Raw genomic sequence first — 54,200 nt, 5'->3', positions numbered from 1 at the left:
TCCACCGGGAAGCTGCCGGAGCCGGAGCTGTCCAGGGTGGTGGTTCCCTTGCCGGTGAACAGGTCACCGTTCCAGACGGTGCTGGCCTTGCTGACGACGGGGTTGGGCATGATCGCTCCTCTTTCGTTGATCGGCGGCCGGTTGACCCGGTTTGCCTGCCACGCTACCCCGTCGATGCGCTCACTGTGGCGGTCCGGCTGATGCCACTAGTCAGGCTGATCTGCCCCCAGCAGGATCAGGCAGTGGCGCATCATCCGACGCCGGATCGGGACCGCCAGGGTGAGCACGAGGCCGTCGTCTTGCCATTGCCATGCCTCGAGGAGTACGGAGCGTCCCTCAAGGATGGCATGCATGACTGCGGCACTACTGCCGGAACGTTGGGAGCGCACCAGCAGCGTGGCGCCGTCGGCGAACTGGAGCCTGGCCGTCCGCTGCACCGGGCCCGGGGACACGTTGCGAACCGGGATCCGACGCTGGATCAACCGGTCCAGACGGATCATGAGCAGGGCGAAGATCCGCTCCTGCACCTCATAGATTTCCCGGTCCATACTCCAGTGTGAACCGGTTGTCCGGGGAAGTCACGGACTTGTCGTGGCAAAGGCCGCTGTTGACATCGCCTCAGACCCCCGTCGTATCGTCGGCGAAAGTCGGTGCGGCACCGCGCCACTGACATAGGGAGCCACGATGAGCCACTACATCATCTACTTCAACCAGCAATGGGTGGGCGACCACAGCGAGGAGTGGTTCGCCAGCCGCGGACCCCTCGCCAACGCGGTCGTGGACGAGATGAAGGACGCCGGCGTCTACGTGTTCGCCGGCGGGCTCGAGGAGAACATCAACGAGGGGTGGAGCGCAGACGCGACGAGCGGCACGGTCGAGATCAACGACGGGCCATACGGGTCGTCCAGCGAGTTTCTCGGCGGACTGACGATCATTGATGTCGCGGACGACGAGGCTGCGAAAATGTGGGCCGGCAAGGTCGCTGTTGCCTGTGGCTGGCCCCAGGAGGTCCGGCAGATCAAGTGAGTCAGTCGTTGCCCTATGGCCCGCAGTGAACGGTCGAACCGGTAGCGGTCAGGCCCGTTCGGCCATGATCTGTTCGACGAGGATCTCAGCGTGCCCGGCGTGCTGGGCCAACTCGCGGATGCAGTGGTTCAGCACCCAGCGGAGCGAGAGCTCCCCCATGACGGGGTGCGTGCAGCGGTCGTCGAGTCCCCATTGAGCGATGACCTCGTCAGCTGCGGCAACAGCCAGCTCGTGATTGCGCGCAAGTCGCGCAAGCGTGTCATCCGGCTCCAGGGTGAAGCTCTCGTCCACCGTCTCCGGAATTCCCGCTTCTGCGCGAGTCAGGCCACCGAAGCGACAAGGGAACCAGGCCGTTTCGACGAAAGCTGCATGCTTGAGCAGGCCCATCGGCGTCGTCAGCGACGGCACCAACCTTCGCCTCGCCTCCTCGTCGGTCAGCACGAGGACCGTCTCGCGGACGAGTCGGCGATGCTCACCGAGGAAGGCGAGAAGGACCTCGCGCTCGGTACCGGCACTCGCATCCAGGGCAGTGATGCCAGCCATATCACCCTCCTTCACCTCAGAGCGTCACACACCCGCTGCCGCACGGCACTGCTACGCCACAATCACGGTAGACGCTCACCCGGATCTCCACCGAGTTCCGGCGCGCGCACGTGTCCGATCAGTTGATGATCTCCGCGTCCGACTCCCGCATCTCCCTCAACCGCTCGCGCCACACGTCGAGCTCATCGGGCCCCAGACGGGTCCAGCTGGCGATCTCCTCGATGACGCGCAACGGAGCCGCGCTGCGGTAGGACAGCGTCGGGTTGCCGGGGAACTTCTTGTCGGTGACGTTCGGATCGTCCTCGAAAGGACCGGTCGGCTCCACGAGATACACGTGCGGTTCGGCGCCCACGGGACCGAGCATCGCGGCGATTTCGGCCGCCAGGCCACCGCCGTCGAGCCGCGCGGTGAAGTAGACGTGGTTCATGGTCACTTCGGCCCGGTAGTTCGAGGGGCGCCCCGGGGTGACCAAGTCACCGGGAGACAGCACCGCTCGGGTGCCGTGGTAGTACCGGGTGGGTTGCGACTCCTCCGACGTATCCACAACCTGAGTGTGCCACGACGCCACCGTGCCAAGAGCCGGCTCTTGGGCGCTCGTCACCTCCGCGAAGAATCCCCCGAGCCATTCCGCGGTGGAAGCTGGTCGACGGCGCGGCGCACGTCATCGAGTCGCGAATGCCAGCGGGCCAAGGCCACTTCGTCAGCACTCCCGGTCGCCCGCTCCCTGGTCATATCTGGGAGTCATGGCGAATCAGACGTTGAAGCGGAACTCCACCACATCCCGCCACGAAAAGGCCTCAGAGGTCCAGCTCTGCGTTCGCCCCGTCGGACGCAGCGCCCGCACTGTAGATTTCCGCCATGAAGCGTGTGAACGAGTTCCGCGATGCCGCGGCGCAGTGCAACGCGTCCGAGGATCGGCTGAACCAGGCGTGGAAGGGCGTCCCGCGCGCCCTCGAGGAAGTCCTTGCCCACGACAAGTTCGTCGAGGCCTTCCACGAGGCTTGGGATGCGGCCGTCCCAGAGTCCTCCCTCCATGGTGGCGATCCCAAGGCCGTGGAGGAGGCGATCCGCTTCCTTGAGGCCGACGCTCGATTTTTCCGGTCCGGCTACATCAAGGCCGACCTCTGCAACCAACTCAAGCGTCTCTCCTTGAGCGAGGAGGATCGGCAGCGCCTGCGCCGCGTGATCCTCGCCGTCGTCCAGGACCGCCGGCCCGGCATACGTCGCGAGACCCGCCACTTCGGCAGGCTCGCCGCCGTGGTCGCGGACGCTGCCCTGATCGCTGCACTGGTCGCGTACATCCGCTCCGGTGTTGCACCTCAGGATCGCCGTGCGTGGCTCATCCTCGATTCTTACCACTCGGCAGTCGGCGCCCCCGCTCGCGACCGAGAGCCTCTCGGCAAGCCACGTCGACGCTCGTAGACAGACCGAAATCGTCACAGGCACCAAGCACGTGCTGGTAGGCATCCGCGATGACCAAGACGCCGCGCTGAGCTGAGCTACGCCACGGCGCCTAGGAAAAGAACTGCGGCCAAGAGTCAGACGTTAAACCGGAACTCCACGACGTCACGTGACATATAGGCATGATCGGTCTACTGTGGACCCATGACGACGAACACCGCCCCGCGAGCCGCTATCTACCTCCGCGTGTCGCTCGACGCGACCGGTGAGGGGCTAGCCGTTGACCGGCAGCGCGAGGACTGCCACAAGCTGGCCAAGGCCCGGGGCTGGCGCGTCGTCGGTGAGTTCGTGGACAACTCCATCAGCGCGAGCGACGCCAAGAAGAACCGCCCCGGCTACAACGCCCTGGTGAACGCCTACGACGCCGAACAGTTCGACACCCTGGTGTGCTGGGACCTGGACCGGCTGACCCGCCAACCCCGCCAGCTAGAGGACTGGATCGACCGCGCCGAGTCGCGCGGGCTCGTGCTGGTGACCGCGAACGGTGAGGCCGACTTGGGCACCGACGGCGGGCGCATGTACGCACGCATCAAGGCCGCTGTTGCCCGCGCCGAGATTGAGCGCAAGGGGGCACGTCAGAGTCGCGCGCAACGGCAGCGCGCCGAGCTAGGCCGTCCCCCCGCTGGTGTCCGTCTGACCGGCTACACCCGCCACGGGGAGATTGTGCCCGAGGAAGCCGAGCTAGTCCGGCGCATCTTCGACCGCTTCACCGCTGGCGACACGCTGCAAGGCATCGCGCGCGGGCTTGCCGCTGAGGGGCACACCGCGCGCCGGGGCGGGCGCTGGTCCCCGTCGTCGGTGTCCAGCATCCTGAAGAACGCACGCTACGCCGGGCGCTCGATCATCTCCGGTGAAGTCGTGGGCGAAGCCAACTGGCCCGCCATCGTGCCCGCCGAACAGTTCGACGCCGTACAGGTGAAGCTCAGCGACCCCCGCCGCAAGTCGAACCACGGCGACACGGCGCGAAAGTTCATCGGCAGCGGCGTCTACTGGTGCACGTGCGGGCTTCGTATCCGCACATCGGGCGGCATGAAGTCGTCGCACCGGTACACGTGCCGCCACGCCTGCTACTACCGCACGGGCGTTGACGTTGACGCGTACGTCTTGGCAGTGGTGCGCGAGCGGCTGAGCCGCCCCGACCTCATGGAACTACTGAGCCGCCCCGGCGACGCCGAGAAGCTGGCCGCGCTCGCCGCCCGGCGCACCGCGCTACAGGCCCGCCTTGTCACCATTGAAGCTGACTACGACGCCGGGCTCATCGACGGGCGACGCTTCGCCACGGCAAGCGACAAGGTGCGGGCCGAACTGGCCGACGTGGCCCGCGACCAAGCCGCCCTGGTGGCGACCGAAGCCGGTACGGGCGTCTTGGTGTCGGCTGACCCGGTGGCCGCGTTCGACGCCGCCCCGCTGGGCATCCAACAACGCCTAATCGACATGCTCATGAAGGTGACCCTGCTACCCGGGCAACGGGGACGTAAGGGCTTTGACCCCGAGAGCGTGCGGATTGAGTGGAGGAACGGACGATGACCGCACACAAGCGCCGTTTGCGGCTGTCGTGTGAGTGCGGGCGCAACCTGGCCGTTGTGTCGTGGGACGACGTGGCGCGCCGGTTCACGCTCGACGCCGTGAGTGGGGCCACCGTCGAAACGTATTGGCCCGGGCGTGGCGCGCGCCTTGTGGTGGGGCCGTCGCGTTCGTCCCTGGTGGCACGGCGCAACGCCCCGTCGGATGCTTCGCTACCCGTGGCCGACGACGCCCCCGGCCCCGACGCGGTGACCTACACGCTTCGTTGCCGTTGTGGCCGCGTCGTCGGTGTCAAAGGCGAGCGCGTGGCCGCGTGGTGGCACAAAGCGAACGACGATTGGGAGACCAACCATGACGCGGCGGCGTGGCGGCGGCTAGTTCAAAGCTAAGCACGCGCTACGCTGTAGCTAACTGAATCGCCACGGTTGGCGGCGGGACGCACCGAGGACACCCGCAATAAGCCTTGGGCACGACTGGGCCACTCTCACCGGAGAGGCTGGCAGGAGCGTGCCCAAATGGCAGCATCACCGGAGACAAGGCGACTGATTGGCCTTGTTGGTAGCGCGAGGCGCTACGGCCATCCTCACCAAGGCGAAGCTGAGCGCGACCTACGCGCGAGCCAGCTACGCGACCACATCAAGGCAGTTGTTGACGCCGCCCCACCCCTGACGACGACGCAACGCGCCGAGCTTGCGGCCATGCTGACGGCGGGGGGTGCGAAGTGAGTACCCAGAACAGCCCGGACAATGTGAATGGCGGTCCGGGTCATCACTCCGGACCGCCCCCTCACCAAGACGTCATCCCCGGCAGCGTTCGTCTACCTGAACCTCACGGCCCGTTCCCGGACCATTGGTTTTTGTCGAATGACACCACTAACGGTACGCGAGCTGACGGGGCTATGGGCGTAGCGGAAGCCGCAGCGTTGGCCGTCGCGCTCGACCTGGTGGCCGCTGGCGTGCCGGTGTTCGCGGCCCCACCCAACACCCACGGTCCGGGCGGCGCGCCCGACTGGGGCCGGATGGAGGGCTACGCACTCCCCCACGGCTGGCAGAACACGGAACCCGACCCGGCACACGTGGCCGCGTGGCGTCCCGGCTGGGCGTTGTGCGCTGTCATGGGCCGCACCGTGGACGGGCTCGACGTGGACACCCACAAGGGCGGCGCGGCGTCGCTGGCCGCGCTGGCCGAGGCGGGCGCGCTCCCGACGGCGTACGGCGTGGCGTGCACCCCGTCGGGCGGGCGTCACTTGCTCATCGCCCCGACGGGGTGCAACTCGCGCGACGGCTTCGCCCACGGGCTCGACCTGAAGGCCGGTGCCCCCGACGGCAACGGGCGCGGATTCTTGTTCATCGCGCCGACCGTGAAGCCGTCGAAGGTGAGCGGCGAACTGGTGCCGTACTCGTGGGAGCAACGCCCCGCGCTGGCCAGTATCGCTCCCGACGCCGCAACCGCCGCCCTGGCAGCGACGGTAGCCGCCGCACGCGCCACGCGGCCCGCTGACGGCCCCGCGCCCGTCGGGGGGACCAACGACCCCCAGCGCGCTCAGGCATACGCCCTGGCGACGCTGGAGGGGCTACGGCGCGAGCTTGACGCCGCCGCCGAGTGGCCCGAGGGCGAGACCGACGACCACGGCAGGGGCTGGGAAAAGCTGGTGGCCGACGCCGCGCACACCGTCGGACGGCTGGCACGCACCGACGGCACCGGCATTACCCCGGAAACTGGGCTGGCCGTGCTGCTCGACCTGGTGCCCGACGGAATGGCCGTGGACGTGGACCCCGCCACGAAGTGGGCGAGCCAGTGGCGGCGCGGCGAGCCGTTCACCCTGCCCCCGTCGGGGCCGGACCTGTTCGGGCTGACTGGCCCGGCCCCCGTGCAGACGGCGACAACGGGGACCGTCGTGGACCCCCGCCGCGTCATGGGGGCCATGCACGCCCAAGCTCAGTTTGCCGACGGCCTGGCCACGTCGTCGTCGGGGCGGCACTGTTTCGTGCCCGGCATCGGCTGGCACTACTTCGACGGCAAGCGCTGGCGCGAGGACACCGACAACGCCCGGGCATTGCGCGCGCTTCGTGACCTGCTGGAGCGCACCGCCGCCGCCAACATCGACAACGGCGACGTGCTGAAGCACGTTCGGGCCACGTCGTCGGCTACGCAGATGGAAGGCGTTCTACGCATCGCGCGGGCGTCGTCGGAACTGGTGCGCGACGTTGACCAGCTCGACGCCGACCCGTACGCGCTCAACGTCGCCAACGGCACGCTGGATCTCCGAACCCTGGAGCTACGCCCCCACGACGCGGGCGACGGCATCACGAAGGTGTGCCGGGCCGCATGGACGCCGGGCACCGACTGGCAGGCGTCACGCTGGGGCACGTTCCTGGCCGAGGTACTGCCCGACGCCGAGGTGCGCGCCTACCTTCAGCGCTACGTCGGCTTGGCGCTGCTGGGCGAAGTGATCGAACACAAGTTGGTAGTGCTCACCGGCACGGGTCGCAACGGTAAGGGCGTGTTCTACGGGGCCGTGTCGTGGGCGCTGGGCGACTACGCGGTGAGCGCTGAGCCGGACCTGTTCATGCACCGGGAAGGCGCACACCCCACGGGGCAGATGGACCTACGCGGGGCGCGTTGGGTCATCGTCTCCGAGACCGAGAGCGGGCGACGCCTGGCCGACGCCACGGTGAAGCGGCTCACGGGCGGCGACGCCATCCGCGCCCGTCGGATGGGCAAGGACTTCGTACAGTTCGAACCCAGCCACACCGCCGCCATGGTGACCAATCACCTGCCCCGCGTGAGCGCCGAGGACGCGGCAATCTGGGCGCGGTTGCGCGTCGTGCCGTTCAACGTCGTCGTGCCCGACGGCGACCAAGACGCGACGCTACCTTCCAAGCTGAAGGGCGAAGCCAACGCCGTTCTGGCGTGGGCCGTCGAAGGGTTGCGCGACTACTACACCCGGGGCATGGCCGAACCCGAAGCCGTCACCCTGGCGACCGGGGCATACCGCGACGACAACGACGACCTAGCCGAGTTCCTAGAAGAACGCACCGAAGCGACCACCGGGGCGGGCGTCCTGGTGTCCGAACTGCACGACGCCTACACGTCATGGTGCCAGTCTCGACGGCTCGACCCGGAGGGCCGGAAGCGCTTCGCTGAACTCCTTCGCGGACGAGGGTTCAACACCGTCAAGACGAACAAAGGCATGACTTTCCGGGGGGTGAAGCTGTTGGGATTCCAGATGCAACACCCCTTGTCAGAACCGGAAAGTGCAGTTAGTGCAGTTTGCCCGGTTCCTCCAACAATTCCTAGCTACGCGGAAGGAACAAGTGAAAGTGCACAAACTGCACTGCACCCCACATTTGCCCCCCTGGCGACTCCCACCCCGCCCGGCCTGACGACCGCTCAGGCCGACATCTTGAACCGGCTCAGCGCCGCCGCCCGAGAGGACAACTGACCATGTACGAACACGGCCCAACCTGCCCTTGTATCGACTGCGCCGAGGACCGCGAGCGGACGACCCGACGCCCGGCACTGTGGGAGCAACTGCGCGACGCCGCCGAGGGACGAACCCACGACGTGGCCGACGTTGTGGAGTGGGCGCTGGAGACCCACGGCGCGCCCGAGGTCATCGACGCCGCCCGCGACGCCTACCGCTGGCTGACCGACGACGGCCAACCGGACGCCGCCGCCGCACTAGCGGAGGAGGTGAACGCGCAATGCTGAACCACGCCCCCCGCCCCGCCGGACCCACCCGGGCCGACCGGGACGCACAACGCCCCCGTGAAGCCCTGGCCCGGGCGCTGAGGGGGGCCGTTGACCGGGGGCAGGGGGTGCCCTGCCTGGACCCCACCCGGGGGGCTATGTGGACTTCCGACGACCCCGAGGCCCTGGCCGACGCCGCAGAGGCTTGCGGCACGTGCCCCGTGCTCGACGTGTGCCGCGACGCCGGGCGGGGCGAGCGCTGGGGCGCGTGGGGCGGCGTGGTCCGGGGCACCCCCCGGGCGCGCCGCCTGCCGGTGCAGCAAGCCGCGCTGCTGGCGCTGGCGACGGCACCGCGCCCGCTCACGCTGGACGAAGCAACCGCCGAGGTTGCCGCGCTGCTTGGCGACGACGTGGCGCGACGGGACCGGATAGCCGACGCGCTGGCCCGGTGCATGTCCCGGGGCCAAGCCGCACGGCACCCGACCACGCCGCGCACCTTCACCGCCACGCCCCACGGTGAAGCCGCCGCCGCCGAGTGGCTCAACGCCGACGGGGTAGGGGGCGTTCGCGCCTCAAGCCGTGACACGCCGATGACTCCTCGCCGGAGAGTCACGGACACATCGCGCACGAATACCCCGTGACTAGGGCTAACGCTGACGCGACGTTGTAGCCCTAGTCACACAACCACAACCACAGTCACACAAGGAGAAGAACCCATGAACGAAGACATGAAACGACACGACGCCATGACGCTGGCCGCTGGCCTGGTCATCGACTGCACCGAGACCGACACCATGACCGCCACCGCCAAAGTCCTGGCATCGTCGGACCTGGACGAAGCCCGGCTACTGGTCATCTCGCTGGTCCGGCTGGCATCGGCCATGTTCGAAGCCGAAGCCGACGCTTGGGCCGACGGCGACTACGGCGACCCGGGCGACGAGGAACTACCGCCAGCGGCCACGGTGCTGGGGCTGTTCCGACGGGCGAACCGGTAATGACCGGGCGGGAGCGCACCGCCGCACGCGGCTACGGCGGGCGACACCAGAAGACCCGGGCCAAGTTCGCGCGGCTGTTGAAGCGGGAAGGGCGGGTGCCGTGCGCGCGGTGCCGCCTTCCGGTGTTCCACGTCTGGCCGCTTGACCCGCCGTCGGCGCACGTCCCGGCGTGCCGGTCCACGGCGTGCGAAGGGCAGTGTTGGACCGCCTGGGACGCGGGCCACACCGACGACCGGGAGGGCTACAACGGCATTGAACATGCCGCCTGTAACCGTCGGGCTGGTGGCAAGGCCAACGCGGCCAAGCCCCCGGCATCGACCACGCCGCGACGGCATGGCGTCGATTACGGCTGGTGACCGACGGCGGGCGCGGCTCCCACCAACACCGCGCCCGCCACGGTACGATGAAGGCACAACTTCAGAGGTGCGCGCGAGGCGGACACCGCCACTAAGTCAACGAGGAACCCCCGGGTCAAGTTGCACGAGAGTGGACCACGGATAGGCAGACGCGCACGACAACAGCACGACGGCGAAGGCAAGTAGCCCGCGAGGCAGTAGCCCGGAGAACGCTCCCGGTGAACCCGCCAGCACGAGGACCCGAACCGCTGAGCCCCTGAAGCTGCACACCTGGCACCGGTTGAGCCAGCGGCCCCTAGGCCGTCCGTTCCCGGCCCGCGAGGAACCCCCATTGACACCGCGCCCGTTGTGGCGCATTCCTCCAAGGAGACAACATCATGAACGCCAAAGAACTGGCCCGCGAAGCGCTGGCCATCATCGACGGGGCGAAGGCCCGTGACGGGAAGCTGACCGACGCTGAGCGCGCCCGGCTGAAGACCATTGACAACCTGTTGGCGGGCGTACCGTCGCCGGACGACCCCGGCGTGAAGGCCGACGAAGAACTCTGGGCGCGGATGCAGGCCGCAACCCGCCTCAACGCGGTGAAGTCGGGCAAGGGCAAGCACCTGAGCCTTGCCCTGGACGCCGAGGGCACCAAGGCGGCGCTGACCACGCCGAGCGGCGGCGTCGGGCTGAAGGCCCTGCTGGCCGAAGGCGTGTCCGTCGCGCCGGTGTCCATCGACGCCGACCCGGTGGCCGAGGGCAGGCCCGCCGCCAGCCTGCTGGACCTGCTGCCGGTCATCCGGCAGGAGAGCCCCGTCTACGCCTACCTCCGCCAGACCCAGCGGACCGAGACCGCCAAGCCGGTGGCCCGTGGCGAACTGAAGCCAACGAGCGTCTACGGGCTCACTCGCGTTGACGGGCGGCTTCGTGTCGTCGCGCACCTGTCCGAACCCGTGTCGAAGTTCGACCTGTCCGACTACCCGAGCTTGGAGACGTTCCTGAAGTCCGAGCTGCTGGGCGGGCTCAACGCCGCCCTGGTGACTCAGGCGCTCAACGGCGACGGGGTGGGCGAGAACTTCACCGGCCTGAACACCACGTCGGGGATTCTGACTCAGGCGTTCAGTGGCGACACGTTCACCACCGTCAGGAAGTCGCTCACCGCCCTGGAAGTGGCCGGGCACGTGCCCAACGGCATCGCCATGCACCCCACCGACTGGGAAGCGTTCGAACTGGCCCGCGAGAACGGCGCAACCGGCGCGTTCATCATGAGCGCGGCCCCGGTGGACGTGGCCCGCCGCCTGCTGTTCGGTGTCCCGGTGGCCGCAACCGCCGCCGTGCCCGTCGGCACCGCGTGGGTGCTGTCCGAGGGGTCCGCCCACATCCGCATCGACGCCGACGCACCCGGCGCGGTGCTCGAATGGGGAATGGTCGGAGACGACTTCGCCCGCAACCAGATTCGCGCCCGCGCCGAGCTTCGCGCTGACCTGTCGGTTGAGCGCCCGGGCGGCATCGTCAAGGTGTCCCTGACGGCGTAGCCCTAAAGACCGCCGCGCCCCACGGTCGGGGCGGGCGCGGCACCCCGAAGCCCCGTCGCTCACTCCCGAGCGGCGGGGTTTCGTCGCGTCAAATTGTCGGTACGCGTTGCTAGGGTGCGGCCAACCGACGAACGAGGGGAAGACCGATGAACGATCCCAGAATGACCATGGCCCAGCGGGCCACCTACAAGGCCCCGGCGTGCCCGAAGTGTGGCAACGCCATGTCCACGACCTGGACCGAGGACACGCGAGGGAGCGACGCCGAACCCATGTGGGACCACGCGGACGCCTGCCGCCATTGCGGCCCATGCCAGACGTGTGGATCGTCCGTGCGCTTGGTCTCTCAACGCAGCGAAGCGACCTTCGCGGGTACCCGGGACGTGCACACCGTCCGGCGCTGCACGAACCCACAGTGCCGGACAAACGGGCGTGATCGCACGTTCGGAGACATCGTTTAGGTTCCGAGACTGAAGCCCCGTCGCCAATCGCTGGCGGCGGGGCTTCATCTCGCCCACTAATGCCTAACTGTGGCGGAACTCTACGACGTCGCCGTCGGCCATGATGTAGTCCTTGCCCTCGAGGCGGACCTTGCCGGCGGCCTTGGCCGCGTTCATCGAGCCGGCGGCCATCAGGTCGTCGAAGCTGACCACCTCGGCCTTGATGAAGCCCTTCTGGAAGTCGGTGTGGATCACACCGGCAGCCTCGGGCGCGGTGGCGCCCTTCTTGATCGTCCAGCCGCGGGCCTCCTTGGGGCCGGCGGTCAGGTAGCTCTGCAGGCCGAGGGTGTCGTAGCCCACGCGGGCCAGCACGTCGAGGCCCGGCTCTTCCACGCCCATCTCGGCGAGGAACTCGCGAGCTTCGTCCTCTTCCATCTCGACCAGCTCGGACTCGAACTTGGCGTCGAGGAAGATCGCCTCGGACGGGGCGACGATGGCGCGCATCCTGGCCTTGAGTTCCTCGTCGCCCAGTTCGTCCTGGTCGCAGTTGAAGACGTAGAGGTACGGCTTCGCGGTGAGGAGGTGGAGTTCGTAGAGGTCCTCGGTGTCGAGGCCCGCGGCGCGGACGCCCTGGCCCGACTCGAGGGCATCCTTCGCGGCCCTGAAGGCCTCGAGCTTCGGCTGCGCATCCTTCTTGATCCGCGCCTCCTTCTCGATGCGCGGCAGGGCCTTCTCGACCGTGGCGAGGTCGGCGAGGATCAGCTCGGTGGAGATGGTGTCGATGTCGGAGGCGGGGTCCACCTTGCCGTCGACATGGGTGACGTCCACGTCGTCGAACACGCGGGTGACCTGGCAGATCGCGTCGGCCTCGCGGATGTTGGCGAGGAACGCGTTGCCCATGCCTTCACCTTGCGAGGCACCCTTCACGATGCCGGCGATGTCGACGAAGCTGACGACAGCCGGCACGAGCCGCTCGGAGCCGAACACCTTCGCCAACTCCGCGAGCCGCGGATCCGGGACGCCGACCATGCCGACGTTGGGCTCGATCGTCGCGAACGGGTAGTTCGCCGCGAGCACCTCCGCGCGGGTCAGTGCGTTGAACAGGGTCGACTTGCCGGCGTTGGGGAGACCGACGATTCCAATGGTGAGTGCCACGAGAGCGCAGCTTACCGCTCCGCGCTGAGGCGACCGAATGCCGCGCACCGCTGGAGCCCCGTCTCGGGCAGCCCGGGCGCGAGACGGACCCCCAGCAGAGTTGAGTTGTGCAGCAAGTCCGCTGCACAACTTCACAATGCCGCCGCACCACGTGTCCGCATTTTGGCCACGTTTGCGTAGCGTTAATAGCTTGGTTAGGGTTGCCTAAGTCGCGACACCGACAGCTACTACTGAAAGACACAGATGAAGCAGACTCTGCGCCTCCTCGCCGCCACCGCAGCCGCCGGCGCCCTCGCCCTCACGGCGTGCGGCACCCCCGATACAGCCCCCGCCGCAGACGAGACCTCCGGTCAGGCGATCTCCGTGGCCCACACCCAGGGCACCGCTGAACTCGACGGCACGCCCAGCAAGATCGTCGTCCTCGACTTCGGCGCCCTCGACACCCTGGACGCGCTCGGCGTCAGCGGCTCGGTCGTGGGCGTTCCCAAGGGCGGGGCCTTCCCCGACGCTGTGAGCTCCTTCAACACCGACTCCACCACGGACGTCGGCACGCTCCAGGAGCCCAACTTCGAGGTCATCGCCTCCCTGCAGCCGGACCTCATCGTCGCGGGCTTCCGCTCCGCGAAGCAGGTACCTGAGCTGAGCAAGATCGCGCCGACGATCGACATCACCTACGACTACTCCAAGAGCTTCTACGACGGCGTCGCCTACGCCACCGACATCCTCGCCGAGGCCACCGGCACCCAGGAGCAGGCCGAGGCCGAGCTCAAGGAGCTCGAGGAGGCCATCGCCGCCGCCAAGGACAAGGTGCCCGCGGGCAAGAACGCCATGGTTCTCATGACCTCCGGCGGCAAGGTGTCGGCGCACGGCACCCAGTCGCGCTACAACGCCCTGTTCAACGACCTGGGCATCGAGCCCACCATCTCCGACGTCGAGGCCGAGGCCCACGGCGACGCCATCTCCTTCGAGGCCATCCAGCAGGCCAACCCCGATCTGCTGTTCGTCGTGGACCGCGACGCCGCCATCGGTGAAGAGGGTGCCGCCGCCGAACAGGTGCTCGACAACGAACTGGTGGCCACCACCTCTGCCTGGAGCAACGACGACGTCGTGTACCTCGAGGGCCAGCGCTGGTACATCCTGATCCACGGCGCCAACAACGCCGTCGAAATGATCAACCAGGTGGCTGCCGAGCTGTGAGCGTCGCCGCCCTGCGCACCACGCGTCAGCCCGCCACCCGTCCCCTGAACCGGGGATGGGTCGGCGGGCTCGCCGCGCTTCTCGTGCTGGCGGCGGTCTCGCTGTTCGTCGGCGTCGCTGACCTCTCCCCCTGGGATTTCGTCTCGGGGCAGGCCACAGACCAACAGGTGCTGAACCTGTTCGCGTCTCGCATTCCCCGCACCGTCGCCGTGCTGCTGGCCGGCGCCTCCCTCGCACTCTCCGGCCTGCTGATGCAGTTGCTGGTGCGCAACCGGTTCGTCGAACCCACAACGGTGGGCACCTCCGAGTCGGCGGGCGTGGGCATCCTCATCGCGGTGATGCTGTTCCCCTCCGCGCCGCTGTGGGTGAAGATGCTCATCGCCGTGGTCACCGCGCTGGCCGGCACCGCCGTGTTCGTCCGCCTCGTCCGGGCCCTGCCGCCCCGCGCGCCCATCGTCGCGGTGCCGCTCGTCGGCATCATGCTCGCCGGCGTCATCTCCGCCGGCACCACATTCGTCGCCTACCACTTCGACCTCCTCCAGAGCCTCGGCATCTGGATGCAGGGGGACTTCTCCGGCGTGCTACGCGGCCGCTACGAACTGCTGTGGCTGCTGGCCATCGTCGGCGTCGTGTTGTGGGTCTTCTCGGACCGCTTCACCGTCGCGTCGCTCGGGGAGGAGCAGGCGACCTCGCTGGGCCTGTCCTACAAGACCACCCTCAACCTCGGCCTGGGCATCGTCGCCGTGGCGTCCGCGGTGACCCTGGTGGTGGTCGGGGCCATCGGCTTCGTGGGCCTGATCATCCCCAACCTCATCGCCATGTGGCGCGGCGACAACCTGCGCCTCAACATCGCCTGGACGGCCCTCGCAGGCTCCGGTTTCGTGCTGGTCTGCGACCTCCTCGCGCGCACCATCAACTACCCCTACGAGATCCCCGTAGGCACCATCTCCGGCGTGCTGGGCGGCACCGTCTTCCTGGCGCTGCTGCTCACCGGCAAGATGAGGACCGCCAGATGACCACCGTCGCCTTCGTCCCGGACACCAAGGTCCGACGCCAGGTCGGCCCCGGCGCCCGCCTCTGGCTCGCCGTCGCCTTCTGCCTGGTGGCGGCCGTCGCTTTCGTCACGATCAACGCGGCCGGCAACCTCGAGTTCATCCTGCCGTTCCGCGGCCGAAAGCTGGCCGCGATGGTGCTCGTGGGCTGGGCCACAGGGGTGGCGACGGTGGCCTTCCAGACGGTGACCAACAACCGGCTGCTCACCCCGTCGATCCTGGGCCTCGACGCCCTGTACGCCTTCATCCAGACGCTGCTGATCTTCCTGCTGGGGGTCACCTTCGTCTCTGCCGTCGGGCCGTACACGATGTTCGCCATCACGCTGGTGCTCATGCTGGCGTCAGCCATGGCGCTCACGGGCCTGCTGTTCGGCCGCAAGGGCCGCTCCGTCTACCTCGTGGTGCTCGCCGGTCTGGTACTGGGCGCGATCCTGCGCTCGTTCTCCTCGCTGATCAGCCGGATGCTGGACCCCACGAGCTACCTGGTGCTGCAGGGCAACCTGTTCGCCTCCTTCAACGCCGTCAACCCGGAACTGATCTGGGTGGGCTTCGCCGTCGTCGCTGCCTGCACCTGGTGGCTGTGGCGCGCACGCAACACGCTCGACGTCCTCACGCTCGGCCGCGAAGCCGCCGTGTCGCTGGGTGTCCCGTACCACCGCACCGTCCGCACGGTTCTCCTCGTCGCCACCCTGCTGGTGTCGGTGTCGACGGCGCTGGTCGGGCCCATCACGTTCCTCGGCCTTATCGTGGCGGCCGTGGCCTATCAGGTCGCCGGCACCGGCAAGCACGCCTACACCATGCCGATGGCGGGGCTGCTCGGAGTGGGCGTCATCGTGGCCGGCCAGGCCATTTTGGAGCAGGTGTTCGGGCTGGGCACCGTGCTCTCCGTCATCATCGAATTCGCCGGTGGCATCGCGTTCATCTGGCTCGTCATCAGGAAGGCTGCACAGTCATGATCGAGGTCAAGGACGTCACCAAGCGCTACGGCAAGTCGGTCGTCGTCGACGACGTGTCGGTGTCGCTGCCCAGCGGCGGTCTGACCGCCATCGTGGGCGCCAACGGTGCGGGCAAGTCCACCCTGCTGTCGATGGTCGCCCGCCTGCTCGGCGCAGACACGGGCGAGATCACCGTGGGGAACCTCGACGTGGCGAAGGCCGACTCAAGGGAATTGGCTAAGCGGCTGGCCATCCTGCGGCAGAACAACGACGTGCAGTCGCGGCTCACCGTCACGGACCTCGTCGGATTCGGGCGCTACCCCCACAGCGGCGGTCGGCACACGAAGGCCGACCACGAGGCCATCGACCTGGCCATCCGCTGGATGGGCCTCGAGGACCTCCGGAACCGTTTCCTCGACGAGATGAGCGGAGGCCAGCGGCAGCGCGCGTTCGTCGCGATGGTGCTGGCGCAGGACACCGAGTACGTGCTGCTCGACGAGCCCCTCAACAACCTGGACGTGTCCCACGCGCACGGCATGCTGCAGACGCTGCGCCGCGCCGCTGACGAGTTGGGCAAGACCGTCGTCATCGTCCTGCACGACATCAACTACGCCAGCTGCTGGGCGGACCAGATCGTCGCCATGAAGCATGGCCGGATCCATGCCGTGGGCACGCCGGCCGAGATCGTGCGCCCCGGGCTCCTGCGTGAGGTGTTCGACCTGGACATCGAGGTGGGCGAGTTCCAGGGCCGGCCCATCGCGCACTTCTACCTGCCCATCCCGACGTGCAACAACTGCCACCGGTCCCAACGGGAGGGCTGCTGCCTGGACCGCCAGGTGGGCGCCCCGGTGCCGCTGGTGCTCAACGCGGGCTGAGCTGCTCGGCTCCGGAGGGACAGGCCGAGCGGACCGCCGGGCTGACGTCGCCCGGCGCCACCCGAGACCTCAGGCCGCAGCACCGCCCGCGTAGTACGACTCCATCGCGCGGGCCAGGAACCAGGCGTCCTCGACGCCGCACAGCTCGCGCGCCGAATGCATGCTCAGCAGGCCGATACCCACGTCGACGGTGGTGATGCCCAGCCGGGTGGCCGTGATGGGCCCGATGGTGGAGCCGCAGGGCATCGAGTTGTTGGACACGAACGGCTGCGTCGGCACGTCGGCCCGGGCGCAGGCGTCCAGCCAGAGTGCCGCGCCCACCGCATCCGTGGCGTAGCGCTGGTTCGCGTTGATCTTCAGCAGCGGGCCGCCGTTGGCCTGCGGGTGGTTGATCGGGTCGTGGTGGCCCACATAGTTGGGGTGGACCAGATGCCCCGAATCCGCCGAGACACAGCTGGACCGAGCGAACATGGCGCGGGTGGCGTCCAGGCCCAGCCCGTAGCCGGCCGCGATCCGCTCCAGGACGTCCTGCAGGAGGGGCCCGCCGGCGCCGGTGGTGGTGGCGGAGCCCACCTCCTCGTGGTCGAAGGCGACGAGGACGGACACGTCGGAGCCCACCTCCAGCGACTCGAAGGCCGTGAGGCCCGCGTGGGTGGAGGACAGGTTGTCCAGGCGTCCCGAGGCGAAGAACTCCTCCTCAGCCCCGATCACGGCGGGCCGCTGGGTATCGAACAGGTACAGGTCGTGGTAGGCGACCTCCTCGGCCTCGACGCCCGCCAGCACCGCGAGATGCTCCTTCACGGGCTGCTTCAGGTCGACGGCGACCACGGGCTGCATGTGCTGCTGCTTGTCCAGCTTGAGCGCGTCGTTGACGCCGCGGTCCAGGTGGATGGCCAACTGTGGGATCCGGGCGATGGGTCCGCTCTTCACGAGGTGGCTCTGCCCATCACGGGTGACGAGGCGGCCGGCGATGCCGAGGTCGCGGTCCAGCCACGAATTGAGCAGCGGCCCGCCGTACACCTCCACGCCCACCTGGACCCAGCCCGCCGAACGGACCAGGTCACCCGGCTTGATCTTGAACGACGGCGAATCCGTGTGGGTGCCGACGATGCGGAACCCGGCGCCCTCGGCCACCTCATCGGGGGCGACCCAGGCGACAACGGCGCCGTCGCGCTGGATGAACCGCTTGCCGGCGACGCCGTCGAAAGGCCGACGCGGGTCCAACTGCTCGAAGCCCGCCTCCCGCAGCCGCACTGCCATCGTGCTGGCCGCGTGATAGCTGGTGGGCGATGCGGTGACGAACTCCGCGAGATCTGCGATGTGGTCCTGGGCGGTGCTGAGCATGGCGTCAAACATAGCCCCAGCCCGATGGGCGTGCGACCAAGGGTGGCGCCGGGCCTCAGCCGGCATCCGTGCGACGGGGAAGCTGGCGAACCGGCGGGTCCAGCAGGGTCTGCTCAGACGAGAGCAGCGTGCGCTCCCGCTCGCGTAGGTCTTCGTAGTCGAGCATTTCCGTGACCGTCACCTGGCGGGTGGTCAACTCCACGCCCTTCAGCTCCGTGAGGTCTTCGGAGGCGACCTCGTAGTCGCGGAACCGGCGGGCCGACACCATGACGCGGCTCTCCAGCGCACCGACGGCGCTGTTGTAGTTCGTCACGGCGCTGCGCAGCGAATTGCCGAGCTTGTCGAAGTGCTTTCCGAGGGTGGCGAGCCGCTCGTAGAGTTCGCGGCCGAGTTTCGAGATCTCCCCGGCCGTCTCCGCGAGAGCCACCTGCTTCCAGCCGTTCGCCACGATCTGCAGCTGCGGGATGAGCAGCCCCGGCGAGGCGAGCACGACGTGCTTGCGCGTGGCGTAGTCATGCAGGTCAGGCAGCTGCTCCATGGCCAAGCGGTAGAACTCGTCCGAGGGCAGGTACAGCACGACGAACTCCGGCGAGCCCAGATCCAGCTGCCAGTAGTTCTTGCCGGCGAGTTGGTCGATGTGGGTCTTGACGTGCCGGGCGAAGGAGGCGAAGTGCCCCTTCTGGGCCTCTGGGTCTTCGGTGTTGTACGCCTCGAGCACCGCAGACAGCGGCACCTTTGCGTCGACGAAGATCACCTTGCCGGCGGGGAGGTTCACCCGCAGGTCAGGGCGGAACAGGCCGTCGTCGGAGGTGTAGCTCTGCTGGGTGTCGAAATCGCAGCGCTCCACGAGGCCGGAGATCTCGACGATGCGCTTGAGGCTGCTCTCCCCCCACGCTCCGCGCACCTGGGGGGTCCGCAGGGCCTGGCTGAGGCTGGTGGTCTCCTTGCGGATGGCCTCCCCCGACATGCGCACGGTGTTGACCTGCTCAGCCAGCTCAGCGGCCATCCGCACGCGGTCCTTCTCCACCGCCTGCAACTTTTCCTGCATCTGGCGCAGCCCGTCGGCCAGCGGGGCGACGAGTTGCTCCGTGGCCTTCATCCGCTGGTCCGCCACGACATCTGCGGCCTTGCCGTGCTTCTCCAGCGACTCCGAGGACAGCACCTTGAACTGGTTGAGGAGCACCTCGCGGTCTGCCGCCTGTTCCTTGGCCTTCTGGACCGCGGCGTCGCGCTCCGCCTCTGCCGCCGCCACGAGCGCCTGCACCCTGGCGGTCTCGCCCCGGGCCTCGGCCACCAACCGCTGGGCGTCCGCGGCGACGGCGCGCAGCTCGGCCTTGCCGGCGAGGACCTGGGCGATCTCCGCCTTGGCCATGGCAGCCTCCTCGCGGGCGCGGCTGGCGTCTGCCCGGGCCTGCGCGGAATCATCGCGGGCCTGCATCAACTGGCGCTGCTCCTGCTCACGGGCGGCCGCGTCTGAGGCGCCTGCGGCCGCGGTACTGCGGCGGCCCAGCAGAAATCCGCCGACCAGGCCGAGGACGAGGGCGAAGAGACCGAAAAGGATGGCGAGTGCTTCCATGCCTCACAGCTAATCAGCCGCCTCAGACAAAACCTGAGTCCCACTCCGGGTATGCCCCAAAGGCCCCGCGATCCGGCCCTCCGGCGACGTCACCCACGTCCACGGCGACCGCAGAGTGACACAATGGTCCGGGTGAGCACACTGGCCGACCTTGCCGAGTCCATTCCCGACGCCGTCGAACGGCTGTCGGCCATCGTCACGCACACCCCCGTGCAGCTCAATGAGCGGCTGTCAGCCGCCACCGGCTCCGAGATCTGGCTCAAGCGAGAAGACCTGCAGCCCGTGCGCTCCTACAAGCTGCGCGGCGCCTACAACCTCATGAGCCAGCTCAACGAGGAGGAGAAGGCCGCCGGAGTCGTCTGCGCCTCGGCCGGTAACCACGGCCAGGGCGTCGCGTTCTCCGCCGCGGCCCTCGGCATCCATGCCACCGTCGTGGTGCCCCACCCCACGCCGCGCCAGAAGCGTGACCGGATCCAGAAGATCGGTGGCCAGTACGTGGACCTGGTGCTGCACGGCGCCACCTACGACGAGGCCTCGGAGGAAGCCGTCCGGCTCGCCAGCCAGGGCATGGTGCTCGTCCCCGCGTTCAACGACCCGCGCACCGCCGCGGGCCAGGCGACACTGATGGTCGAGGCGTTCGACCAGCTCGGCTTCGTCCCGGACGTCGTGGTGCTGCCCATCGGCGGCGGCGGCCTCGTCGCCGGCTGCTCGGCGTGGCTGCGCGCGGTACACCCGGACGTGCGGATCATCGGCGTCGAACCGGAGGGGGCGCCCTGCATGGCGGCCGCGATCTCTGCCGGGCGGCCCGTCACCCTCAACAACATCGACACCTTCGTCGACGGCGCGGCCGTGCGGCGGGCCGGCGACTTCACCTTCCAGGCCATCCGCGAGGCCCGCATCGAGCTGGCGCGCGTCCCCGAGGGCCAGATCTGCACCGAGATGCTGGACATGTACCAGACCGACGGCATCATCGCGGAGCCGGCCGGCGCCCTCGCCGCGGCCGCCCTCCCCACCGGCGGGGTGGGCCCGCGGGTGCAGATCCCGACGGGTTCCCGGGTGCTGGTGCTGGTCAGCGGCGGCAACAACGACGTCTCGCGCTACGCAGACGTGGTGGAGCGCTCGCTCATCCACGAGGGCCGCAAGCGCTACTTCCTGGTGGAGTTCCCGCAGCAGCCGGGCGCGCTGCGCATGTTCCTCGACTCCGTGCTGGGGCCCGAGGACGACATCGCCTACTTCGAGTACGTCAAGCGCAACAACAAGGAGACAGGGCCCGCGCTGGTGGGCGTCGAGCTGGGCAGCCCGGGCGACTACCGCTTCCTCCTCCAGCGCATCGACGAGTGCGGCATGAAGACCGAGGAGATCGCCTACGACTCCCCCTACTTCACCTTCCTGGTCTGACCAGACGGTCGTCCGGGCATGGAAAGGGCCGCCGGTCTCCCGGCGGCCCCCATCCTCAGCGTCAGTGCTTGACTGCGCGGCGCAGGTCCTTGCGTAGTTCCGGCGGCAGCGCGAACTGCAGCGTCTCCTCGGTCAGGCGCTCCTCGACAGCGACGGGGTAGCCCTGCTCCTCGAGGAACGTGAGCACGCCCTGCACCAGGTTGTCGGGTACGGAGGCGCCGGACGTGACGCCCACCGTCTCCACGCCGTCGAGCCATTCGGGCTTGATCTCGCTGTAGTTGTCGACGCGGTGCGAGGCCTTCGCCCCGGCCTCGAGCGCGACCTCCACGAGGCGCACGGAGTTCGACGAGTTGGCCGACCCCACCACGATCATCAGGTCGCAGCCGCCGCCGGCGATCTGCTTCACTGCGAGCTGGCGGTTCTGCGTGGCGTAACAGATGTCGTCCGACGGGGGGTCCATCAGGAGCGGGAACTTCTCCCGCAGCCGGCCCACCGTCTCCATGGTCTCGTCGACGGACAGGGTGGTCTGCGACAACCAGGCGACATTCGCGTCATCCGGCAGGTCCAGCCCGGCGACATCGTCGGGGTGCTGCACCAGGATGGTCTGCTCGGGCGCGTGGCCCATGGTGCCGTCCACCTCTTCATGGCCCTGGTGGCCGATGAGCAGGATGGTCTTGCCGTCCGTCGCGAAGCGCTTGGCCTCGTGGTGCACCTTGGTGACCAGCGGGCACGTGGCGTCGATGGTTTTCAGACCGCGCTCGGCCGCCTCCGACTTCACCGCCGGGGAGACGCCGTGCGCAGAGAACACCACGGTGGAACCCGGCGGCACCTCTTCGAGTTCCTCGACGAAGATCGCGCCGCGCGCCTGGAGGTCCTCAACGACGTGGCGGTTGTGCACGATCTCCTTGCGCACGTAGACGGGTGAGCCGTACAGGTCGAGGGCCTTCTCAACGGTGATCACGGCGCGGTCCACGCCCGCGCAGTAACCACGGGGCGCAGCGACAACGACTCGTTTGGTGGCAGTCATGCCTCTTAGTCTAGGTGAAATAGGAAATACCCCCGCTTCGGTAGCCTGGGCCCATGAAATCGCCTCAGCTGCACGCCGTCGGATTCGACTTCACCTCCATGGAGGCGCTCACCAAGGCTGCGTTCGACGGTGGGGTCAGGGGCGTCAACAAGGCCCCCGGCTTCGCACTGATCGGCGCCTACACCGACCCGAGCGGCGCCCGCGTGGCCTTCGTGCAGCGCAAGGGGCAGGCGGTCAACGTGTCCGCAGGGCTCCGCTCGGACACGCGGTACCGGGCCCAGGTGATCCGGTTCACGGACCTCCTGGCGCGCGTCGCCGTGTACTCGCAGGGCGAGGACGGCGAGCTGCTCACCCAGTTCCTCGCCATGGTCGACGACCCCATCGCCTACGAGCAGCACGACCTCGCCCCCGGCGGCGGCTTCTCGATCATCCAGGAACTGCAGGTGGGCGCGCTGGCCATGGACGTGCTGGTGTTCGCCGACGAAGAGGCGTTCAAGGCCTCCGACGCCGCCCGCGTCGGCTCGATGCTGATGGAGCCCCGCTCCATGGTGTCGCCGTCGCTCCTGGGGTTGCAGGCCTCCTCCATCACCACCGAGGAGGCGGGGCCGACGCTGCTGATGGGCGCCGTCGTCGAGGACGTGCAGGTGCGTCGCAACGAACTCACCAAGACCGACTTCCAGTACGTGCGGGCGGCGAGTGTCATCGACCTCACGGTCGCCGTCCCCATGGAGCACCCCGTCGAGCCGGGCAACGTCATTCACGGCACGTTCTACGCCACCGTCAACGCCGGCACGTGGGACCGCAACGCCGGCGCCCACTAGGGTTGCCCGCATGGCACTGACCAGCTCCCCGGAACAACCGCAGCCGCTCGGCCGCGTGATCGGGGCGGTCAAGGACTGGGTGAACCGGTGCGGTGAGATCTGGGTCGACGCCCAGGTGGTGGAGATCAAGCGCCGCAACGCCCCCACCCAGTTCATGACGTTCCGCGACCGGATCGCCGACATGTCCTGCCAGGTCACCGCCTCCACGCTGGTCCTCGACGCTGCCGGTCCTATCCCGGAGGGCTCCCGCGTGACGGCCCGGATCCGGCCGCGCGTCTGGGACCGCAACTCGACACTGAGCTACGAATGCCTGGAGCTCCGTGTCGCCGGCGAGGGTCGCCTGCTGGCGCAGCTCGAACAACTCAAGCGCAAGCTCCAGGCTGAGGGCCTGTTCGAGGCCCACCGCAAACGCCGCCTCCCGCTGCTGCCACGCGTGATCGGGCTGGTCACCGGCAAGAACTCCGACGCGGAGCGCGACGTCATCACCAACGTTGAGCGGCGCTGGCCCGGCGCCCACCTCCGGGTGCGGCACGCGCTGGTGCAGGGCGTCAGCTCGGCGGAATCCGTCATGACGGCGTTGGCCGCCCTGGACGCCGACCAGGAGGTCGACGTCATCATCATCGCCCGCGGGGGCGGCTCCCTGGAAGACCTGTTGAGCTTCTCCGACGAGGGGCTCGTGCGGGCGGTCCACGCGGCCCGCACCCCGGTGATCACGGCGATCGGGCACGAGCGCGACTTCCCGCTCGTCGACTTCGTGGCGGACTACCGGGCCTCCACCCCCACGGACGCGGCCAAGCACGTGGTGCCGGACCACGCGGCGGAGCAGGCCGGTGTCGCCCAGGCTCTCCAGCGGCTGCACCGCGCCGTCGACGGCGTGCTCACCCGCCAGCAGCAGGTGCTGGACGCGCTGCGCTCGCGCCCCGTCATGGTGGACCCCACCAGTGCGTTCGACGCCCACGTCGAGCGGGTGTCGCTGCTGCGCCACCGTCTGGAATCCGCCATCGGCCGCCGGCTCCGCGACGAGGAATCAGACCTCCGGGCAGCCGTCAGCACCATCCGGGCGCTCTCCCCCAAGCGGACGCTGGAGCGCGGGTACGCCGTTCTGGTGGACGAGGCCCACGCCTCGGTGTCCAGCATCGCCGACACCACCGTCGGCGCCCGCATCCACGCCTACCTGGCCGACGGGGAACTGGCCCTCGATGTCGCCCGGGTCACGCCCGAACCGACGTCCTGAATGTATCGAAGGGAGCCAGACGATGGCTGACGAGAAGCTGACCTATGAGCAGGCCCGCGACGAACTGGTCGCCGTGGTCGGCAAGCTGGAATCCGGCGGCGCGTCGCTCGCCGATTCGATGGCGCTGTGGAAGCGCGGCGAGGAACTGGCGAAGATCTGTCAGGAGTTCCTCGACGGCGCCAAGGAGCAGGTGGCGAAGGCCCGCGAGGCCGACTGAGGGGCTATCGCTCCACGAGGGTCGAGGCGAAGGCCTCGAGTTCCGGGAAGTCGGTGTCCGCCGAGACCACCGTCGTCACGCCGTCCTGCTCGTTGACGAGGCTGCGCGTGCGGCCGTCCTTGCTCTCGTAGCGGGACCAGTCGCGGCCGGCGAGCCTCGTCTCCTCGCCGATCTCGTTGCCCTCGCGGGTGCCGCTGCGCACCAGTTCCCGGGCGGACTCGTCGCGCTGCAGGACGCCGTAGTAGATCTCGTCCGGCGAGAGGTAGCCGACCTGCCACGAGTAACCCACCGCGGGCTCCGTGGTAATCCACGGCTGGCCCTTCTGGGCCCAGGCGGCGCGGACCGGGAGCCACCCCTCCCCCGGGTTGTCGGCCACCAGCACCGGGAACGGCGACTCCGCCTCCGCCCGGGTGATGAAGGGGCCCAGATCGATGGGGTCGACCTCCTCCTTGGGCGTGGAGGTGAAGAAGATGATGACCAGCAGCACCGGAACAGCGATGACCGCCAAGGAGATGATCATGTCCCTGCCGCGGGCCTTCGGGTTGCGAGCCATGCGCGCCACCCTACCCAGCAGCCGCCTCCGACAGCCACCTGCGCCCAGCCGCACGCGGGTTCAGCGCCCGAAGCGACGCTCACGCTGAGCGTAGGCCCGCAGCGCGCGGACGAAGTCGACGCGGCGGAAATCCGGCCACAACGCCTCGCAGAAGTAGAACTCGCTGTGCGCCGACTGCCACAACAGGAAGCCCGAGAGCCTCTGCTCACCGGAGGTACGGATGATCAGATCGGGATCCGGCTGACCCTTCGTGTAGAGGTGTTCGGAGATCTCGTCGATCTCCAGCGTCTGCGCCACCTCTTCCAGCGTGGCGCCCTGTGAAGCCTTCTCGGCGAGCAGGGAGCGCACGGCGTCGCGCAGTTCGTGGCGGCCGCCGTAGGCGACGGCTACGTTGACCACCATGCCGGCGATGTCCTCCGTCGACGCGGAGGCCGCGCGCAACGACTGGGCGCACTCGTCATCCAACAGGTCAAGGGCTCCCACCACCTGCACGCGCCAGCGCTTCCGGGCGGCGAGGCCGCGCACGAGGTCCTGGATGACCTGCAGCAGCGGGGCGAGCTCCGCCTCCTCACCACGGCTGAGGTTTTCGGTGCTGAGCACCCACAGCGTGATGACCTTGATGCCGGCGTCCTCGCACCACTCCACGAACTCGCGGAGCTTGGCCGCGCCCGCCCGGTAACCGGCGACGAGGGGCTCACCGGGTGCGTTCATCCGGGCCCACCGACGGTTACCGTCGGCGAGGACGGCCACGTGTTGGGGGAGCGACGCCTTGTCCAGCTTGTCCAGCACGCCGCGCTCGTAGGTGGCGTACAGCCATTTGGGCGGCCACCACCGCTCGCTGAGCGGGCGCGCAAGTGACATGCGAGAAGCCTAGGGCATCGCGTCAAGGGCCCGGCAGGTACGCCTCCCCCAACCAACCCGGCAGGTGTCCTACAGATGACGTGACCCCGCCAAAGGAGGGGGCGACCCCATCTGGAGGACGGCCAGCGCGTCTGCCGGGCGACGCCGACGCTCGAGTGATGGAATCGTGTTGGAAATGGGCGCGCAACGCGTTAACCTACGGTTGCGTAAGTTACGGAAGCGTAGGTCTGACCATGAACGACTCCTCCACCGTCGAAGCAGGCACCGGAACCACCCCGCAGCCGAGCGAACGGCCCAGGGCGGAAGCCCCCATCCAGGGCGGCGAGCCGCCGAGGATGGCGGGCACGAAGCCGAAGCTGCGGGGATGGCTGCATCTGGGGATGTCGCCCATCGTCTTCATCGTCGGCCTGGCGTTCACCACCTTCGCACCGGACCTCACGGCCCGTATCGGCGCCGCCGTCTACACGCTGGCCGCAGTGCAGCTCTTCGGCACCAGCGCCGTGTACCACCGCGGGAACTGGTCCGACAGGACCAACGCGATCTTCCGCCGCATCGACCACTCCAACATCTTCGTCTTCATCGCCGGCACCTACACCCCCCTGACGCTCGCGCTGTTGGACGGCAGCTCCCGCTGGGCCCTGCTGATCCTGATCTGGTCGATCGCCGTGCTCGGGGTGCTCTTCCGCGTCACCTGGTTGTCGGCGCCCCGCTGGCTCTACACGCTGCTCTACGTGGCCATGGGGTGGGCAGCCGTCGGGTGGCTCAACCAGTTCTGGGCGGAGGGCGGCCCCGCGGTGGTGCTACTGCTGTTGGGCGGCGGGCTCGTCTACTCGGTGGGGGCCCTCGCGTACGGGACGAAGCGGCCGCAGTTGTCGCCCACCTGGTTCGGCTTCCACGAGGTGTTCCATGCCTGCACGATCGTCGCCGCAGTGCTCCACGCGATCGCCATCGGGCTGGCCATTTTCTGATCCCCATGCCACGTGCCGCCGGTAGATTGGCTCCATGACGGACCTCTTTCCCACCAGCTGGAATCATGCAGTGGTCGTCGTCGCGCATCCCGACGACCCGGAGTACGGCATCGCAGCTGCCGTGGCCAGGTGGACGCGCGAGGGGAAGCAGGTCACCTACCTCCTGGCCACCAGCGGCGAGGCCGGCATCCAGGGGATGTCGCCGGCCGAGGCCGGCCCGCTCCGCGAGGAGGAGCAGCGCCGCGCGGCCGCCCATGTGGGCGTCAGCAGGTTGATCTGGCTCGACCTCCCAGACGGCAGGCTGGCAGACACCCCAGGCCTCGCCGACGCCATCCGCCACGCCACCGAATCCCACCCCATCGACGTCGTCGTCTCCACCTACCGGGGCCCACAGTGGGAACCCGGCATGCCCAACCAGGCGGACCACATGGCCGTCGGCGAAGCGACCATCGAGGCGCTCGCGGGCAGGAACGTCTGGCACTTCGAGAACGGCCCCGGCCCGACGCACCACCTGGTGGTGACGGACGACGACGTGCAGGCCGCCGTCCGGTCGCTCGCGGAGCACCAGGTCTACCTGGCGGTGCTCGACCCGACCACTGACGTGTGGTCGCAGGCGGAAGCGGTGGTGAACCGCAGCATCGACACGGCGCACGGCGACAACCGCGTCCAGTTCAGGCTGGTCTCGGCACCGGCGCGGGATTCCTAATCACACCATTGTCATTCAGGTCTTCCCGTTGCCCCGCCGGCGCGTTACTGTCTAGGCATGGAGAATCGCTCCATCACTGAAGATCCGGTCCCCTGACCTCAGGACGGGGGCAGGCAAGAGCGTCGCCCCCGCGAAGGGAGCAAACGTGCTCAACCTGTCAGACCAGCAGACTTCCCCCACCGCTGCGCAGCCCATCACGGCCATCAAGACCTACGTCGTCGACACCTCCGTCCTCCTTTCAGACCCGAAGGCGATGTTGCGCTTCAAGGAGCACAACGTCATCCTGCCGATCGTGGTCATCACGGAGCTCGAAGCCAAACGCCACCACCCCGAACTGGGCTTCTTCGCCCGTTCAGCACTTCGCCTCCTCGACGACCTCCGCGTCGAACACGGCCGTCTCGACACCCCGCTGCCCACCAACGACCAGGGCGGAAACCTGCGGGTCGAGTTGAACCACAGCAACGAGGAAGCGCTCCCGCCCGGTTTCCGCCTCGGCGACAACGACACCCGCATCCTCGCCGTCGCGCTCAACTACGCCAACGAGGGCCACGACGTGGTGCTGGTCACCAAGGACGTGCCGCTGCGGGTGAAGGCAGCGGCCGTGGGGCTCGCCGCCGAGGAGTACCGCAACGACCTGGCGGTCCACACCGGGCACACGGGCATGGCGGAGGTCGCCGTCACCTCTGAGGACGTCGATTCCCTCTACTCCGGCGGCGTGCTCACCACAGCGGCCGCAGACGACATCTGCGTCCACTCCGGCGTGGTGGTCAATGCCCCTGGTTCGTCGGCGCTGGCCCGCAAGTTGCCCAACGGGGACCTGAAGCTCATCAAGCACGACCGCGAGGTCTTCGGCCTCCGCGGCCGCTCCGCAGAGCAGCGGGTGGCACTCGAGATCCTCATGGACGACTCCATCGGCATCGTCTCCCTGGGCGGCCGGGCGGGCACCGGCAAGTCGGCGCTGGCGCTCTGCGCGGGCCTGGACGCCGTGCTGGAGCAGCGCAAGTACACCAAGGTGATGATCTTCCGGCCGCTCTACGCGGTGGGTGGTCAGGAGCTCGGCTACCTCCCGGGCAGCGCGGAAGAGAAGATGCAGCCCTGGGGTCAGGCGGTGTTCGACACCTTGTCTGCGGTCACCAACAAGTACGTCATCGACGAGTTGCTCGAACAGGACATGATCGAGGTGCTGCCGCTGACGCACATCCGCGGCCGGTCCTTGCACGATGCGTTCATCATCGTGGACGAGGCCCAGTCGCTGGAGCGCAACGTCCTCCTGACGGTGTTGTCCAGGGTGGGACAGAACTCGCGGGTGGTGCTGACGCACGATGTCGCCCAACGGGACAACCTCCGGGTGGGTCGCCACGACGGAGTGGTCGCTGTGATCGAGAAGCTGAAGGGCAATCCCCTCTTCGCTCACGTCACTCTGACCCGCTCCGAGCGTTCGCAGATCGCCGCGCTGGTCACCGACATGCTCGAGGTCGACTCACTCGGCTGACGGCCACCCGGCACAGACTGGAACTCGGAGGGAGGTTCCAGCCACCTCGCCCGTGGAGAACGGGATGTGGCAGGCATCTCCCTCCGAATTGCGGTGACGGTCCCCTACTCGGCGCGAATGGCGGCCAGCGGGCTGAGTTTCATCGCGCGCTGCGCCGGCAGCACGCCGGCGACGGTGCCGATCAGGGTGGCGAAGCCGACGGCCCCCACCATCAACCACACGGGGATGATCGACACCTGGCCACCCTCGGAACCGGTGACCATCTGCGATCCCAGGGTGGCGTTCAGCACCGCGGAGACGCCCAGCGACAACAACAGCCCGATGAGGCCGCCGAAGAAGCCGATACTCGAGGCCTCGATCAGGAACATCTTGCGGATGTCGCCGAGGGCGGCTCCCATCACCTTCATGATGCCGATCTCCCTGGTGCGCTCGTAGACGCTCATCATCATCGTGTTGGCGATACCGATGGCCGCCACCAGCAGCGAGATGAAACCGATGCCGCCGAACACCGCCTGGATGATCAGCCCCTGTTCCTGCGACTGCCGGATCCACTCGATCTCCGCATATGCCTGATAGCCCTGGTCCCGCAGCGTGTTGAGCACCGCCTCCGCGTCCTCCGGGCTGTCTGTCAGCACCTTGAACTCGGTGTAGATGAAGTCCTTGCCCAGCGGCTTCCCGTCCGATGTGGCGGGCTGGTTCGGCAACGCCTTACCCGGCATCGCCTTCCGTAGCCACTCGATCATGCCGTCGAGATCCGCCCACACCGACGTCGAGTACGGTCCCCACTGGTCTTCCGCGAGGTCGCTGTGGAGTTCGCCGATGACAGGCAGGATGTGCCGCTTCGCAGGTTTCGGGGGCGCCGCCGGGTCGTCGCCGGGCGCCGGGGCGCCGTCGATCGGCACGGGGCCGTACTCCCCCCAGGTGGTGACCGTGCCGAAGAGGGTCTGGGTCCTGAAGTCGATGTCCATGGGCATGCCGGTCATCGGGTCCCAGAACTGCTCGTCCACCTTGTCGCCCAGCAGCAGGCCGAACGTGCCCTGCTGCGGCATTTCGCCCCACGCGAGCTCGAACTCCATCTCCGGGAAGGCTTCGGCTGGGAGGCCCTGAATCTGGAGGTACTGCTTGGTGGTGCCGACACTGATCTCCAGGTCGGCCAGGTACACGGGCCACACGGCCGTCGCACCCGGCGTCGACGCCAGGAAGGTGCGCATGGCCTCGTTCATCTTGGTGGGCCCGCCGACGCCCACCTGTTCGGGCGCCGGGGCCCCGCTCACGGACACTTGGCGCAGGTTGATGTTCTGGAACTGGGCCGTGAAACTCGACGAGAGCCCCACCCCCAGCGACACCATCACGATCACCGCGGTGGTGCCGATGAGCACGCCCAGCACCGTCAGCGACGTGCGGAACAGTCGCTGACGCAGACTCGCGAAGCTCGTTGCGAGGAGATCGGACCAACGCATCGAGAGCTCAGCGGACTTCCGCGCCGATGAGCGGGTCGCCGAGTGCCGCCAGCGACTCCATGTCCTCCGTCTCGGCGCGCCTGCGCCGGCGACGCCGGACGGCGAGCACCGTCATGATCAGGAACAGCAGGAGCAGGCCGCCGCCGACAAGCACCGGGATCCAGGGGAAACCCGCGCCCTCCTCCGGCATGGGCTCCTCCCACTGGCCCGGCTCCTCCATCGGCATGGGTGCCATCACGGCGACCTCGAGGGTCTTGTCCATGGTGCTCACGTTGCCGTCAACGTCCTCATAGGACACGGTGACGGTCACCGGCCCGGCGGCCTCCTCCACCGCCTGCACCGTCATGTCGACGGCTCCGCTGGCCCCGGCGTCGACAGTGCCGACGAACACCTCTTGACCGACGATGGGCTGGCCCTCGGCGATGGAGGCCTTGGCGTTGTAGAGCTTGGTCTTGCCCTGATTGAAAATGCTGAAGGTCAGCGAGGCGTCCTGACCCATCGTCAACTGCGGCGGCAGCAACTGCGGGGCCGACGCATCCGCGCGGATGTTCTGCTTGACCTGGATGGAGACCGTCTCCTGGGCCGAGTAGGCGTTGGCCTGACTGTCCTCGTACTCGATGCTGATCGTCAGCTGGTACGGCTTCTCCTCCAGGGAGGGCAGCGAGTGGAAGTTCATCGTGCCTGACTCGATCTGGTCGGCACCGATGCGGCTGAGGTACAGCGACGACGAGCCGTTGGCCGGCAGGAAGGCCGCGTCGGCCGACGTCAGCGTGACCTTCATGTTCTGCACGCGCGTCTTCGTGGAGGTGTTGCGCAGCGTGAAGGTGACCTGGAAGTCGTCGCCGGCCTGCACCTCCGCCGGGTTCGTCGTGAACCCCGACAGGATCACGCGGGGCGTGGACACGCCCGGCACGACGACGGGAGGCGCGGGTGGCTCGCCCGACGGCGCACCCTCGGTGCCGCCGTCGCCCTGTACGCCACCGTCCGTGGTGGGGTCCCCCGCCGCGCTGGCGAGCGGGATGAGGCTCAGGCTGGACACCATCATCAGCACGAGCATGAGGCGGTGGATCATCTTCATGGCGCGACCTTCTGGGTAGTGACGACGGGGCCCGTCTGGGCGTGTTCCGTCTGGGAGATGTCGGTGATGCGGCCGTCCCCGATGCTGATGATCGTGTCGGCGAACGAAGCCAGGTGGTGGTCGTGGGTGACCATGATCCACGTCTGCTGGAAGCGCTGGATGACGGCGCGGAAGAGGCGCAGCGTCTCCTCGGAGGTGCGCGAATCAAGGTTGCCGGTGGGCTCATCGGCGAAGACGAGGGTGGGCTGGACGGCCATGGCGCGGGCGATGCCGACGCGCTGCTGCTGGCCGCCGGAGAGCTGGCTGGGTTTGTGATGGAGGTGCCCGGCGAGCCCGAGTTGCGTGAGGATCGCCCGGGCGCGCGCCTGCCGGGTGCGCTTCGGGATGCCCCGGAAGCTCAAGGGCATCGCGACGTTGTCGAGTGCGGTGAGCGACTGCAGCAGGTTGAAGGACTGGAAGATGAAGCCCACCTGCTCGCGGCGGTAGGTGACCAGTTGGGACTCGCTGAACCTGTGCAGCGGTTGGCCGGCGACGAACACCTCGCCCGCCGTCGGCTTCTCGAGGCCGCCGAGCATGTTCAGCAGCGTCGACTTGCCGGAACCGGAGGTGCCCACGACGGCGGTGAAGCTGCCCCGCGGGATGGTGAGGTTGACCCGGTTCAGGGCGACCACCCGGGAGTCGCCGACGCGGAAGATCTTGCTCAGGTCACGCGTCTGCACGAGGGGTTGGCCGACGTCCGGCAGCGGCGGCCGCTGTGTCTTCGGTGGCACCAGGCACCCCCCTTGTGTCGTGGTACAAGAAACATAGCGGTCCCCCGTCGTCGACGCTGCCCCGACCCGGGAGAAGGACGCAGTGCCGAGCGCCGAGAGGAAATGTCAGACGCCGGCCCTACCGTGGAAACACAAGCCAATAACGGGGGCAAGGAGGACGGCTTTGAATACTGAGAACATCCTGGACCTACGCGATGCGATCGCGGGTCTGCTACGTGAGGTGCACGGCACCGATGACAGCAAGGTCATCGATCTGGTCTGGGGGTACTACCAGATGGCCTCGGACGGGGACGACCTGATCATTGAGATCGAGTCCAACTCCTACATCGACGACGAGGACGTGCAGCTCACCGAGGAACAGTGCGCGGCGCTGGAACAGTTGGGCTTCACCCGCCCTGATGACGGCATGCCGAACTGGTGGATCGGCATCGAGGGCGGCCGCGAGGAGGACATCGAGGCCGCTGCCCTGGCCACGGCCCGGGGCCTCGTCGAGGTCCTCGGCCACGACCTGCCCGGGGCGCTCGCCGCCTCCCTGGCCTGGCGCCCCCAGCGGGCGTTCCACGTCTCGCGGGACCGGGCCGCGGGCCTGCTCGTCGGCACCGCCGTCGGGGATGCGCTGGGCGCCGGCTACGAGTTCGGGCCCCCGCTTGCCCCGGATGCGCCGGTGGGCATGATCGGCGGCGGGCTGGGCGATTTCGCCCCCGGCGAGTGGACGGACGACACGTCGATGGCGGTGTGTATCGCGCACGTCTTCAACCAGCGGATGGATCCCCGCACGGCTCAGGCCCGCGACGCCATCGCCACGAACTTCGGGGCCTGGATCGCCAGCAACCCGCCGGACGTGGGTGTCCAGACCCGCGCCGTCATGCGCATGGCAGACGCCGGTTACGCCGACGACCTGACGCAGGCGGCGCGGCGGTACTTCGCCGCCAATCCCACCCGCAGCGCGGGCAACGGCGCCCTCATGCGCACGGCTCCCGTCGCGCTGTTCGACACCACGCCGCTCATCGTGGCGAGCGTGGCACGGCGCATCGCGGAGTTGACGCACGCAGACCCCATTGCGGGCGACGCGTGCGTGATCTGGTCGATCGCCATCGCCCACGCCGTCCAGCTGGAGAACTTCGACGGCGTGCGGGAGGCGCTCCACTACATCCCGAAGGAGCGCCGCAACTACTGGGCGGAGCGCCTCGACGAGGCGGAGACGCTGCCCCCGGCCACGTTCTCGAAGAACGGCTGGACGGTGCACGCGTTGCAGGCGGCCTACGCCGCCATCGTGCAGACGCCGGTCCCCGAGGATGACCCGGCTGATCACTTCCGCCTGGCGTTGGAGAACGCGGTCAGGGTCGGACACGACACAGACACCGTCGCGGCCATCGCGGGCGGGCTGCTCGGCGCCCGGTGGGGCTACTCGGCCATTCCCCTGGAGTGGACCAGACGCCTCCACGGCTGGCCGGGGCTCCGCGCGAAGGACCTCAAGGAGATGGCCGCGCAGATCTTCCCCGCCGATTACACCGTGCAATCGGGCCTGGACAACTTCTTCCAGCACCCGCTCGACAGCGGCCTCTTCGTGGGCGGCTACCGCGCCGGATCCACGCCACCTGAGGGCATCGACGCGGTGGTCTCGCTCTGCCGGCCCTCGGACGCGGACGAGCTGGCCAAGGGGATCGCGCCGGACAACCGCATCGAGGTCTGGCTGTCAGACCGCGGTTACGAGGACAACCCGCACCTCGAGCATGTGCTCACGGAGGCTGCCCGCATGGTGGCCACTCTGCGGGCCGAGGGGCTGACGGTGTTGATCCACTGCGTGTCCGGGCAGTCGCGGACCCCCACGGTGGCGTCCCTCTACGCCGCTGAGGCGCTGGGCGTGCCTGCCGCCGAGGCGCTGCGGGCGCTGCAGGAGATTCATCCGAACGCTCAACCGAATCCGACATTCCTGGAAATCATCCGCCGACACACCGTCTGAAACGAACATCCGACACGCCCTCAGGATGACGCGACCCCACCTCGCGGTTTATCGTGAAGACGGCGATCCAAAGATCGCCGTTGCGGGAGGAAGCGGCATGCGGCACACGGAGCAATTGAAGGAACTTGAATTCACCCCGTCGAAGGTCAAGGTGACAGACTGGGACCTCCGCATTCCGATAGCTCCAAAGGCCGGTCCGTTCTGCCAGCTTGTGGTGGAGCCGTCCACGGCCGCCGGCCCCGGTCTTTTCGCCTGGGTTGTGGCCGACAAGGTGGTTTACCTCGGCCACACGGATGATTTGGCCAGCGTCTCGAACACGCACGGCGACTACTCCGTCGTCTCTCCGTCCACCACGGACGGTGGCCCCGCCAAGATCAACAACCTGATGAACGCGGCCCACAAGGCCGAACACCGAGTCTCGTGGTGGTGGCGTCAGGAGATCACGGCAGACGACGCGGCCCAGGCCGCCGAAGGCCTTGTGGCAGAACTGGATCCCATGGGCAACAGGTTGACCCGTCCCAAGGCAGCCCCGGTGAAGGCTCAGGCCCCGGCAGCGGCAGCAGCCACGCGGGCTCCCCGTGCGGCGGCAGCGCCGAAGGCAAAGGCTCCCGTCAAGTACGACGCCGAGCGCGTCACCCCCACGGGCCTCGTCTGCCCGTCGTGCTTCATCCGGGTGTCGCTGGCCACGCGGTGGTGCGACGACTGCGAGATCCTGGTCGCCAGCTGACCCCCTTCCCACCCTCGGTCGGCGCTGTCGGGCACCGCTCTCTGCTGGAGCGGACTAGCCTGGAAGCCACACGAGCACGCTGTGACGAGGAGTGGCCATGGAGATCCTGTACACGACCAACAACGAGTTCGGCCAGGCAGTCTTCGCACGGCGCGATGAGGCTCACCAAGTCGCCCGCATCCGCCGGGCGCTGAACAACGCCACCACATGGGCGGAGTTCAAGGAACTGATGGACCCGTACGAGTACCAGTACCTGGTCGAGAAGAACCTGGGCATGAAGATGGACGACATCGATCTCGCGGAGCCGTTCAGACCTGATGCCATCCCCGGAGTGGCGGACCGCTACTACCCCACCTGGCTGCAGGCGCGGATGTTGGAGTGGTTCCCCAAGTCGCTGATCCTCAAGTACGACGGTGACATCACCTCGCTCCGGGGTGACGCCCTCGTGCTGCCCGGCGAGTACGCCGACGAGGTGGCTGACGACCTGCGCTCGGAGGGCTACACCGTCGCCCATACCGACCTGTCGTTCCTCTAGTCAGGCGCCCCCACCGGCCTGAGGCACCAGGAGGGCCCCACCCCCGGCGCGCAGGGACGCAGCGCCGGTCACCGCCGTCGCTACCGCATCGCGTGCGGCCAGTGCGCTGGTCACGGTGTCGGCCCCGTCGAGGAAGCGCAGGAACTCGGCCATCGTCAGGAGGTCGGCATCTTCGTGGCCACCTTTGTCGCCCACGATGGGGAACTCCAGGTCGCCCTCCGGCGCGTAGTCGTGCCTGCGGTTCCAGACACGCACGACGCCGCCCTCGCCGTCGCCGAAGTTCTCCAGCCGCCCCGCGTCACCGATGACGGTGTAGTTGCGCCAGTAGTCCGGCGTGAAGTGACACTGCTGGTAACTGGCGAGCACACCGTTCGACAGGCGCATCTGCACCATTGAGATGTCTTCGACGTCGATGACCGGATTGAGCGCAGTCTGGGCTCGCGGTGGCCAGTTGTCGTGGGAGAACCAATCCGGCATGATCCGGCCCGAGTTGTCCCGCCGGTCGGTCACGTCGCCGTAAACGACGAGGGCGCCCAAACCCTGGACGAGTTCGCTCGAAGCGCCGGCGAGATAGTGGATGATGTCCAGATCATGGGCCCCCTTCTGCAGCAGCAACGTGCCGCTCTGTTCCCGCTCGGCGTGCCAGTCCTTGAAGTAGTAGTCGCCGCCGTGGCCGACGAAGTGCCGGCACCACACCGCCTTCACCGCACCGATGAGCCCGTCATCGATGATCTCCTTCATCATCCGCACGACAGCCATGTGGCGCATGTTGTGACCCACGTACAGCTTGGTCCCGCTCTGGGCGGCGGCTTCGAGGAGGGCGTCTGCGTGCGCCAGGGTCACCGCCATCGGCTTCTCAAGATAAACCGGAACGCCCGCACGCAGCAGCTTGCCCGCTACCTCAGCGTGCGTGCCATCCGGTGTGCAGACCACGGCGCCTGCCAGAGGAGGGGCCGCTGCCAGCAGGTCCTCGGTGCTCGCAAAGGTGGCGACGCTGTCGCCGAAGAGGTCGCGCGCCCGCCGGAGGCCCTGCTCGGTGGGGTCGACGGCGTGCGTGATCGCCGCACCGGGGTTCAGCTCGTTGATGTGCCGCCCGATGACGGCACGGGCGCCGCAGCCGACCATGGCGAACTGGCTGTCAGGCATCATGCGGTCCGAAGCGGTCATCTCAGTTCAATCTCCAGCACGGTGTCGACGGGATCGGGCAGCGGGTAGGTGAACGCAGGCTCCTCCCCCAGCGAGACGAAGGGTTCCTGGAACGCCTCAATCACCCAGCTCTGAGCGAGCGGCAGTTCACGGCCCCCGACCACCAACCGGATAGCAGCGATATCCTCGGCGTGCAGGCCCGACAACGGAATCGGACCGATCGGCTGCTCCATGACGTGCGCGTACAGCAAGTTGCCCCGCTGGGTCCACCTCCCCCATTCAGGTTTCGGGAGGGCACTTGCACCCGCGCCGCGGATGCTGGGTTCGTTGGCGTGTACCCACGCCCCGACCTCCCTGAGGATCTCGCCGGTCTGCGGGGGCAGCAACCCATCCCCGTCCGGCCCCACGTTCAGTAGGAGGTTGCCGCCCTTACTGACGACCTCCACCAACTTCCGCACGACGGTCGGCGCAGGCTTGAACTGATCGTCGCTGTGGTGCCACGCCCAGTGGTTGTTGAGCGTGATGCAGGCCTCCCACGGCACGGGCGCGCCGTCGAACCCGACGATGCCCCGTGGTGGCACGAGCTGCTCCGGCGAGACGAAGTCACCGCAGTAGGCGCTGGGCCGGTCGGTCACGATGCTGCCGAATCCGGCGGCGCTCTCCTCCAAACGGTTGTCGATCAATACGTCGGGCTGCCACTGCCGCACCTTCTGCACCAGTTCGGTGCCCCGCCAGGCCTCGCCGCGCAGGTCGTCGTAGGCGAAATCGAACCACAGGATGTCGAGCGATCCGTACCTGGTGCAGATCTCCTCCACCTGGGCATGAAGGTGCTCGAGGTAGCGGTCGAAGTCATGTTCGGCCCCCTCGAACCGGGGCTCGTCGCGCATGGGGTGGAAGGAGTCCCCGTACGCGGGATAGTCGGGGTGGCTCCAGTCGATGAGCGTGAAGTAGAGGCCGACCTTGATGCCATGCCGCCGGAAGGCCGCCAGGAATTCGGCCACGAAGTCCCGACCAGGTGCGCGGCGGGCGCTGGTGTAGTCCGAACACACAGAGTCGAACATGCAGTAGCCGTCATGGTGCTTGGCGGTGAAGACCGCGTACTCCATGCCTGCGGCCTTGGCCAGGGAGGCCCACTCATCGAAATCGACGTGCTGGGGATTGAAGCGCTCGACCCATGGTTCGTAGTCCTCCATGCTGAGCCGCTGGTGCGAGCGCACCCACTCCCCTTCGCCGATCAGCGAATAGACGCCCCAGTGGATGAACATCCCGAAGCGGGCGTCGCGGAACCAGGCTGAGCGCTCGAACCGGTCGGGGACACGCGGCGCCTCGTAGTGAGCCTGAGCGGGGGTGGTGGCTGAGGTGGTGATGCGCATAATTCCTGAAATCGAAGTGAGGGATGGACTGTGGTCAGAAGCCGGTGAGCAGCGTCCAGTCGCTCAGGGCGGCGGCTGCAACGAGTTCGTCAGGCAGCGGCAGCCATTGGGGTTGCCCCCCACGGCGCACGCCCGCCACCAGAGCGGCGATGTGACCGACGGGCGACGGTGGGCACGGTGCCCCGGCCACCCGCTGGACGTGTGGCTCACCGCCGTCGAGCTCTAGCCGGTAGGCACCAGAGTTCTCCGGCAGGAGCCGGTCCTCGACAGCGAACTCCCAGGCACCGGACACTGGTGGCCAGCCCCGCGCCTCCAGGGCCGAAGCCACATTGAGGAGGCGGAGCATCGGGTTGGCGCGACCTACGACTTCCACACCGGCGGGATACCAGTGCCAGACAGGGTCGTGCGGGGTGGACCAGACGTGGATCGGGTCAGCACCGGTCTCGGTGGCCAGTAGCGCAAGACAGGTCTGCCAGGCCTCCTCGTCCCGGGCCAGCAGGAGATCACAGACAACCAGGCTTCCCCGTCGCGCCGTCCGGAGGACCGCCACCACCGCACCTGCGCGGGTGAACACCAGCGACGTCTGGTCCGACGCGGGCGGCGGCAGCGGGGTGACCGCGCCGTCGATCCGGCCGATCAGAGCTGCATATGCCGCAGCGAAGGCGTCCCCGCTGACCCGCTCCACCGCGACGCCCGGCGCTGGTCGAGCGCGCAACAGCGCCAGCGGGCTGAGGCGGATCAGCTCGCGCGTTGCGACCGTGGCATAGCCGTAGGAGCGGTACACCGCTGGCACGGATGGATACAGCAGCGATGCGACAACGCCCCGGGTACGCTCCCGGTGAAGGATCTCCCGCATCAGCTGCCGGCCGAGCCCACGCCCGCGGTGTTCGGGGGCGACTGTGACGTCCGCGATGCCGTTGGCCGCGAGAGGTCGTCCCCCGAGGTGCAACGTCAGGGGGTAGGCCGCGAGTTTCCCGGCCAGCAGACCACCCTCTTCGGCACCCAGGGCCAGGGGCCAACCAGCGTCGAGATCGAAACCCACCGGCAGCGAGGCGGGGAACCCGAAGGCTTCGCGTTGGGCCTCTTCGTATGCCGGCCGGTCTGTGGTGATGAGTTCACGGATCATCAGATCAACTCTTTACTGCGCCGGCGACCATGCCACCCACGATGTGCTTCTGCGCGAACAGGTAGACCAGGAGCACCGGGATGACGGAGACGACGATGTTGGCGGAGACCAGCGCGTAGTTGTAGGAGTGGAGGCCCTGGAAGTTGAACACGGTCATGGGCATGGTCCATTTGTTCTGGTCGGGCATCAGGAACAGCACGTTCTGAAACTCGTTCCAGGCGAAGGTCACCAGCAGCACCATGCACGTCATGGTGGTCGGCTTGAGCAGCGGCAGGATGACCTGGAAGAAGAGGCGCAGTGGGCCTGCCCCGTCGACGATCGCCGCCTCATCGATCTCACGCGGCAGCCGCTGGATGAAACCGACATAGAGCAGGGTGATGAAGGGGATCTGGATACCGACGTCGACCAGGATGAGGCCGGTGTAGGTGCCATAGAGGCCGAAGACCTGCAGCACTTTGATGGCAGGAATGAAGCTGAAGGGCGCGATCATCCCCGCGAGCAGGTACTGGTAGGCACCGACGGTGAAGCGTCGCTGGGAGCGCGCGATCACGAAGGCGGCCATCGAACACACCAACACGCTCAGTGCGGTCACGCCGACCACCATGATGAGGCCGTTGATCATGCCGCGCCCCACGCCAGGGACCGAGAGCACTGTGGTGTAGTTGTCGAAGTGCCACTCGGAAGGCAGGGAAAAGTCCATGACCCGCGACTCGGTTTCCGCCTTCACGGAGGTCAGCAGCACCAGCGAGAGCGGGATGATGTACACGGCCACGATGACGGCCGACACAAGATAGATCGCGATGCTGGCGATGGGACGGCGCCCGTTGCGCCAACGCAGTAGCCTGTTCATTCGGCCGCCGCCTCCCGTCGCCTGATGATGATGTTGATGACCAGTGCCAGCGCGGTGATGAGGACGAACTGGGCAAAACTCGCCGCAGCGGGGACGGCCAGCGAACCGGTCACCATCTGCTTGGCGATGAAGGTCGAGATGACCTCGGTGGCATGCCCGGGTCCGCCCCCCGTGGTGGCGTAGATGATGTCGAAGGCCTTCATCCCGGAGATGAACGTCAGCAGCAGCGCGAGGTTGATCGCATGGGCGATGAGCGGCAGCTTGATGGCGAAGATGGTGCGGCCGGGGCCGGCACCGTCGATGCGGCTGGCCTCCAGCACGTCGTGGGGCACACCCTGGAGTGCAGCCAGCACGATGACGAGGGTCCAGCCGACACCGACCCACACGTCGACGGCAGCCACTGTGACGAGCGCTGTGTCGAAGTCGCCCAGCCAGGCTCGGGTGATCCCGTCGAGACCGACGGAACGCAGGAGCCCGTTGACGAATCCGTCTGAGGCGAGAAGGAAATTGAAGACCATGCCGACGATGACCAGCGAGATCATGATGGGCGCGTAGACGAGCGCGCGGAGGAAGTCGCGGCCCGCGAACCGCTGGTCCATGAAGAGGGCGAGCGCGACACCGATCCCGGTCTTGCCGAGCGTGACAAGGAGCGCGAACACGAACTGGTTGATGACGGCCGGCACGAACTGTCCCCCGGCGGAGAACAGCACCTCATAATTGGCCAACCCCACGAAGTTCATCGTCGAGGAGGTCAGCCTGGCGTCGGTGAGCGAGAGGCCCAGCCCGAAGACGGCGGGGAGGATGTAGAACAGCGTGAAGATGATCAGCGCCGGGGCCAGGAACCAGGCCGGGTAGTACCGCCGCGTGCGGTCGCGTCTTGTGAACATGTCGTCACCAGGGGAAGGCGGGGGTCCCGGAGGACCCCCGCGGCGTGGGTCAGAATCCGGCGACGCCGGCCTGCTTGCCGGCAGCAACCATGCCGTCGGCTTCAGCGGCGAGGAACTCGGCGCCGGTCGATTTACCTGAGATCAGGATCTGGTAGTCGGCGATCAGATCGCTCTCAGGCGCTGGCACGACGGAAGCGTTGTCGATGGCAAGCGTCGTCTGCCCGGACTCCACGGCGGCGGCGACGTCCTTCATCGACGCGGGGGCATCGTCGGGGACGGTGACATCCGTGAAATTGCTGATGCCCGGGGCAGCGTCCATGAACTTCTGCGCAACCTCTGCCGAGGCAAGGTACCTCAGGAACTCTTTGGCGGCCTCGATATTGGTCGACGACTTGGCGATGTGCAGCCCGTCCGCGCCGGAGACCCCCAGCATGGTCTGGCCCTCCTCGGAGGGGATGGGGAAGAAGCCGATGTCGTCCTTGGCCGTCTCGGACAGCGCCGCCATCTCGCCGATCACCCAGGTGCCGTTGATCAGCATCCCGGCTTCGCCGTCGACGACGGCCTTCTGGGACTGCTCGTAGGTGCCGGTGAGGGCGTCGCTGTTGAGGTATCCCTCTGCCGTCCATGTCTCCAGCGCGCGGTACTGGGCCTGGAGTGCCGGCACCTCATCCCAGCGCATCTCGTTGGCGTTGAGCTTCGCGATGGTGTCGCCCTCAAGGTTCATCAGCGGGTTGACGGCGTTGCGGTGCTGGAGCAGGGTCCAACCGTCCTGGCCTGCGAGGTAGAGCGGCGTGACGTTGTGGGCCTTGAGCTTGCCCATGGTTTCGGTGAACTCGCCGAGAGTGGCCGGCACCTCGGCGCCGGCTGCTTCGAAGACCTTCTTGTTGTAGAAGACCCCGAAGGTGGCACCGGAGGTGGGCGACGGGAAGGAATAAATCTTCCCGTCGGTCCAGGTGACGGAGGCGAGCGACGACTCAGGCATGCGCTGCACAAAGTCCTCGTCGGAGACATCAACCATGACGTTCGGCACGTCGAAGAGTTTGTAGTCGCCAGCGAAGACGTCGAGGTCCGTGCCCCCGGCCAACCTGGATCCGACAACGGAGTTGTAGTTCTCGTCCGGCACGGCCTGCACGTTGACGGTGATGCCTGAGTCCTGCTGGAACTGGCTCACTGCCTCCTTCAGCGCCTCGACGTTGGCCCACGACGTCGGCAGCACGTAGTTGACGGTGCCCGACGCCGCGGCCGAGGTCCCGTCGTCGTTCGGTCCGGTACAGGCGGTCAGTGCCAGGCAGAGGGCGACTGCGCCCGCGGCCATGCGTGTCTTCATTGACATGATTTCTCCTTGGTGAGATTCAGGAAGCGCGCTCGGTGCGCGTCCTGCGGGGCAGAGGCAGATCCGTTTCGGTGGAATTGCTCAGCGTGTACTCGAAGCTGGGCACACCGAAGAGCCCACGTTCGAGTGCTTCAAGGCCCCGGAGCATCGCTCCCAAGGCGGGTCCCCATGAACGCAGCGCGCTGAGTTGCACTGCGTAGGCGGGGGCTTGGGAAAGGTAGCGATCAAGCGCCGCCGTGAGCCTGTCGACAAAGAAGTCGCTGCGATGGACCAGCGGGCCGCCCAGCACGATCATCTCCGGGTCCAGGCTCGTCGCGAGCATCGCGATCTGATGCGCGGATCGGCCGCAGAAGCGCTCCACGGAGGCAGCCGCCGCCGTGTCACCGCCCTCGGCGGCGCGGAGCACCTCCAGGAAGCTGGGCCAGTCAGCCCAGTCGGCCTCGTCATCAGGAGCGCCGACGCCAGGGTCAACCAGGTTCAGCTCGCCGGCGAGTTCGTGGGCACCGCGTCGGATCCGGCCGTCGAGCACGATGCCCGCGGCGACGCGGTGCCAGGCCAGTGCGTACACGACGTCGCGGATTCCCTGGGCCCGGCCAATGCGTTGTTCGGCGTAGCACGCCGCTTTCAGGTCGTTCTCGAGGGTGACCGGCCCGAAGCGGTCTGCAAAGTCCTCATCGAGCAGCGACACGTCACCGGTGTTGCGTAGGATCGCTCCCCCGCTACTCACCTGGGCCCCGATGGACCCGGAGAACTGCGTGATCGTGCTGAACGGCACGCCGGCCATACCAGCCAGCCGCTCGAGGCCCTCCTTCACCAGATCCGCCCGCTGGGTTATGGCGACACTGCCCGGAACCTCGGCCACGAAGGCGGCATGGATGTCTCCGGTCAGGTCGGAGAGGAGGAACCTGTGCTCATGCTTGGACACGTCGAAGACCGCGACCAGCGCTCCCCGCGGGTTGAGCGAGAATACCGACGCGGGGCGCCCGCCCTTCGAGGTGGAGGTGCGTTCGGCGGCGTGGATCAAGCCCTGTTCGAGCATCGCCTCCGTGTGCATCCGCACGGTCGGCCGGGACAGACCCGTGGTGGCTGCCAGATCCGCGATCGACTGCCCGTCGCGGTGTCGCAGGGCAGCGACACACAGGGCTCGGTTATCGGCTCCCAGTTCGGCCAACCGCTCACTGTGGAGTGGACCGGTTTCCATGTCTCTGCTCCCTCGCAGGTTTAGAAGGTGTCTTTCTAAACATGAGGAAACAGCAGCCAGGCAGGTTTGTCAAGTGACTTTCTTAACTTGCTTCCCAGATGGGGCAAATCGCTCAGTGCAATGAAGCGTCTGCCGCGCCGAGCGACCATTCGTGGAAGCGCACCGTCAAGCCCGCACGCTCGGGCGCACAGGTGAACGGACCGGCCTGCACCTCCGCGTCGGCCGGGAACGCGGCGAGCCTGACCAGGCTCAGTTCCCCACCGTCGAGGCCCGCCCGGACGGTGATCGCGTCGCCGGCGCGCGACAGCCGCACCCGGACCCTCTCCCCCCGCCACTCGTCGACGGGCGCCGTCGACCAGTCGGAGAGCGAGTTGGTGACCACCGCACCCACAGTGGGGTGGCCATCGGCGAACTCCATGCCGGCCTTCACCCAGGCCTCGGGACCGGCGGTGAGGAAGATGCCCGCCTGATCGAACTGCTGGTCGAAGTCGGCGGTGAAGACCACCTCCATCGCGGAGTCCTGGGGAAGGGGCGCGACGAGGGCGTGCGCGTTGTAGCGCTCGAACCCGTAGGAGGTGATGCGCCAGGCGTCAGACTTCTCGGCTGCCGTGACCAGGAGGTCAGTGCCGTCTTCGCGGGCCTCCACCGGCGGGGTGGTCCAGGTGCCGTCGTTCCAGTTCAAGCGCTGCATCGTCGCTGCCTCCGTGAGCAATTGGATGGGGTCACGCGCGGTTGCGCACAGATCCCCCGGCGTGTCGCATCACGACCCTATCCAATTGCTCACGGCGGGGAGCCAAAGCAGCGTCAGACGCGGGACCAGAGCGGCGTCTTGAGGTCGTTGTAGTCATCGACCGGGTCGAAGCAGACGGTGCCCCGGCAGACGTAGACGAACCCGCCGGGTCGCTGCTCGAAGTGCGACCCCCACCCCTGGGCGCCCTCTGGGGCCGTGACCACATAGGACCCCGCCGGGGCGAGGCGCCAGGACGCGCGGGCCAGTTCGCCGAACGGGTCGTCGCCCACCACGACGGCGACCGCGGGCTTGAGGCCACGCCGCGCCTCGTCGGAGACCAGTAGGTCTGCCAGCGACGCGCCGGCGAACCGCGGGTGCTCGGCCACGCTCGCCCAGGTGGTGCGGGCGGCGCGGTCTGCGCGCTCGCTGAAGTCCGGACGTTCAGCCAACTGTGCCACCACGCGCAGCGCGGCGATCAGAGCAGAGGTGCCGCTGGGCGACACGTTGTCGGTGAGGGAACGCGGGCGCTCGAACAGGCCGGTGTCGACGGAGTCGTAGAACCCGCCGTCGGCGTGGCTGAAGAGCTCGTCGGCCCGCTCCAGGACCGCCTCCGCCCTGCGCAACCACGCGGAGTCGCCGGTGGCTCCGGCCAGGAGCGCGAAGGCTTCCGCCACCGCGCCGAAGTCCTCGGCGCCACCGACGGCGGCGTCAGCCGCCCCGTCGCGCGAGGTGCGGCGCAGCTCACCGTCGACCAGATGCACCTCGGCCAGGTACTCCGCGGCGCGGATCGCGAGTTCCAGCCAGCCCCTCTCGCCGAAGATCATCGCGCCGCTGACCAGCGAGGAGATCATCCAGCCGTTCCAGGCGGCGACCACGATGTTGTCCGACGCGGGCCGGAAGCGCGTCTCGCGCTCTTCAAGCAGCTTGCCGGCGACCTCGTCGAGGCGCGCGTAATCCGGCCGGCCACGCAACTGCAGCGTGGAGAGGCCGTCCTCGAAGGTGCCGCCCTTGGTGACGTGGAAGACGTCTGCGGCCCAGTCACCGAGCTCGGCGCCCAGCGCGTCGACGAGCAGCTCGGGGTTCCAGAGGTAGAAGATGCCCTCGTGCACCGCGCCGCGGATGTCACAGGAATCCGCATCCAGGGCGGAGATGAACGCGCCCTGCTCGCTGACCATCTCCCGCTCAAGCCATTCGACGATGCCGTACGCGGTGCGCTCGAACAGCGCGCGCAGGCCACCGTCGTGATCTGCGGTGCGACGCCAGCCGCGCACGTAGGTGCCCAGCAGGAGCGCGTTGTCGTACAGCATCTTCTCGAAGTGCGGCACCACCCAGCCCGGGTCCACCGAGTAGCGGTGGAACCCGCCGCCCACCTGGTCGTAGATGCCGCCGCGGGCCATGTGCTCCAGGCTGCGCTGCGCGATCTCGAGGGACCGCGGGTCACCCTTGACCAGCAGCGCGTCCAGCAGCGTGGGGTTGGGGAACTTCGGCTGGATGCCGAACCCGCCGTGGATCACGTCGAAGGCGGCCTCGACGTCGTCGATCGCCTTGCGCAGATCCGGCGCCTCCCCCGCGACGGTCTCCGCGCGGGAGGACAGCACGTTGACGAGGTACTCGGCCGAGCCGCGCACCTTGTCGCGACGGTGGTGCCACGCGTCGGCCATCGACTCCAGCACCTGCCGGAACGACGGCATGCCGGGGCCCGCCTCCGGCGGGAAGTAGGTGCCGGTGAAGAAGGGCTTGCCCTCGGGCGTCAGGAAGGCGGTCATGGGCCAGCCGCCCGAACCGTTGTTCATCGCCTGGGTAGCCGTCATGAACACAGCGTCGACGTCGGGGTGCTGCTGGCGGTCCACCTTGATGGCCACGAAGTGGTCGTTGATGTACTCGGCGACCTCAGGGTCGTCGAACGACTCGTGGCTCATCACGTGGCACCAGTGGCACGACGCGTAACCCACCGACAGCAGGATGGGGCGTTCCAGTTCACGCGCGCTGCCCAGCGCTTCGTCTGACCATTCCCACCAGTCGACGAGTTGGTGGGAGTGCTGGCGGAGGTAGTCGCTGGACGACTGGGCAAGGCGGTTGACCATAGTCCCCAAGGGTATCTGGTGCGCCCCCGGGCCCCATCTGGCGGGTCCTGGCTGTTGCCCCGTCGGACACAATGGGGGCATGAGCGAAACCCGCACCACCCGTTCCCCACTGGCCGCCGCCCTGCTCGTCGTGGGAGGAATGCTCGCCGTGATGTGGGCGCTTGAGATCCTCGACGCGGTGACGCTCAACGCGCTCGACTCCTATGGCATCGAGCCGCGCGAGGTCTCGGACCTCCCCAACATCGTGTGGGCGCCCCTCCTGCACTTCGGGTGGGCGCACCTCATCAGCAACTCCGTGCCGTTCCTGGTGCTGGGCGTGCTGACCTACCTCTCAGGGGCGATCCGCTGGGTGGTGACGACCGTCCTGAGCGCCGTCGTCTCCGGACTCACCGCCTGGCTGCTCTCGGCCGCCGGCACCATCACGGCGGGTGCGTCCGGCGTGATCTTCGGCTACCTCACCTACCTCCTCGTGCGGGGCATCTTCACCCGGAAGATCTCGCAGATCCTGATCGCCGTGGTGGTGTTCGCGCTGTACGGCACCGTGCTGCTGGGGGTGCTCCCCGGCGCGCCGGGCGTCAGCTGGCAGGCCCACCTGGGTGGCGCCGCCGGCGGCGTGATCGCGGCGTACCTGCTCCACTCGAAGGCCTCGCGCGTCAGATCATGAACTCCGGCACCAGCGTCTCAGGCCGCAGTCCGGCGAACAGGTCGTCCTCCGGGATCATCGTGGGCACCTTCGACACGACGAGCTGGTAGTCCTCGGTGGGCCAGCCCATCTGCTGGATGGCCAGCGGGACGGCGAACCACGGGCCGTCGGGGTCGATCTGGGTGGCGTGGGCCTTGAGCGCCTCGTCGCGGACGGGGAAGTAGTCGGCGCACGGCACGAACGTGGTGAGCCGGCCGTAGGAGTACGGGTCGTTGTCACGGGTGGGCACGCTGTATTCCAGGCCGTGCTCGTGCATGGCGGCCTCGAGTTGCTCGAAGCGCTTCTGGTGGAAACTCATGTGGTAGTACAACTTGGCGGCCTGCCAGGGCGTGCCGTGCTCGGGCCACTGGTACGGATCGGCCGCCGCCCGGAAGGCCTCGACGGTGATCCGGTGGCACTGGATGTGGTCGGGGTGCGGGTAGCCGCCCTGCTCGTCGTAGGTGGTGACGACGTGGGGGCGGAAGCTCCGGATGATCTGCACCAGCCGGCCTGCCGCCGCCTGCGGGTCCTCGAGCGCGAAGCAGCCCTCGGGGAGAGGAGGGAGGGGGTCGCCCTCCGGGAAACCGGAGTCGACGAAACCCAGCCACACCTGCTGGATGCCGAGGATGTCGCGGGCCCTGGCCATCTCGTCGCGGCGGATCTCCGCGATGTTGCGCTCGATGTCCGGATCACCGGCGAGCTTCGGGTTCAGGATCGAGCCACGCTCACCGCCGGTGCAGGTGGCCACCATCACCTCGACGCCCTCGGCCACGTACTTCGCCGTGGTGGCAGCGCCCTTGCTCGACTCGTCGTCCGGGTGGGCGTGGACGTGCAACAGCCTCAGTTGGGGAGCGGCGGCGGTGGACATGGACTGTATTGTGCCCTCCCCCGGATCAGCACCATGCCCGTCTCAGGGCACAATGGGTGCCGTGACCACCGACGAAGCCCGCATCAAGGCCCGCTACCCCAAGGCGGGCCCCGCCGACTACCTGCTGGGAGGTCTCGCCGCCGCTGCCGTGCTGACGGCCATCCTGCTGGCCGTGTTGTCGGGGGTGCGCAACTCCAACCCCGATGTCGTCGCGATGATCCGCAGCTTCGAGGTGCCGTCGGCCACGGAGATCACCGCAGAGGTGGTCGTCCAGCGCAAAGACCCGTCGGAGGCCGCGGAGTGCCGGATGTACGCCCAGGCGGAGAGCTACGAGACCGTCGCCGAGCGCATCGTGCAGGTGCCACCGGGCACTGACAAGCTCACGAACATCGACGTGACCCTCACCACGGTGAAAGAAGCGACCGCCATCAGAATCGAAGGCTGCCGCCTGGTCGGCTGATAGGCTGGCTCAATGTCCGAAACAGCTACTGATGTGGTGTGGCTCACCCAGGAGGCCTACGACAAGCTCGAGGCCGAATTGAACGAGCTCAGGACCGTCGGCCGCGAAGAGGTGACCGCACGGATCGCTGCCGCCCGTGAAGAGGGCGACCTGTCCGAGAATGGTGGCTATCACGCCGCCCGCGAAGAGCAGGGTCAGATGGAAGGCCGGATCCGCCAACTGGAGGATCTCCTTCGCCGCGCGCAGGTGGGCGAACCCGAAGGCGCCGCAGACGAGGTTGCGCCCGGCAAGATCATCACGGTCGCCTACGACGGTGACGACGACGACACTGACACCTTCCTGCTCGGCTCGCGCGAGGTGCTCGGCACCGATGATTCGGTGGAGTTTTCCGTCTTCTCCCCGCAGTCGCCGATGGGCTCTGCCATTCTCGGCGCCAGGGTGGGCGACGAGGTGCGCTACACGGCGCCCAACGGCAAGGAACTGATGGTCCGGATCACGAAGGTCTCGGCCCTCTAGTTCGCAACAGGAACACCGGGGCCGCCGTCCAGGAGGACGGCGGCCCTGTTCGTTGTGGGCGCGTGCGCCGGGTCAGTCGCCCAGGAGTTGGGCGGCCAGCTCGGGGCTGAGCTCGCCGCGCGCGACGCGGGCGAGGATCTGCTGCTCCGGCGTCAGGTTCCCGTTGACCGCGTCGCCGTACTCCGACTGCTGCTCCGTACCGTCCGCGTCAGGCAGTTGCTGGTGGGCGGGAGCCTGCTGTGAGGCGGGATCCGCAGGGTCGAGCCCGAGCTTGGCCAGGACCGCGTCGAGACGGGCGCGCGCCGTGGGGTACGAGACCTGGAGGTGCTTCTCCACCTCCCGCAGGTTGCCGCGCGAGGCGAGGAAGACCTTCAGCAACGTGAGGTCCGCCTCGTTCAGCGAGCAGAACTCGCAGCTGGCGAACTCACCGGCGATCTCCGTGCCGCAGTGGAGGCATCCCTTGCGGGTGGTGATGAGCTGGTCGCCACAGACCGGGCAGTCCGCCGGCGGGTGGTAGAGGTGCTTCGCCATGTCAGTCATCCGCCTTGATGGTGGCCATGCCCATGACGACGGCGATGTCGAGCCGCGCGGAGCCGTTGCCGACCACGTACTCGTCGACCTTGTCGCCCCCGTCGGGCCAGCTGATCCGCCCGAGCCGGGCCTCGCCACGGATGGTCACGTTGGCACCCTTGGTGAGGTGGATGGTGAGGGTGCCCGACTCGACCTTGAGACGCGAGCGGCCGAGGCTGATGGGCCCCTCGACGGCGATACCGCCGGCCTGGCTGAGCAGGTCCTCCACCTCCTGGACGTCTTCGAGGGTGGAGCCGCCCGCGGTCACGCGGATGCGGCCCAGCCGGGGCACCCCCACCGTGCGGAGCCCGCCGGTGGTGACCTCCGCGTCGACGATGAGGTTGGGATTGACCCTGACCACGAGCTCCTTGCCCAGCGAGATGTCTCGCAGGTCGTCGAGGTTGCGGGGCGGCCGGATCAGCGAGAAGCCCGTGAAGCTGGGCCCGAACTCTCCGGTGGAGTTGACCTCCATGACGGTGCCGACGCGGCGCAGCACGTGCGGCCCGTCGATCGTGAGGGTGCTCACCGAGGGGTCGCCCTCGATGCGCACCCGGCGCCCCACTGCGGTGACCGAGACGCGGGACAGCCCGCCGGCCTTCGGGCCACCCTTCGTGGTGGTGTCCTGCGGGATGTCCTGCGGGCGGTCGCCCGCTGCCGCGCGCTTGGCGGCCTCGATGCGGGTGGCGGCCTCGCCGGCGTCGATGCGCCCGGCCGCCAGGTCGTCCAGAATTGGACCGAGATCTGCGTTGCTCATGGTGAAAATGCTATCCCGCTTTTCCATAATGAAAAGCCGATGTGCAGCTCTCGAAACCCTGGGCTTTCCCTGAGGGGTGTGGAGAGTGCTCAGCCGGTCCGACGGCGGGCCCACCCCTGTGCCAAGGTTGTACGTATGCGTAGACCACTCCCGGAACTCATCGCGCCGGACTGGGCGGAGGCCCTCGCCCCGGTCGAGGAGAACATCGCCGCCATGGGTGAGTTCCTCCGCGCTGAGTTGGCCAACGGTTTCACCTATCTACCTGCCGGCGAGCACATCCTGCGCGCCTTCTCGCGTCCCCTGGCGGACGTCCGGGTGCTGATCCTCGGCCAGGACCCGTACCCCACGCCAGGCCACGCGATGGGGCTCTCGTTCTCGGTGAACCCGGACGTGCGGCCCATCCCGGGCAGCCTGCGCAACATCTACCGCGAACTGGAGACCGACCTGGGCATCCCCCAGGCGACGCACGGCGACCTCACCGCCTGGTTCGAGCAGGGCGTGCTCCTTCTCAACCGGGTGCTCACGGTGCGGCCGGGCGCGCCCGCCTCGCACCGGGGCAAGGGCTGGGAGGAGGTCACCGCCTGCGCGGTCCGCGCGCTCGCACAGCGCGGTGGGCCCCTCGTCGCCATCCTGTGGGGCCGCGACGCCCAGTCGGCCGCGCCGATGCTGGGAGAGACGCCCGTGATCGCCAGCGCACACCCGTCGCCCCTGTCCGCGCGCACCGGCTTCTACGGTTCCCGTCCCTTCAGCACCGCCAACCGCCTGCTGGAGGACCAGGGCGGGGAGCCCGTCGTCTGGCGGCTCTAGCCCTTCCACTCTGTCTGTCGCCGACCATCCCCAGATCGATGGCCATCTGCCGGCGGAGCCTGGCAGACTGACTCCATGCAAGAGCAGCAGGCCGAGCCGGTCAACCCCGAGACCCCCGACGACGTACCGCAGGCCGAGCCGGACGACCGCAAGCGTCACGAGAACGTGGGGCTGGGCAGGCGGTCGGTCTGGGTGCTGGGTGGCGCCGTGGGTGCCTACATGATTCTGCGCGGTCTCTACGGCATCATCACCGGCGAGGACGAGCAGCAGCCCTAGTCCGTTTCCCAGCCTCCGGGTAGCCTTGGCGAATGGAGATTGACGTTCTGGCCTGGCTCAACGCCCGCATGTCCACGCCGCAGATGGTCACGGAGGATGAAGCGCTCGAGGGCCGCGACACACCGGTCCTGAGCCCCATGCCCAGGCACGAGGTGCTCGGGCTCCCGCTCGACGAGGTGCCGGCGGGCGCCGAGGTCGCCTACTTCGCGCTGGGCTGCTTCTGGGGCGAGGAACGCATGTTCTGGCAGGTGGACGGCGTGCTGAACACCGCCGCCGGCTACATGGGCGGCTTCACGCCCAACCCCACCTACAAGGAGACCTGCACCGGTCACACCGGTCACACCGAGACGGTCAAGGTGGTCTTCGACCCCACCAAGGTGGGCTACGACGACCTGCTCACGCTGTTCTGGGAGAACCACGACCCCACGCAGGTCTACCGCCAGGGCAACGACCTGGGCACCCAGTACCGCTCAGCCATCTTCCCGGTGGACGAGGAGCAGCGCGCGGCCGCCGAGCGCAGCCGGGCCGCGTTCCAGGAGCGGCTCACGGCCGAGGGCTACGGCCCGATCTCGACCGAGATCACCCCTGGCCAGGCGTTCTACTACGCCGAACTCGAGCACCAGCAGTACCTGCACAAGAATCCGGGCGGTTACTGCCCGAACCACGCCACCGGCGTGAAGTGCGGGCCTGCGGACTGACCTGCCCTGCACCCCACCAGCCAGCCGTTAGGGTTTCGCTCATGCTGCAGTTCCGAGCCACCGATGCCGCAGATCCCGCCGCCGCGCGCCTGCTCGACGCGTACTTCGCCGAGCGCATCGCGCTGTGGGCCGGTGAGGACACCGCCTACCAACCCAAACCCGCCGATTTCTCCGAGGGCGCGCTGCTCGTGGCCGAACGCGACGGCGAGGCGATCGGCGTCGGGGGGATCCGCCCCGTCGAGGGTGAGGGCATGGAGGTCAAGCACCTCTACATCACCCCGGGGGCGCGGGGCGCCGGCCTGGGTCGTGCGTTCCTCCGCGAACTGGAGCGCCGGGCCGTCTCCCTGGGCGCGCAGCGCATGGTGCTGGACACCAACGCGGATCTCGACAGCGCCAACGGCCTGTACCGCGCGGAGGGATACCACTCGGTGGAGCCGTTCAACGACAACCCGAACGCCACAGACTGGTACGCCAAAGACCTGCTACCGCCGGCCGCCCCGTAACCCCTGGCGCCGAAGTCAGCGATGATCCCCCTCACCACCGAACGTCTGCGCCTGCGCGCGTTCACCGACGACGACCTGGACTTCGTCTACCTCCTCCACCAGAACCCGGACCTGCAGCGCTTCATCCCGACGTCGACCACGCCGGACCTGGCCACCGCCGGGCGCCACCTCGAGCGGTTCATGATGCTGAGGGACCACCCGGTGCACGGCTTCTCCCTCGTCGAACTGGCCACGGGTCCCAACTCCGGCACCGCAGTGGGCATCATCATGGTCAAGCCCATCCCCCCGTCGGGAGGCGGCGAGGCGGTCGACACCGAGATCGGCTGGCGCCAGGTGGCCGAACACACGGGCAACGGCTACATCACGGAGGCCGCCGACGCCACCCTCCGGGCGATCCTGGAAGCGGGTCTTCCTGAGGTGGTCGCCGTCACCCACCCGGAGAACCATGCGTCGCAGCGCGTGGCCGAGCGCATCGGCATGCAGCGCGTGGGGCTCACGGACGCCTACTACGACACCCAGACCCTGCTCTTCCGCACGGTGCGCACCTAGGCTGAGGCCATGACCAATCCCGCACTCGAGGAACTAGCCTCCTCAGGCATCGACCACACCGTCACCCGGCACGGGCGGGTCCGTTCCCTGGCGGAGGCCGCCGCGGCACGCGGCGTGGAGCCGCGCGACATCATCAAGACGATGGTGGTGCGCCGCGGCGAAGGTGACCACCTCCTGGCCCTGGTCCCCGGCGACCGCACCATCTCGTGGCCCAAGCTCCGCGCGCTGCTCGGCGTGTCACGATTGTCCATGCCCGACGCGGACGCGGCTCTCGAGGTGACCGGTTTCGAGCGCGGCACGATCACGCCCTTCGGCACGAAGACGCCGCTGCCCGTGGTGGCCGATGAACTGGTGCGGGGACGCACGGTCTCCATCGGGGCCGGCGAACACGGGGTTGCGGCGACCATCGACGGCGACGCGCTCATCGCCCACTTCGACGCGACCGTTGCCGACATCACCGAGCCCGAGGGCTGAGCCGACGCCGGATCAGCGCTCGCTGCGGCGCACCATCTCCGCGATCCAGCTGGGCGCGAACGGCGAGGTGCAATGGGGCGGCGTGGGGTAGTCCTTCAGCACCTCGAGCCGCTCCCCGATGGCCACAGCGCGGTCGCGCAGCTGCGGGTTCTCGATCCCTATGTGGGCCAGGGTGGTGTTCATCTGCCACTGCAGCCGCTCCGGCGCGTCCTTCATCTGAGCCTCGATGAGGCTCAGGAGGCCCGGCAGGTCCAGGCCGTCCGGGTTCTTCTTCACGCGGTCCGCCGCGAGGGCCCACCCGCCGCTGGCGACCACCGGATCCGCGTCGTCGAACCACTTCACGCGCAGCTCCTCGGCGTGCGGGCCCTTCATCACGACGTAGGCCACCAGCCAGTCGTGCACCTTGGGGACGCGGGCCTCGCGCAGCATGGTGTCAAGCTCGTCGGCGCTGAACTCCTTCGGCCGGCACGTCAACAGCGCCAGCAACCTGGCGGCCGTGTCGCCCGTGGCCCACAGTTTCCGGGCGAAGGTGTGATCGGTCTTGAGCCGCTTGGCGACCGCGCGCAGCTTCGTCAGGTTCACCGCGTGGTCGTCGCCGTGCCGCTGGTTCACCGCCAGGATCTTGGGATCTGCCAGGTCGTCGAGTTCCACCATCACTGCGTCGAGGTCGTGCATGCGGCGAGTCTAGGTCGGCCCACCGACAACGGCCACGAACCGGGTCGATGACAGACTGGCGGGATGTCTGACCCCGTGATCTACACGCGGCTGCTGCTTGACGTGGACCGCGGTGCCCACCCCGCCCCCACGTCGTGGCATG

59 protein-coding genes (2 of these 59 running past the window's edge) are annotated in these 54,200 nt (G+C 68.2%); 33 read left to right on the top strand and 26 right to left on the bottom strand.

Annotation, left to right across the window (positions count from 1 at the left end; all coding sequences use genetic code 11):
- Both J7D54_RS03550 and J7D54_RS03545 read right to left on the bottom strand, forming a co-directional pair.
- Positions 1–110, bottom strand: partial view of an OsmC family peroxiredoxin gene (locus J7D54_RS03550; protein ID WP_182762063.1) — the 5' portion only. 322 nt of this gene lie to the left of the window's left edge; 110 of the gene's 432 nt are visible here — the first part of the coding sequence; it begins with the start codon at positions 108–110; its stop codon lies off the left edge, out of view.
- Positions 111–206: 96 nt separating this feature from the next.
- Positions 207–548: a hypothetical protein gene (locus J7D54_RS03545; protein WP_076059830.1), complete on the bottom strand. Its 342-nt coding sequence runs from the start codon at positions 546–548 to the stop codon at positions 207–209.
- Between the two features lie 136 nt (positions 549–684).
- On the opposite strand from J7D54_RS03545, the gene J7D54_RS03540 reads away from it, so the two are divergent.
- Positions 685–1,026, top strand: a complete 342-nt coding sequence (locus J7D54_RS03540) for a YciI family protein (RefSeq protein ID WP_182762065.1) — start codon at positions 685–687, stop codon at positions 1,024–1,026.
- Between the two features lie 48 nt (positions 1,027–1,074).
- On the opposite strand, the gene J7D54_RS03535 is transcribed toward J7D54_RS03540, so the two are convergent.
- Both J7D54_RS03535 and arr read right to left on the bottom strand, forming a co-directional pair.
- Positions 1,075–1,569 carry a DinB family protein gene (locus J7D54_RS03535; protein ID WP_076059834.1) on the bottom strand — a complete coding sequence of 165 codons (495 nt, stop codon included), beginning with the start codon at positions 1,567–1,569 and terminating at the stop codon, positions 1,075–1,077.
- A gap of 118 nt (positions 1,570–1,687) precedes the next feature.
- Complete coding sequence (gene arr / locus J7D54_RS03530; RefSeq protein ID WP_076059836.1) at positions 1,688–2,113, bottom strand: NAD(+)--rifampin ADP-ribosyltransferase; 426 nt, start codon at positions 2,111–2,113, stop codon at positions 1,688–1,690.
- Between the two features lie 314 nt (positions 2,114–2,427).
- Here arr and J7D54_RS03525 point away from each other — a divergent pair, with 314 nt between their 5' ends.
- From J7D54_RS03525 to J7D54_RS03490, 8 genes are all read left to right on the top strand, one after another.
- Complete coding sequence (locus tag J7D54_RS03525) at positions 2,428–2,991, top strand: hypothetical protein (RefSeq protein ID WP_182762067.1); 564 nt, start codon at positions 2,428–2,430, stop codon at positions 2,989–2,991.
- Between the two features lie 183 nt (positions 2,992–3,174).
- On the top strand, positions 3,175–4,557 hold the full coding sequence (locus J7D54_RS03520) for a recombinase family protein (RefSeq protein ID WP_182762080.1): 1,383 nt from the start codon (positions 3,175–3,177) through the stop codon (positions 4,555–4,557).
- Positions 4,554–4,943 carry a hypothetical protein gene (locus J7D54_RS03515; protein WP_182762081.1) on the top strand — a complete coding sequence of 130 codons (390 nt, stop codon included), beginning with the start codon at positions 4,554–4,556 and terminating at the stop codon, positions 4,941–4,943. Before J7D54_RS03520 ends, J7D54_RS03515 begins: the two co-directional genes overlap by 4 nt.
- 509 nt (positions 4,944–5,452) lie before the next feature.
- Positions 5,453–7,999 (top strand): phage/plasmid primase, P4 family, encoded by a 2,547-nt coding sequence (locus J7D54_RS03510; protein ID WP_182762083.1) that lies wholly within the window; start codon positions 5,453–5,455, stop codon positions 7,997–7,999.
- Between the two features lie 2 nt (positions 8,000–8,001).
- Complete coding sequence (locus J7D54_RS03505) at positions 8,002–8,268, top strand: hypothetical protein (RefSeq protein WP_182762085.1); 267 nt, start codon at positions 8,002–8,004, stop codon at positions 8,266–8,268.
- 137 nt (positions 8,269–8,405) lie between these two features.
- Positions 8,406–8,888, top strand: coding sequence for a hypothetical protein (locus J7D54_RS03500; RefSeq protein WP_182762087.1), 483 nt, complete (start codon positions 8,406–8,408; stop codon positions 8,886–8,888).
- Positions 8,889–8,963: 75 nt separating this feature from the next.
- Positions 8,964–9,242 carry a hypothetical protein gene (locus J7D54_RS03495; protein ID WP_182762089.1) on the top strand — a complete coding sequence of 93 codons (279 nt, stop codon included), beginning with the start codon at positions 8,964–8,966 and terminating at the stop codon, positions 9,240–9,242.
- Between the two features lie 733 nt (positions 9,243–9,975).
- Positions 9,976–11,115 (top strand): phage major capsid protein, encoded by a 1,140-nt coding sequence (locus J7D54_RS03490; RefSeq protein ID WP_182762091.1) that lies wholly within the window; start codon positions 9,976–9,978, stop codon positions 11,113–11,115.
- A 521-nt stretch (positions 11,116–11,636) separates the two neighbouring features.
- Here J7D54_RS03490 and ychF read toward each other — a convergent pair.
- Positions 11,637–12,707 carry a redox-regulated ATPase YchF gene (gene ychF, locus J7D54_RS03485; protein WP_182762093.1) on the bottom strand — a complete coding sequence of 357 codons (1,071 nt, stop codon included), beginning with the start codon at positions 12,705–12,707 and terminating at the stop codon, positions 11,637–11,639.
- Between the two features lie 243 nt (positions 12,708–12,950).
- Here ychF and J7D54_RS03480 point away from each other — a divergent pair, with 243 nt between their 5' ends.
- From J7D54_RS03480 to J7D54_RS03465, 4 genes are read left to right on the top strand one after another with little or no spacing between them, the layout of a single operon-like run.
- The gene (locus J7D54_RS03480; protein ID WP_182762094.1) at positions 12,951–13,904 is read left to right on the top strand and encodes a siderophore ABC transporter substrate-binding protein; all 954 of its coding nucleotides are present in this window, start codon (positions 12,951–12,953) and stop codon (positions 13,902–13,904) included.
- On the top strand, positions 13,901–14,920 hold the full coding sequence (locus J7D54_RS03475; RefSeq protein WP_182762096.1) for an ABC transporter permease: 1,020 nt from the start codon (positions 13,901–13,903) through the stop codon (positions 14,918–14,920). Before J7D54_RS03480 ends, J7D54_RS03475 begins: the two co-directional genes overlap by 4 nt.
- Complete coding sequence (locus tag J7D54_RS03470; RefSeq protein WP_182762098.1) at positions 14,917–15,912, top strand: iron chelate uptake ABC transporter family permease subunit; 996 nt, start codon at positions 14,917–14,919, stop codon at positions 15,910–15,912. The genes J7D54_RS03475 and J7D54_RS03470 overlap by 4 nt, the downstream gene beginning before the upstream one ends.
- Complete coding sequence (locus J7D54_RS03465) at positions 15,909–16,766, top strand: ABC transporter ATP-binding protein (protein ID WP_076059843.1); 858 nt, start codon at positions 15,909–15,911, stop codon at positions 16,764–16,766. The genes J7D54_RS03470 and J7D54_RS03465 overlap by 4 nt, the downstream gene beginning before the upstream one ends.
- A gap of 69 nt (positions 16,767–16,835) precedes the next feature.
- Here J7D54_RS03465 and J7D54_RS03460 read toward each other — a convergent pair whose 3' ends face one another.
- The gene (locus tag J7D54_RS03460) at positions 16,836–18,110 is read right to left on the bottom strand and encodes a M18 family aminopeptidase (RefSeq protein WP_245244111.1); all 1,275 of its coding nucleotides are present in this window, start codon (positions 18,108–18,110) and stop codon (positions 16,836–16,838) included.
- Positions 18,111–18,165: 55 nt separating this feature from the next.
- The gene (rmuC, locus tag J7D54_RS03455; RefSeq protein ID WP_245244109.1) at positions 18,166–19,686 is read right to left on the bottom strand and encodes a DNA recombination protein RmuC; all 1,521 of its coding nucleotides are present in this window, start codon (positions 19,684–19,686) and stop codon (positions 18,166–18,168) included.
- A 123-nt stretch (positions 19,687–19,809) separates the two neighbouring features.
- Between rmuC and ilvA the strand changes: the two genes are divergently transcribed.
- The gene (ilvA, locus tag J7D54_RS03450; protein ID WP_182762102.1) at positions 19,810–21,084 is read left to right on the top strand and encodes a threonine ammonia-lyase IlvA; all 1,275 of its coding nucleotides are present in this window, start codon (positions 19,810–19,812) and stop codon (positions 21,082–21,084) included.
- 61 nt (positions 21,085–21,145) lie between these two features.
- On the opposite strand, the gene J7D54_RS03445 is transcribed toward ilvA, so the two are convergent.
- Positions 21,146–22,111: a 4-hydroxy-3-methylbut-2-enyl diphosphate reductase gene (locus tag J7D54_RS03445; RefSeq protein WP_182762104.1), complete on the bottom strand. Its 966-nt coding sequence runs from the start codon at positions 22,109–22,111 to the stop codon at positions 21,146–21,148.
- A gap of 53 nt (positions 22,112–22,164) precedes the next feature.
- Here J7D54_RS03445 and J7D54_RS03440 point away from each other — a divergent pair, with 53 nt between their 5' ends.
- The 3 genes from J7D54_RS03440 to J7D54_RS03430 are packed head-to-tail and all read left to right on the top strand — an operon-like array spanning position 22,165 to position 24,383.
- Entirely contained in the window at positions 22,165–22,932 is a 768-nt protein-coding gene (locus J7D54_RS03440) for a hypothetical protein (protein WP_182762105.1), read from the top strand.
- A gap of 10 nt (positions 22,933–22,942) precedes the next feature.
- Complete coding sequence (gene xseA, locus J7D54_RS03435; RefSeq protein ID WP_182762108.1) at positions 22,943–24,166, top strand: exodeoxyribonuclease VII large subunit; 1,224 nt, start codon at positions 22,943–22,945, stop codon at positions 24,164–24,166.
- Positions 24,167–24,188: 22 nt separating this feature from the next.
- Entirely contained in the window at positions 24,189–24,383 is a 195-nt protein-coding gene (locus tag J7D54_RS03430) for an exodeoxyribonuclease VII small subunit (RefSeq protein ID WP_182762110.1), read from the top strand.
- A gap of 4 nt (positions 24,384–24,387) precedes the next feature.
- Here J7D54_RS03430 and J7D54_RS03425 read toward each other — a convergent pair whose 3' ends face one another.
- Positions 24,388–24,936: a DUF4245 domain-containing protein gene (locus tag J7D54_RS03425; RefSeq protein ID WP_182762112.1), complete on the bottom strand. Its 549-nt coding sequence runs from the start codon at positions 24,934–24,936 to the stop codon at positions 24,388–24,390.
- A gap of 60 nt (positions 24,937–24,996) precedes the next feature.
- Positions 24,997–25,797, bottom strand: a complete 801-nt coding sequence (locus tag J7D54_RS03420) for an isoprenyl transferase (protein WP_182762114.1) — start codon at positions 25,795–25,797, stop codon at positions 24,997–24,999.
- Between the two features lie 335 nt (positions 25,798–26,132).
- On the opposite strand from J7D54_RS03420, the gene J7D54_RS03415 reads away from it, so the two are divergent.
- The 3 genes from J7D54_RS03415 (at position 26,133) to J7D54_RS03405 (ending at position 28,963) form a co-directional block, all read left to right on the top strand.
- The gene (locus tag J7D54_RS03415) at positions 26,133–26,765 is read left to right on the top strand and encodes a hemolysin III family protein (protein ID WP_182763313.1); all 633 of its coding nucleotides are present in this window, start codon (positions 26,133–26,135) and stop codon (positions 26,763–26,765) included.
- A 34-nt stretch (positions 26,766–26,799) separates the two neighbouring features.
- Positions 26,800–27,471 carry a PIG-L deacetylase family protein gene (locus tag J7D54_RS03410; RefSeq protein WP_182762116.1) on the top strand — a complete coding sequence of 224 codons (672 nt, stop codon included), beginning with the start codon at positions 26,800–26,802 and terminating at the stop codon, positions 27,469–27,471.
- Between the two features lie 253 nt (positions 27,472–27,724).
- Positions 27,725–28,963, top strand: coding sequence for a PhoH family protein (locus tag J7D54_RS03405; protein ID WP_209455248.1), 1,239 nt, complete (start codon positions 27,725–27,727; stop codon positions 28,961–28,963).
- A 104-nt stretch (positions 28,964–29,067) separates the two neighbouring features.
- Here J7D54_RS03405 and J7D54_RS03400 read toward each other — a convergent pair whose 3' ends face one another.
- The 3 genes from J7D54_RS03400 to J7D54_RS03390 are packed head-to-tail and all read right to left on the bottom strand — an operon-like array spanning position 29,068 to position 32,271.
- Positions 29,068–30,423, bottom strand: a complete 1,356-nt coding sequence (locus J7D54_RS03400) for an ABC transporter permease (protein ID WP_182762118.1) — start codon at positions 30,421–30,423, stop codon at positions 29,068–29,070.
- A 7-nt stretch (positions 30,424–30,430) separates the two neighbouring features.
- Positions 30,431–31,501: a COG1361 S-layer family protein gene (locus J7D54_RS03395; protein WP_182762120.1), complete on the bottom strand. Its 1,071-nt coding sequence runs from the start codon at positions 31,499–31,501 to the stop codon at positions 30,431–30,433.
- Positions 31,498–32,271 carry an ABC transporter ATP-binding protein gene (locus tag J7D54_RS03390; RefSeq protein ID WP_233120700.1) on the bottom strand — a complete coding sequence of 258 codons (774 nt, stop codon included), beginning with the start codon at positions 32,269–32,271 and terminating at the stop codon, positions 31,498–31,500. The genes J7D54_RS03395 and J7D54_RS03390 overlap by 4 nt, the downstream gene beginning before the upstream one ends.
- Positions 32,272–32,434: 163 nt before the next feature.
- Here J7D54_RS03390 and J7D54_RS03385 point away from each other — a divergent pair, with 163 nt between their 5' ends.
- From J7D54_RS03385 to J7D54_RS03375, 3 genes are all read left to right on the top strand, one after another.
- Complete coding sequence (locus J7D54_RS03385) at positions 32,435–34,234, top strand: ADP-ribosylglycohydrolase family protein (protein ID WP_209455200.1); 1,800 nt, start codon at positions 32,435–32,437, stop codon at positions 34,232–34,234.
- Between the two features lie 97 nt (positions 34,235–34,331).
- The gene (locus J7D54_RS03380) at positions 34,332–34,961 is read left to right on the top strand and encodes a hypothetical protein (protein ID WP_182762122.1); all 630 of its coding nucleotides are present in this window, start codon (positions 34,332–34,334) and stop codon (positions 34,959–34,961) included.
- Between the two features lie 97 nt (positions 34,962–35,058).
- The gene (locus J7D54_RS03375; RefSeq protein WP_182762124.1) at positions 35,059–35,496 is read left to right on the top strand and encodes a hypothetical protein; all 438 of its coding nucleotides are present in this window, start codon (positions 35,059–35,061) and stop codon (positions 35,494–35,496) included.
- Here the strand turns inward: J7D54_RS03375 and J7D54_RS03370 are convergent, their stop codons facing one another.
- The 9 genes from J7D54_RS03370 to J7D54_RS03330 all read right to left on the bottom strand — a co-directional run bounded on the left by J7D54_RS03370 (position 35,497) and on the right by J7D54_RS03330 (position 46,226).
- The gene (locus J7D54_RS03370) at positions 35,497–36,663 is read right to left on the bottom strand and encodes a Gfo/Idh/MocA family protein (RefSeq protein WP_182762126.1); all 1,167 of its coding nucleotides are present in this window, start codon (positions 36,661–36,663) and stop codon (positions 35,497–35,499) included.
- Positions 36,660–38,015 carry an alpha-L-fucosidase gene (locus J7D54_RS03365; RefSeq protein ID WP_182762127.1) on the bottom strand — a complete coding sequence of 452 codons (1,356 nt, stop codon included), beginning with the start codon at positions 38,013–38,015 and terminating at the stop codon, positions 36,660–36,662. The genes J7D54_RS03370 and J7D54_RS03365 overlap by 4 nt, the downstream gene beginning before the upstream one ends.
- Positions 38,016–38,049: 34 nt before the next feature.
- Complete coding sequence (gene eis / locus J7D54_RS03360) at positions 38,050–39,141, bottom strand: enhanced intracellular survival protein Eis (RefSeq protein ID WP_182762129.1); 1,092 nt, start codon at positions 39,139–39,141, stop codon at positions 38,050–38,052.
- A gap of 4 nt (positions 39,142–39,145) precedes the next feature.
- Positions 39,146–39,991: a carbohydrate ABC transporter permease gene (locus J7D54_RS03355; protein ID WP_182762131.1), complete on the bottom strand. Its 846-nt coding sequence runs from the start codon at positions 39,989–39,991 to the stop codon at positions 39,146–39,148.
- Positions 39,988–40,878: a carbohydrate ABC transporter permease gene (locus J7D54_RS03350; protein ID WP_182762133.1), complete on the bottom strand. Its 891-nt coding sequence runs from the start codon at positions 40,876–40,878 to the stop codon at positions 39,988–39,990. Before J7D54_RS03350 ends, J7D54_RS03355 begins: the two co-directional genes overlap by 4 nt.
- Positions 40,879–40,927: 49 nt before the next feature.
- Positions 40,928–42,211 (bottom strand): ABC transporter substrate-binding protein, encoded by a 1,284-nt coding sequence (locus tag J7D54_RS03345; protein WP_182762135.1) that lies wholly within the window; start codon positions 42,209–42,211, stop codon positions 40,928–40,930.
- Between the two features lie 19 nt (positions 42,212–42,230).
- Positions 42,231–43,412, bottom strand: coding sequence for an ROK family transcriptional regulator (locus tag J7D54_RS03340; protein ID WP_182762137.1), 1,182 nt, complete (start codon positions 43,410–43,412; stop codon positions 42,231–42,233).
- A 112-nt stretch (positions 43,413–43,524) separates the two neighbouring features.
- Positions 43,525–44,103: a DUF1349 domain-containing protein gene (locus tag J7D54_RS03335; protein ID WP_182762139.1), complete on the bottom strand. Its 579-nt coding sequence runs from the start codon at positions 44,101–44,103 to the stop codon at positions 43,525–43,527.
- Positions 44,104–44,216: 113 nt separating this feature from the next.
- Positions 44,217–46,226 (bottom strand): thioredoxin domain-containing protein, encoded by a 2,010-nt coding sequence (locus tag J7D54_RS03330; protein ID WP_182762141.1) that lies wholly within the window; start codon positions 46,224–46,226, stop codon positions 44,217–44,219.
- A gap of 130 nt (positions 46,227–46,356) precedes the next feature.
- Here J7D54_RS03330 and J7D54_RS03325 point away from each other — a divergent pair, with 130 nt between their 5' ends.
- Complete coding sequence (locus J7D54_RS03325; protein WP_182763316.1) at positions 46,357–46,890, top strand: rhomboid family intramembrane serine protease; 534 nt, start codon at positions 46,357–46,359, stop codon at positions 46,888–46,890.
- Here J7D54_RS03325 and mca read toward each other — a convergent pair.
- A complete protein-coding gene (gene mca / locus J7D54_RS03320) occupies positions 46,880–47,776 on the bottom strand; it encodes a mycothiol conjugate amidase Mca (protein WP_182762143.1) in 897 nt (298 codons plus the stop codon). The genes J7D54_RS03325 and mca overlap by 11 nt on opposite strands.
- A gap of 61 nt (positions 47,777–47,837) precedes the next feature.
- Here mca and J7D54_RS03315 point away from each other — a divergent pair, with 61 nt between their 5' ends.
- Positions 47,838–48,236 (top strand): DUF4307 domain-containing protein, encoded by a 399-nt coding sequence (locus J7D54_RS03315; RefSeq protein WP_182762145.1) that lies wholly within the window; start codon positions 47,838–47,840, stop codon positions 48,234–48,236.
- Positions 48,237–48,248: 12 nt separating this feature from the next.
- Positions 48,249–48,752: a transcription elongation factor GreA gene (gene greA, locus J7D54_RS03310; RefSeq protein WP_182762147.1), complete on the top strand. Its 504-nt coding sequence runs from the start codon at positions 48,249–48,251 to the stop codon at positions 48,750–48,752.
- A 72-nt stretch (positions 48,753–48,824) separates the two neighbouring features.
- Here the strand turns inward: greA and J7D54_RS03305 are convergent, their stop codons facing one another.
- Together J7D54_RS03305 and J7D54_RS03300 are read right to left on the bottom strand one after the other, a co-directional pair.
- Positions 48,825–49,292, bottom strand: a complete 468-nt coding sequence (locus J7D54_RS03305) for a DUF2089 domain-containing protein (RefSeq protein ID WP_245244103.1) — start codon at positions 49,290–49,292, stop codon at positions 48,825–48,827.
- Entirely contained in the window at positions 49,285–50,076 is a 792-nt protein-coding gene (locus J7D54_RS03300; protein WP_182762149.1) for a hypothetical protein, read from the bottom strand. Before J7D54_RS03300 ends, J7D54_RS03305 begins: the two co-directional genes overlap by 8 nt.
- Positions 50,077–50,211: 135 nt before the next feature.
- Here J7D54_RS03300 and J7D54_RS03295 point away from each other — a divergent pair, with 135 nt between their 5' ends.
- The 6 genes from J7D54_RS03295 to J7D54_RS03270 all read left to right on the top strand — a co-directional run bounded on the left by J7D54_RS03295 (position 50,212) and on the right by J7D54_RS03270 (position 53,383).
- The gene (locus tag J7D54_RS03295; protein WP_182762151.1) at positions 50,212–50,883 is read left to right on the top strand and encodes a uracil-DNA glycosylase; all 672 of its coding nucleotides are present in this window, start codon (positions 50,212–50,214) and stop codon (positions 50,881–50,883) included.
- Positions 50,884–50,958: 75 nt separating this feature from the next.
- Positions 50,959–51,159: a hypothetical protein gene (locus tag J7D54_RS03290; protein ID WP_182762153.1), complete on the top strand. Its 201-nt coding sequence runs from the start codon at positions 50,959–50,961 to the stop codon at positions 51,157–51,159.
- 32 nt (positions 51,160–51,191) lie between these two features.
- On the top strand, positions 51,192–51,857 hold the full coding sequence (gene msrA / locus J7D54_RS03285) for a peptide-methionine (S)-S-oxide reductase MsrA (protein ID WP_182762155.1): 666 nt from the start codon (positions 51,192–51,194) through the stop codon (positions 51,855–51,857).
- Positions 51,858–51,898: 41 nt separating this feature from the next.
- Positions 51,899–52,360, top strand: coding sequence for a GNAT family N-acetyltransferase (locus J7D54_RS03280; protein WP_182762158.1), 462 nt, complete (start codon positions 51,899–51,901; stop codon positions 52,358–52,360).
- A 21-nt stretch (positions 52,361–52,381) separates the two neighbouring features.
- Complete coding sequence (locus J7D54_RS03275) at positions 52,382–52,909, top strand: GNAT family N-acetyltransferase (protein WP_182762160.1); 528 nt, start codon at positions 52,382–52,384, stop codon at positions 52,907–52,909.
- Positions 52,910–52,918: 9 nt separating this feature from the next.
- Entirely contained in the window at positions 52,919–53,383 is a 465-nt protein-coding gene (locus J7D54_RS03270; RefSeq protein WP_076059951.1) for an aminoacyl-tRNA deacylase, read from the top strand.
- 12 nt (positions 53,384–53,395) lie between these two features.
- Here J7D54_RS03270 and J7D54_RS03265 read toward each other — a convergent pair whose 3' ends face one another.
- Entirely contained in the window at positions 53,396–54,058 is a 663-nt protein-coding gene (locus tag J7D54_RS03265; RefSeq protein WP_182762162.1) for a DNA alkylation repair protein, read from the bottom strand.
- Positions 54,059–54,121: 63 nt separating this feature from the next.
- Between J7D54_RS03265 and J7D54_RS03260 the strand changes: the two genes are divergently transcribed.
- On the top strand, positions 54,122–54,200 hold the 5' end (the start) of the coding sequence (locus J7D54_RS03260) for a DNA integrity scanning protein DisA nucleotide-binding domain protein (protein WP_209455199.1). 1,730 nt of this gene lie beyond the right edge of the window; the window shows 79 of its 1,809 coding nt (coding positions 1–79); it begins with the start codon at positions 54,122–54,124; the stop codon falls past the right edge of the window.

This window comes from Tessaracoccus sp. MC1865 (assembly GCF_017815535.1).
Classification (GTDB): domain Bacteria; phylum Actinomycetota; class Actinomycetes; order Propionibacteriales; family Propionibacteriaceae; genus Arachnia.
Note: the sequence above shows the minus strand (reverse complement) of the source record. Positions and strands in the feature narration are given on the sequence as shown.

Bases quoted from the DNA above. Each gene is read 5' to 3' on its own strand.
- J7D54_RS03415 (WP_182763313.1), top strand. From the start codon at position 26,133: ATGGCGGGCACGAAGCCGAAGCTGCGGGGATGGCTGCATCTGGGGATG.
- J7D54_RS03305 (WP_245244103.1), bottom strand. From the start codon at position 49,292: ATGACTGACATGGCGAAGCACCTCTACCACCCGCCGGCGGACTGCCCG.
- J7D54_RS03540 (WP_182762065.1), top strand. From the start codon at position 685: ATGAGCCACTACATCATCTACTTCAACCAGCAATGGGTGGGCGACCAC.
- J7D54_RS03300 (WP_182762149.1), bottom strand. From the start codon at position 50,076: ATGAGCAACGCAGATCTCGGTCCAATTCTGGACGACCTGGCGGCCGGG.
- J7D54_RS03335 (WP_182762139.1), bottom strand. From the start codon at position 44,103: ATGCAGCGCTTGAACTGGAACGACGGCACCTGGACCACCCCGCCGGTG.
- J7D54_RS03520 (WP_182762080.1), top strand. From the start codon at position 3,175: ATGACGACGAACACCGCCCCGCGAGCCGCTATCTACCTCCGCGTGTCG.
- J7D54_RS03395 (WP_182762120.1), bottom strand. From the start codon at position 31,501: ATGAAGATGATCCACCGCCTCATGCTCGTGCTGATGATGGTGTCCAGC.
- J7D54_RS03510 (WP_182762083.1), top strand. From the start codon at position 5,453: ATGGGCGTAGCGGAAGCCGCAGCGTTGGCCGTCGCGCTCGACCTGGTG.
- J7D54_RS03345 (WP_182762135.1), bottom strand. From the start codon at position 42,211: ATGTCAATGAAGACACGCATGGCCGCGGGCGCAGTCGCCCTCTGCCTG.
- J7D54_RS03465 (WP_076059843.1), top strand. From the start codon at position 15,909: ATGATCGAGGTCAAGGACGTCACCAAGCGCTACGGCAAGTCGGTCGTC.
- J7D54_RS03420 (WP_182762114.1), bottom strand. From the start codon at position 25,797: ATGTCACTTGCGCGCCCGCTCAGCGAGCGGTGGTGGCCGCCCAAATGG.
- J7D54_RS03275 (WP_182762160.1), top strand. From the start codon at position 52,382: ATGATCCCCCTCACCACCGAACGTCTGCGCCTGCGCGCGTTCACCGAC.
- J7D54_RS03355 (WP_182762131.1), bottom strand. From the start codon at position 39,991: ATGAACAGGCTACTGCGTTGGCGCAACGGGCGCCGTCCCATCGCCAGC.
- msrA (WP_182762155.1), top strand. From the start codon at position 51,192: ATGGAGATTGACGTTCTGGCCTGGCTCAACGCCCGCATGTCCACGCCG.
- J7D54_RS03545 (WP_076059830.1), bottom strand. From the start codon at position 548: ATGGACCGGGAAATCTATGAGGTGCAGGAGCGGATCTTCGCCCTGCTC.
- J7D54_RS03400 (WP_182762118.1), bottom strand. From the start codon at position 30,423: ATGCGTTGGTCCGATCTCCTCGCAACGAGCTTCGCGAGTCTGCGTCAG.
- J7D54_RS03445 (WP_182762104.1), bottom strand. From the start codon at position 22,111: ATGACTGCCACCAAACGAGTCGTTGTCGCTGCGCCCCGTGGTTACTGC.
- J7D54_RS03460 (WP_245244111.1), bottom strand. From the start codon at position 18,110: ATGCTCAGCACCGCCCAGGACCACATCGCAGATCTCGCGGAGTTCGTC.
- J7D54_RS03430 (WP_182762110.1), top strand. From the start codon at position 24,189: ATGGCTGACGAGAAGCTGACCTATGAGCAGGCCCGCGACGAACTGGTC.
- mca (WP_182762143.1), bottom strand. From the start codon at position 47,776: ATGTCCACCGCCGCCGCTCCCCAACTGAGGCTGTTGCACGTCCACGCC.
- J7D54_RS03535 (WP_076059834.1), bottom strand. From the start codon at position 1,569: ATGGCTGGCATCACTGCCCTGGATGCGAGTGCCGGTACCGAGCGCGAG.
- J7D54_RS03440 (WP_182762105.1), top strand. From the start codon at position 22,165: ATGAAATCGCCTCAGCTGCACGCCGTCGGATTCGACTTCACCTCCATG.
- J7D54_RS03280 (WP_182762158.1), top strand. From the start codon at position 51,899: ATGCTGCAGTTCCGAGCCACCGATGCCGCAGATCCCGCCGCCGCGCGC.
- J7D54_RS03365 (WP_182762127.1), bottom strand. From the start codon at position 38,015: ATGCGCATCACCACCTCAGCCACCACCCCCGCTCAGGCTCACTACGAG.
- ilvA (WP_182762102.1), top strand. From the start codon at position 19,810: ATGGTCCGGGTGAGCACACTGGCCGACCTTGCCGAGTCCATTCCCGAC.
- J7D54_RS03480 (WP_182762094.1), top strand. From the start codon at position 12,951: ATGAAGCAGACTCTGCGCCTCCTCGCCGCCACCGCAGCCGCCGGCGCC.
- J7D54_RS03495 (WP_182762089.1), top strand. From the start codon at position 8,964: ATGAACGAAGACATGAAACGACACGACGCCATGACGCTGGCCGCTGGC.
- greA (WP_182762147.1), top strand. From the start codon at position 48,249: ATGTCCGAAACAGCTACTGATGTGGTGTGGCTCACCCAGGAGGCCTAC.
- J7D54_RS03490 (WP_182762091.1), top strand. From the start codon at position 9,976: ATGAACGCCAAAGAACTGGCCCGCGAAGCGCTGGCCATCATCGACGGG.
- J7D54_RS03410 (WP_182762116.1), top strand. From the start codon at position 26,800: ATGACGGACCTCTTTCCCACCAGCTGGAATCATGCAGTGGTCGTCGTC.
- J7D54_RS03380 (WP_182762122.1), top strand. From the start codon at position 34,332: ATGCGGCACACGGAGCAATTGAAGGAACTTGAATTCACCCCGTCGAAG.
- J7D54_RS03470 (WP_182762098.1), top strand. From the start codon at position 14,917: ATGACCACCGTCGCCTTCGTCCCGGACACCAAGGTCCGACGCCAGGTC.
- J7D54_RS03500 (WP_182762087.1), top strand. From the start codon at position 8,406: ATGTGGACTTCCGACGACCCCGAGGCCCTGGCCGACGCCGCAGAGGCT.
- J7D54_RS03295 (WP_182762151.1), top strand. From the start codon at position 50,212: ATGCGTAGACCACTCCCGGAACTCATCGCGCCGGACTGGGCGGAGGCC.
- J7D54_RS03405 (WP_209455248.1), top strand. From the start codon at position 27,725: ATGTTGCGCTTCAAGGAGCACAACGTCATCCTGCCGATCGTGGTCATC.
- J7D54_RS03330 (WP_182762141.1), bottom strand. From the start codon at position 46,226: ATGGTCAACCGCCTTGCCCAGTCGTCCAGCGACTACCTCCGCCAGCAC.
- J7D54_RS03505 (WP_182762085.1), top strand. From the start codon at position 8,002: ATGTACGAACACGGCCCAACCTGCCCTTGTATCGACTGCGCCGAGGAC.
- xseA (WP_182762108.1), top strand. From the start codon at position 22,943: ATGGCACTGACCAGCTCCCCGGAACAACCGCAGCCGCTCGGCCGCGTG.
- J7D54_RS03370 (WP_182762126.1), bottom strand. From the start codon at position 36,663: ATGACCGCTTCGGACCGCATGATGCCTGACAGCCAGTTCGCCATGGTC.
- J7D54_RS03290 (WP_182762153.1), top strand. From the start codon at position 50,959: ATGCAAGAGCAGCAGGCCGAGCCGGTCAACCCCGAGACCCCCGACGAC.
- J7D54_RS03515 (WP_182762081.1), top strand. From the start codon at position 4,554: ATGACCGCACACAAGCGCCGTTTGCGGCTGTCGTGTGAGTGCGGGCGC.
- J7D54_RS03265 (WP_182762162.1), bottom strand. From the start codon at position 54,058: ATGCACGACCTCGACGCAGTGATGGTGGAACTCGACGACCTGGCAGAT.
- J7D54_RS03425 (WP_182762112.1), bottom strand. From the start codon at position 24,936: ATGGCTCGCAACCCGAAGGCCCGCGGCAGGGACATGATCATCTCCTTG.
- J7D54_RS03340 (WP_182762137.1), bottom strand. From the start codon at position 43,412: ATGGAAACCGGTCCACTCCACAGTGAGCGGTTGGCCGAACTGGGAGCC.
- J7D54_RS03375 (WP_182762124.1), top strand. From the start codon at position 35,059: ATGGAGATCCTGTACACGACCAACAACGAGTTCGGCCAGGCAGTCTTC.
- eis (WP_182762129.1), bottom strand. From the start codon at position 39,141: ATGATCCGTGAACTCATCACCACAGACCGGCCGGCATACGAAGAGGCC.
- J7D54_RS03350 (WP_182762133.1), bottom strand. From the start codon at position 40,878: ATGTTCACAAGACGCGACCGCACGCGGCGGTACTACCCGGCCTGGTTC.
- J7D54_RS03270 (WP_076059951.1), top strand. From the start codon at position 52,919: ATGACCAATCCCGCACTCGAGGAACTAGCCTCCTCAGGCATCGACCAC.
- J7D54_RS03525 (WP_182762067.1), top strand. From the start codon at position 2,428: ATGAAGCGTGTGAACGAGTTCCGCGATGCCGCGGCGCAGTGCAACGCG.
- rmuC (WP_245244109.1), bottom strand. From the start codon at position 19,686: ATGGAAGCACTCGCCATCCTTTTCGGTCTCTTCGCCCTCGTCCTCGGC.